This is a genomic window from Pseudomonas sp. SG20052 (assembly GCF_031766055.1).
Classification (GTDB): Bacteria; Pseudomonadota; Gammaproteobacteria; order Pseudomonadales; family Pseudomonadaceae; genus Aquipseudomonas; species Aquipseudomonas mandelii.
The window spans coordinates 5894382-5952052 of the sequence record NZ_CP134498.1; the positions used below are offsets into that span (position 1 = coordinate 5894382).

Genomic DNA, 57671 nt, shown 5'->3' on the forward strand with positions numbered 1-57671 from the left:
AATACGTCCTTGATCAGCCGAATTCGAACATCAACAAAATTGTCGCCAACGAACTAAAACTCTTGTCTGTACAGACAGTCAAGACAGAACAACTGGAAGATATGGAGTAACGGATGACCGAGCGCCCTCTTTTGTGGTTTCCTCAACCACTGCCTGCATCTCGATCCCCGCTGCAAGGTGCCGGCGGAAAACTTAACAAACCAAACCATCAGGTACAGGGTGAGCGCGTCGGCATTAAGCTAACGGAACTACAACGAGCATTTGAAGCCAGGCGAGTGGAGCTTCAGAACACAGCGGCGGGACTAGACCCAGAGCAAGTCCTAGTTATCGAGACAATCGGAACTGTCGAAGATTTTTACAAAGCAGCAAAGAAAATCGAAGGCCTTGAATGGATGGGGGAAATCGAAATCGACGAAATCCCCCCCGATGAAAATTTTTCGAATCCTGAAAAACCAGAAAAAAACCTTAAAGGCCGACTTTACCTAGTTCTTACGAACCAACAAGCATTGACGGAAATGCTTTCTCTTTGGAATCACTATAAAGATCAACCCGACCCAAAGTTGAAATTTGATATTGGCCTTACTAAGTTTCGCGACGTATTTTGTCACCTACGAGATATCAGGAGATGGGGGCCTCAGGATAGATTGCGCGAAACTGGCGTACTTGAAATATGGCAAGAAGAACTCAACGACCCCTACTTTCAGAATAGGGCCATCAGATTTGAGGCAGAGCTTTGGTACAGGGGGTCTCAGGAGAAACGTCGGGAAGGCGAAGCTACTGTTGCCGCCCTAGTCCAAGAACTTGGCGGGCAAATAATTAGCCAATGCTCACTTAGCGGAATAAATTATCATGCAATTCTAGCTGAGCTTCCAGCAAGTCGAATACAAGACATCATAGACACTCCCGAAACTGAGCTGGTGAAGTGTGACAACATCATGTTCTTTCGCCCGGCGGGCCAGATTTCCGCAGGGGATAGGCCTGTTGAAGATTTTGCTGAGCCGTCTAATTATCAGGTTGATTCAATCGCACAGGGTCATCCAGTACTGGCAATTTTTGATGGGCTACCACTCGCCAACCATGAACTCTTACAAAATCGACTTATTGTTGACGACCCTGATGGCTGGGCAGCTGATTACCCTGCAAGTGAGAGATTGCATGGCACCACTATGGCATCGCTCGCCATACATGGAGACTTGAATTCTCATCAAGCACCGCTAAATCGCCCGATTTATATTAGACCTATAATGAGGCCTGACACTAACGACTTCAGATCTCCTAGAAGGGAGAGCCTCCCTTCTGATCAGCTATCAGTAGATCTCTTACATAGAGCCGTTAGAAGATTATATGAAAATGACGGCGGTGAAGATCCTGCCGCCCCGACAGTTAAGATCATTAATCTTTCCATTGGCGACCCTAGCCGTCAGTTTTCCCAAGTCATGAGCCCCCTCGCCCGATTGCTAGATTGGTTGAGCGCGAAATATGGCGTACTGTTTATTATTAGCGCCGGCAACCAACTAAGCTCTGTTCCACTGGATTTAACGCTTAATCAGTTTGAAGCTCTGACACCAGAACAGGTCGAGGAAAAATCAATACACGCCCTGCTCTTAAATGCTCGTAACCGCTCACTACTTTCCCCGGCAGAGTGCATTAATGGAGTGAGCGTTGGGTCTGTACATTACGACTACACCGCCACTGAAAACTTGGCAAACCGATTTGATCCATTCACTAGCCTACTGCCAAGCCCGGTGTCTTCATTCGGCAGCGGTTACAGACGTTCTATAAAACCTGACCTCGTTTATTTTGGTGGCAAACAATGGTATGACAAACCATTTCTAGATCGAGATCCAGTATCGCTCTCCGTTTCCAACTCTTACAGGGCCCCAGGTAATAAGGTCGCAATACCCGGACAGCCAGGCAGTCTGGACTCCAGCGCGTATACTCGTGGCACTAGTAATGCCACAGCACTAGTTAGCCGCGCAGCAGTTCTTTGCCATGAAAGCTTAATGGAAATCGTCCAACAAAATTCCGGAAACGACTATAGCGACATTTATACAGCACCAATTATTAAAGCAATGCTGGCACATGGATGCTCCTGGAGCGAAATTGCCCCTAGAATTCTCACAGCTCTAGATGGTTTAGAGAATGTTGACCAGCCGGGAAGTTTGGCCAGTCGGTGGATAGGCTATGGGATTCCTGATATTGGAAAAGTTCTTGCGTGCACAGCTCAACGCGCGACGATAATCGGTTTCGGACAACTTGGTGATAGTCAAGCTCACGTATACAAAATGCCTTTACCTCCGTCTCTTGGATCACGCAGAGATTGGAGAAAGCTAACGGTTACTCTTGCATGGCTTTCTCCAACCCAGCCAAACACACAAAAATATAGAACTGCAAGTATGTGGTTTGAAGCAAATAATAGTTTAGCGAACGATCGACAGGAAGCAGCGGGCGGTCGCTCAGGTTGGCAAGCCGTGCGTAGAGGGACACTTCAGCATGAAGTATTCGAAGGGGAAAATGCGCACCCATTCATTGATGGAGATAATTTAATTATAAAAATTAACTGCCGCAAAGAAGCAGCAGAAATCGACACGATGATTCCATACGGAGTAATTGTCTCCTTAGAAGTTCGCGAGGGCGTCGAATTGCCAATTTATCAGGAGGTTCGAGACAGAGTGCGTATTCAACCTCCAATTCAGGTACCACAAAATATTGCTGGAAATTAAAACTTGAGACCATGGCAGCTAGCTGCCGCAGCCTATCAGGGTTGGTGCTCTTAACTTGAGCCGATCAAACAAGACACCGACCCGAGCTAGACTTCGCTTCATGCGAGCTGATCCGCAGGTCATAGCTCAATGCTTTTGTCGAATTTCTGCGAGAGGTGCACCGTCAGGTTAGCCGCTTACTCGGCATCGACCATTTTCCGGTGACCATTGCCCGGAGACTCTGCCGGGGCAGCATTTACCCTGATGAAAAATCAGAGCGAATACCAACCGACTGAGGTTGCAGAGCTGTCCTGCAACATAGAATCTCCCACTGGGGATTTGCAGTGCTTTCAGAACCCGCGATGGCGCTTGAGGTGTTCGTTGATCTTCGCCGCCGGCACTTTCTGCAAGCTGACCAGCAAATCATGGGACAACTCGCGCAACCCGTGCTTGTGCCGCAGCTCTTGCGCCAGGTGCGCCGTGAGGTTGGCTGCCATTTCGGCATCGGCCATGGCCCGGTGGGCCTTGCCGGTGTTGGGCAGGCTGGCGAAGGTGGTGAGGGTGCCGAGTTTGTGGTTCGGCGCGGCGGGCATCAGGCGGCGGGCCAGTAGCAGCGAGCAGGCGAAGTTCTGCAAGCGGGTGCGTTTGATGCGGCTGAGTTCGAAATCCCAGAACTTCTGGTCGAACGCGGCGTTGTGGGCCAGCAGCGGCGTGATCCCGACGAATTCGTTGACCTCGTTCATCACCTGCTCTGCCGAGGGCGCGGTGCGCAGCATGGCGTTGCTGATGCCGGTCAGTTGTTCGATGAAGGCCGGGACGCGCACGCCGGCGTTCATCAGGCTCTGGTAACGCTCGACGATGCGCCCCTGTTCAAGGATCACCACGGCAATTTCCGTGGCCCGGCAGCTGCTGCTCGGGGAGATCCCGGTGGTTTCAAAGTCGATGACTGCTATGCGTTCCAAACCTGTTTCAACTCCGTAAAAATCAATTCTTGAGCAGCAACGCGCCTTCGATCGGCACGTAGCGGCTGGCGGCGCGGATCAGCGAGTTGGCCGTCAGGCCCGGCACGCCGTAAGCCACGGCTTGCACCCCGTGCTTGGTGATGATGCGCTCCAGCAGCATGTCGAAATCACCGTCGCCGGAAGCCAGCACCACTTCGTCGACATGATCGGCGGCGTCCATGATGTCGAGGGTGATGCCCACGTCCCAGTCGCCTTTGGCCGAGCCGTCGCTGCGCTGGATGTAGGGCTTGAGCTTCACGATGAAGCCGAGGTTGCGCAGGATCTGCTGGAATTGCTGCTGCTTGCTGTCGCCGCGATCAATCGCGTAGGCGTAGGCCTCGACGATCTCGCCCTGTTTGCTGATATCAGCCCACAGCGCGGCGTAGTTGAAGTGGCAACCATAGGCCTGACGCACGGTGTAATAGAGGTTTTGAACGTCGGCGAACACTGCGATTTTTTTCACCGTGCATCCTCTTTGGCGCAGTCGCGCGCAGGCTGGGTCAGGCACCAGGCCCGAAAAGTGGCCCAGTATGCCAGCCTGAAGGATTGTTCCGCGAATAATCGGCCCGAAGCCTCTTGGAGCCTCGGACGAATGGCAACCTGTGGCGAGGGAGCTTGCTCCCGCTGGGTCGCGCAGCGGCCCCAAAGAAGGACTGCTGCGCAGCCCAGCGGGAGCAAGCTCCCTCACCACGGGTTCAGTGTTACACCTGTAACGTTGAATCAGACGAAGGAATCGTCGTCGCCGCCAAAGAACGAAGAGCTGTCATCGCTGTAGTCGGCGTCGGTGAAGCCTCCCTGATCGTTGGCGTTGTTGTCAGCCACGCGCTCGTCGTTGCCCCAGCCGTTGCCGCTGTCGCTCTGATCATTGACCTGAGCCGGTTCTTCCTTGATGACTTCGACGACTTCCTGCGGTTGCTGATTGCTGTGGAACAGGCTGCTGATGCCTTGCGCCAGCATCACGCCACCGGCCACACCGGCGGCGGTTTTCAGTGCGCCGCCAAGGAAACCACTGCCAATCCCGGGGGCTTGCTGCTGCGGCGCGTAATTCTGCTGTGGCGGTGCAGCACCGAAGTTCTGTTGCTGTGGCGGCTGCGAATTGAACGACGGCCGCCCCTGCTCACGCCATCCACCATTGGAGGACGGCGCGCTTTGCGTCGGTGCAGGCTGCGGATCACGGGAACCGCCACCGAAAATGCTCGACAGGAAACCACCGCTGGCAGGCGCCGACGGCTGAGCCTTGGCCGATTGCAGTTCGGCCTGCAATTGCTGAACTTGCTGAGCGAGTTGCTTGTTCTGCGCGTCGAGGCTTTTGATGGCCGCTTCCTGAACCAGAATCGCCTGGGTCATGAAATAACCTGCCGCCGGTTGGCGAGTCAGGTGCTCCTTGATCCGCGCTTCAGCCTGGGCGTCACGCGGGGCTGAGTCCGTTTCGGCTTGTTGCAACCGGGAAAACAGTCCATCGATCAGGGTTTGTTCTTCGCTGTTCATGGCGACCTCGTAGATTGCCGGAGAAATCGTTGACCTTTACCAAAGAGGATAAGGTGCTCGACCTTAATGGAGGCTGAAACAAGTTGTTTCAATGACCTTTACCGAACGTTTACGTTTGCGCCCCAAAGGGCTTCATCGGTTAAAGTGGGCCACTGCTTTCAACCTGCGATACCGACTGATGAATTCGTTCGATGTACTGCGTGACTCTCTGTATTTCTTCAAGCGCAATCTGGGCCAGATCGTGCGCCTGTGCCTGCCGCTGGTGATTTTCGAAGCGCTCCTGCAACAGGTGGTCGATCGCTCCACCGAGCCGGACAGTTTCCCCGGCATCAGCGTGATGGTCGGCTTGCTGGTCTATCCGCTGTACACCGCCGCACTGATCCTGTTTCTCGATGCCCGCAGCCGTGGCGAATCACCGAGCACCCGCGAGTTGCTGTCGAGGTCGGCCTATCTGTGGCCGCGCTTCGCCCTGCTCACCGCCCTCAACACCTTGCTGATCCTGATCGGCCTGTCGCTGTATTTCCTGCCGGGCATCTGGCTGATGGTGACCCTGGCGTTCGGCGAGTATCTGTTGGTGCTGCGCGGCCTGGCCCCGTTGGCGGCGATGAAGGAAAGCCTGCGTCTGACCCGCGGCCATTTCCTGCGCATCCTGGTGTGCATTCTGTGTGTGATGGGCCCGTTGTGGGTGCTCAAGGGCGCGACCCTTGCGATTTACCCGGATCCGCAGAACCCGGTGATTTCGCTGCTGATCGACAGCGCGCACAGCTTCCTGCAATTGTTCACCAGCGTGGTGCTGTTCCGCCTGTTCATGCTGATTGCCGATGCGCCCGAGAAAATTGACGGGCCGCTATGACCCATGGGCTTAAGCCCGACGCTCGGTTATGCTCGGGCTCATCTTTTGTAACGCTATAAGCCGAGCCATGACCCGTCTACTGCGCTACACCCTGCTGGGCCTGCTGATCGCGGCGGGCCTGATTGCCTTGCTGATTTACAACCTGACCTGGCGTCCCGGTGCCAAAGAAGCAGCACCGGTCGGCTGCAACGCTCAGGCGCCCACGCTGGTCCCCGGCCAGGCCCTGAAAGTCATGACCTGGAACGTCCAGTACCTGGCGGGCAAGCGCTACGTGTTCTGGAATGACCTGGCCAAAGGCGACGACGAGAGCCCCACCGCCGAAGACATGGCCTTCAGCCTCGATGAGGTGGCACGGGTCATTCGTGACGAGCAACCGGACATTGTGCTGTTACAGGAGCTGGATGACGGCGCCAAGGCCAGCGATTATCAGAACCAGTTCAAGTTGCTTCAGGAACGGGTCGCCGACCTTTATCCGTGCAGCGCTCATGCCTTCGACTGGAAAGCTGACTTTGTGCCGCTGCCGCACATCTTCGGCAGTGTCGGCCGACAACTGGCAACCCTCAGCCGATACCAGATCGAACACGCCGAACGCCTGCAATTGCCGGTCGCGTCGGCCAACTTCATCAGCCGTCAGTTCACACCGAAAAACGCCTTGCTGGCGACTTACCTGCCATTGGGCGGCGGTGGGCAGATCGCGGTACTCAATACCCATCTGGACCGCGTCATCCAACCTGATGAAACCCTGCTGGCCCAAGTGACCGCCGTGACCAAGGTACTCGACAAATATGAAAGCCATGGCACCCCGTGGTTGATCGGTGGCGACTTCAACCTGTTGCCGCTGGGCCAGTATCGACGCCTGCCCGACGAACAACGCACGCCCTACTCCGTCGACAGTGCCTTGCATGTGCTGTGGGACAAATACCCGATGATCCCGACCAACAACGAAGCCAGCGGGATCGACCGGGCGCGGTGGCTGACCCACTACCCGAACGATCCAGGCTTGAACGGCCCGGACCGGACGGTTGATTACCTGTTCTACAGCCCGCGGATCAAACGGGTCGAGGCGATGGTGAGGCAGGACGATACCTTGCGGATCTCCGATCATTTGCCGGTGATTGCGCGGTTCCTCCTGCCTGCGGCCCCATAGAGCCGGATCAACGCTCCCAGAGGGGATTTGGGCATGACGGTAAATCGGCTCAATGAACCTCTTCCAGATCGTCATGCAACAGCCCGAAGATCTTGCGTTTCATGTCGATGAACGAGCGCTCCATGACCATGTCCAGGTTACGCGGGCGTTCGATCGGCACGTCCAGGATCTGCTTGATCCGCCCTGGTCTGGCGCCCATCACGTAAACCCGATCCCCCAACAGAATCGCCTCGTCGATGTCGTGGGTCACGAACAGCACGGTCTTCTTGCTGTTGCCCCAGACCCGCAACAACAGCTGCTGCATTTGCAGGCGCGTCTGGCTGTCGAGCGCGCCGAAGGGTTCGTCCATCAAGAGGATTTGCGGGTCATTGGCCAAGGCCCGGGCAATCGCCACACGCTGCATCATGCCGCCGGACAACTGCTTGGCGTAGTTGTCGGCGAACCCGGTCAGCCCCACTTCATTGACGTAGTAATCGACGATCTCCTTGCGCTGAGCGGCCGCCATGCCGCGCCGCTTGAGGCCGAACTCGACGTTCTGCCGCACGGTCAGCCACGGGAACAGCGTGTAGCTCTGGAACACCATACCCCGATCCGCACCCGGCCCCTGCACTTGCTGGCCGCCGACATAAATCTCGCCTTCCGTGGGCTCGTTCAGGCCGGCCGTGAGGTACAGCAGACTCGACTTGCCGCAGCCCGACGGCCCGACCAGCACGGCGAATTGTTGATCCGGCACTTCGAACGACACCTGCTCCAGCGCGGTGAACATGCCGCCGCCAGGTTTCTGATAACGCAGGCTGACCTTGTCCACCTGCAGCCGTGCCGCGGCTTGCACCGGGGCGGCCGTGGGTGTGATGAAACGCGGGTTGACGGCGCTTACTGAGCCCATGCGGCAATCCTCAGACGGAGAAAACGGAACAGTTGATCGGTGACCAGGCCCAGCAGGCCGATGATTGCGATGGCGAGGAAAATCACGTCCACTTGAAAACCGCGCATGGCTTTCAGGCTCAAGTAACCCAGGCCACTGGACGCGGCGACCAGCTCGGCGACCACCAGATAGGTCCAGGCCCAGCCCATGGTCACGCGCAACGTGTCGAGCACACCCGGCAACGACGCCGGGGCAATCACATGCAGCACCGCATCGCGGCGGGTCGAACCCAAGGTGTACGACGCGTTGATCAGGTCCTTGGAGATGCCCTTGGACACGTCCGCGATCATCACCAGTTGCTGGAAAAACACGCCGAAGATGATCACCGACACCCGCTGTTCCAGACCGATGCCGATCCACAGAATGAACAGCGGCACGAACGAGGTCACCGGCAGGTAGCGGATGAAATTAACCATCGGTTCAAGGAACGCCTGGACGATGCGGAAGCTGCCCATCAGCAACCCCAACGGCACCGCCACCAGCGACGAGACAATGAAACCGACCATCACCACTTCGAGGCTGGCCCACACATGCAGGCCAAGGGTGCCGTCGCGGCTCAGGCGCACGGCGGCTTCGGCCACCGCCCCCGGTGTCGGCAGGAACATGCCTGGCACCACGCCGCCGTAGGACAACCCGGCCCACAGGCCGATCAACAACACCCAGGCCAGGCCGCTCGCGCTCCAGATCACCTGCACCGGCAGGCCGGTCTTGGGCGTGATGCAGCGGCTCAGCCATGAATTGCGCTTGAACATGCGGACCTCCTACAGCGGGCTGACGAAGCGGTTGTCGATCAGGTCGTCATTGCTGACGTTGTAGGGCTTGCCCTGCAATTCGCTGGCGGTTTCGTTGGCCAGTTTGATCAGTGGCTCGCTGTCGCCCGGCTTGCCCGGAGACCCCAAGAGTTTTTCGCTCATGGCCTGATCGTAGAAGCGCACGCCTTGCGCGGCGGCTTCCAGTTCCTTCGGATCGGCGAGGTAACCGCCGACGCCTTTGGCCATGATTTTGTAAGCTTCCTTCGGATGGTCCTTGGTGTACTGCACCGCTTTGTAGAGACCGGCGACCAAGGCCTTGACGTCTTCCGGTTGCTTCTCGATGACCGTGCAGTTGAGCGCGACCACGTCGACAATCACTCCCGGCGTGCTGCTGCTGTCGATCAGCACTTTGCCTTGTTGCTTGTTGCGGACCATCGACAGGTGCGGCTCCCAGGTCACGGCGGCCGGCACACGGCCGGCGATGAACGCGGTGGCAGCGTCATCGGCCGTCATGTTCTGCACGGTGATGTCGCTCATGCTCATGCCGTGTTTTTTCAGCAGGTACGACAGCCAGAACTGCGAGGTCGACCCTTCGTTCACGGCCACTGCCTTGCCTTTGAGCTCCTGCAAACTCTTGACGTCCTTGCCCACCAGAACACCGTCGCCACCATGGCTGTCATCGAGTGCGGCGACGGCCTTGAAGCAGAATTGCGGGCGGTACTTGAGCACTTCGTCGATGGTCGACGCCGAGCCCGACAACTCGCCCGAAGCCTGGGCGGCCATGTACATCGAAGCTTCTTCAACGACGGGCAATTCGACGGTCAAACCGCCTTCCTTGAAGTAGCCCAGATCCTGGGCCAGGTAGAGCGTGCCGTAGCCGACCCACGTGGTGTGGCCGATGGACAGGGTGCCGGCCTGGGCGCTGGTGGCGACCGTGGCGACCGTGGCGGCGATGGCGGTGATCGCCAGTGGATGAGCGACGCGGTTAAGCAAGGACTTGATCATGGAGCACTCCCAAAGCTGTTGATTTAGTTTTGTCATGGGCAGTACGGCCAGTGGCCTTGGATCAGTTGCCACCGGTGGTCTCTGATGGACCTTTCGATGGTCAGCATTCGGCTGACTGGCGAAGTCGATGTTGGACCAGGGGCGGGATAAGGAAAATCAGGAAATATGTCGTTGGGAGTGATGAAAAAACTGGGTAGCGCGCGCCGTAAAAGGGCGGGGTTGGCGGGGATGCACGGGGGAGGTGCAAAACATGAAATGAGTGTTGAATCGACCACAGCATTCGCGGGCAAGCCTCGCTCCTGCAGGGTTTATGTCGGCCGCGGAATTGGGCACGACACATAACCTGTAGGAGCGAGGCTTGCCCGCGAAGAGGATCACAAGAGCGCTACAAGATCAAAGCCGGCCGTATTCCTGAGCCGTCCGATCAATCGCTTTCAAGGTCTTGCCCACCAGCTCATCAATCTCCTCCCGGCTGGCAATCAAGGCCGGCGCCATGATCATCCGCCCCAGCGTCGAACGAATAATCACCCCTTCCTCAAAGCCAATCGTGCGGCAACGCCAGGCAATGTTGTTCTCATTGGCAAAACGCTTGCGACTGCTTTTGTCCTCGGCCAATTGCAACGCCGCGACCATGCCGACACCCTGAATATCGCCCACCAACGGGTGATTGCCGAACACCTCGCGCAGGCACTGTTGCAGGTACGGTCCGATGTCATCCTTGACCCGCGTCACCACGCCCTCATCGCGCAACGCCGTGAGATTGGCAATCGCCACCGCCGCCGCCACCGGGTGCCCGGAGTAAGTCAAACCGTGGGCAAATACCCCGCCCTGCTCCACCAACACCCGGGCCATTTTCTTCGACAGAATCAACCCGCCCATGGGGATGTAACCGGAGGTCAAACCCTTGGCGATCGACAGCGTGTCCGGCTCGAATCCGAAGTGCTCGTGAGCGAACCATTCGCCGGTACGACCGAAGCCGCCGATCACTTCGTCGGCGCACAACAGCACGTCATACTTGCGGCAGATCCGCTGAATTTCCGGCCAGTAACTCTCAGGCGGGAAGATCATTCCGCCGGCGCCCTGGAACGGTTCGGCGATAAACCCGGCGACCTTATCGGCGCCCAGTTCGAGAATCTTCGCTTCCAGTTGCTGCGCCGCCCGCACGCCGAATTCGGCCGGGGTCAGATTGCCCTCGTGGGCGAAAAAGTACGGCTCGTCGATGTGTTCGATATCGGGGATCATGCCGCCCATTTCATGCATGAACTTCATGCCGCCGAGCGCCGTCGCCGCCAGGGTCGAGCCGTGGTAACCGTTCCAGCGACCGATCATGATTTTCTTCTCGGGCTTGCCGAGGATCGTCCAGTAACGCCGCACAGTGCGGATCAGCACCTCGTTGGCTTCGGAACCGGAGTTGGTGTAGATCGCGTGGCTGTAGTGCCCCGGCAACAGGCTGAACAGCAGCTCCGAGAGCTCGATCACCTGCGGGTGAGTGGTGTGGAAAAACATGTTGTAGTACGGCAACTGCTCGAGCTGCCGGGTCGCCGCAGCCGCCAGATCCTTGCGGCCGTAACCGAGGTTGGTGCACCACAACCCGGACATGCCGTCGAGGTAACGCCGACCATCGTTGTCCCACAGGTGCAGGCGCTCGCCGCGGACCATCACCCGCGGCCCTTCGTCATTGAGCGCTTTTTGATCGACGAATGCGTGGATGTGGTGCGCAGCGTCGGCGGCCTGGTAGTCGCGGGTTTCACGTGGTGTGGTCATCGCCAGTTCTCCGTTTTGTTATGAGCGGCTGTTATGCGCGCAGCTGAAACCAGGTGGTCTTCAACTGGGTGTATTTATCGAATGAGTGCAGCGACAGGTCGCGACCGAATCCGGACTGTTTGCCGCCGCCAAAAGGCACGGTCACGTCCAGTGCATCGACGCTGTTGACCGACACCGTGCCCGCTCGCAATTGCCGCGCCACACGGTGGGCGCGGTTGAGGTCGTCGGTCCACAGCGAAGCCGCCAGGCCATAGACGCTGTCGTTGGCCAGTTGCAAGGCGTGAGCCTCGTCGTCGAACGCCGTGACCGCCAGCACCGGGCCGAACACTTCCTCACGAAACAGCGGCATGTCCGGGCTCACGCCGGTAAAAATCGTCGGCTGAATGAAGTTGTTGGAGCCGTTGAAGATCGACTGCCTGCCCCCGCACACTCTGGTCGCGCCCAGGCGTTCGGCCTGTTGGATGAACTTCATGATGCGCGCGGTCTGACGGCTGTCGACGATTGCCCCGGCGCTGCTCGACGGGTCCAGCGGATCCCCCGGCTGCCAACGCTCGGCCTGCACTTTCAGGCGCTCGACGAACTCATCATGAATCGAACGCTGCACCAGCAACCGTGAGTTGGCCGAGCAGACTTCACCCTGATTGAAGAAGATGCCGAACGCTGCTTTCTCGGCGGCCAGGTCCAGGTCCTGGCAATCGGCGAACACCAGATTGGCGCTCTTGCCGCCGCACTCCAGCCACACCTGTTTCAGGTTCGATTGCGCCGAATACTGCATGAAATACTTGCCGACTTCGGTGGAGCCGGTGAACACCAGGCAATCGACATCCGGGTGCAGACCGAGGGCTTTGCCGGTCTGCTCGCCGAGGCCCGGCAGCACGTTGAGCACGCCCGGTGGTAGACCGGCTTCCAATGCAAGCTCAGCCAGACGCAGGGCGGAGAACGGTGATTGCTCGGCGGGCTTGAGGATCACCGAATTGCCTGCGGCCAAGGCTGGCGCGAGTTTCCACGCGGCCATGTCCAGCGGGAAATTCCACGGCACCACCGCAGCGACCACACCCAGTGCTTCGCGGGTGATGGTCGCCAGCACGTTTTGCGTACTGGGGGCGATCTGGTCGTAGAGTTTGTCGAGGCTTTCGGCGTACCAGCGAAACACCCCGGCGGCGCCCGGCACGTCGATGTTGTAGGCGTCCATCACCGGTTTGCCCATGTTCAGCGAGTCGAGCAGCGCCAGCTCTTCGCGGTGGGTCATGATCAGCTCCGCCAGACGCAGCAACACGTGCTTGCGCTCGCTCGGCGAACGCGCCGACCAGGTGCCGGCCTCGAATACCCGCTGCGCATTGAGTACCGCCGCGTCCACCTCTTCATCACCGCAAGCGGTCACGTTCGCCAGACGCTGGCCAGTGGCGGGGTTGATTGCTGTGAAGGTCTGACCCGACTGCGCCGAACGGGGTTTGCCGTCGATCAGGGCCTGGTCGGGAAACCGCAGCGCGGCGGCTTTGTTTTGCCAATATGCAAGCTCGAACACGTTCAGATGCTCCATGGGCTTTTCTTGTGTCTGAATGGTGGCCCAGGCCCGAGTCCAGTAAAAATAGTAAAAATGTCTTCGCAGACCATGAAAAAACTGGGCAGCCAATCTCCCCGGTGGCGCGGTATGTGGTTATTGTTCAGGCACAACAACACCGTCGTCAGAACGGATGCAGTCGGCGCGAAAATTGCCTGGATGTCGAGTCCATCCACCCCGAGGTTTGCCGTGGCTGCCTACAACCTGCGTCAATTGAAATACTTCATCACCACCGTCGAATGCGGCAGCGTCGCCGAGGCCTCGCGCAAGCTGTACATCGCCCAACCGGCGATCTCCACGGCGATCAAAGGCCTGGAAGACAGCTTCGGCGTGCAACTGCTGATCCGCCATCACGCTCAGGGCGTGTCCCTGACACCAAGCGGCGCACGCTTCTATCGCAAAGCCCAGGAACTGCTGCGCATGGCCAAGGAGTTCGAACAGAACGCCCTCGCCGACAACGACGTGGTGGCCGGGCAAATCGATATCGGCTGCTTCGAAACGGTCGCACCGCTGTACCTGCCGCAACTGATTGCAGGGTTTTCGGCGCTGTATCCGGGGGTAAAAATCCGCATCCGCGACGGCGAGCAGCAAGAGCTGGTGCAAGGCCTGACGTCGGGCACCTTCGACCTGGCGATCCTGTATGAGCACGAGCTCGACGCCACCATTCAGACCGAACCGCTGATGCCGGCGCAACGGCCTTATGCGTTGCTGCCGGCGGACCATCGCTTCGCCCAGCTCAAACAAGTGTCGCTACGTGATCTGTGCCTGGAACCGATGATTCTGCTGGACGTGCAACCGAGCCGGACCTACTTCGTCAGCCTGTTCGAAGAACTGAACCTGTCACCGAACATCGCCTTCAGCTCACCGTCGATCGAGATGGTGCGGGGGATGGTCGGGCAAGGGTTCGGCTTCTCGATCCTGGTGACGCGGCCGCATTCGGAATGCACTTACGACGGGAAGAAAGTGGTGTGCGTGGATATCGTCGAAGAGGTCACTGGTTCGGGATTGGTGGCGGCATGGTTGAAGCGCGGGCAACTGACCAAACCGGCGCAGTTGTTTGCCGATTATTGCCGGGAGCAACTCACTGCCAAGGCCGGGGCAAGCACATGAGCCAAGTGAAATCCTGTGGCGAGGGAGCTTGCTCCCGTTCGACTGCGCAGCAGTCGCATCTCCATTGCATGCGGTGTATCTGACACATTCAGGCGGCCGATTATGGGGCCGCTTCGTGACCCAACGGGAGCAAGCTCCCTCGCCACAGTTTTTGTGTTCTACCCCAAGAGTTACTTGCGCGGTTTGATCCGAGCGGTGGCTTCGGCCACCAACGGATCATCCGGCCAATAATAGGAGGTATCACCTACCCACACAGACATTGACACCTTTCCCAGTCAGCAAATGATGGCGTCCTCAGCTAAATTGCCATGGGACATTGACAGTCAATCGGGGCCTCAAGGATTGACAGATGTGAGCCGAGTCGAGACTAACATTGACAGTCTCTGAGAGCGAAAAGGTTTGGAGTGCGATCATGACATTGACAGTTACAGCCAACCAGGCTGTATGGCAGTATGAGAATCCTGCTCAGGGAACGGCAGGAGTGATCGCATAAATATGAGGAACCGGAAAATGTACCGACATGCGAGACGCGCAAATCGAAACTGATAGGCCTTATCCCAACAGTAGAAAATCATCGATGAGTTTTGGATGGACGTGACAGGTACATGCCAAAATACCTTCTTACTCCTTGCACTTTTGGACGATTTTTGTTCACTTTCGCATGGTCTGTGTCGAAGCCTGACCCGCTGTGCATGGAGCATTTACGAAAACTTATTCATCTCGAACATCACAACAGGATACGCGCACTGAATTTTACTGTTGTACAAGCCTGAAGCGGTATTAACCTGGCTGGAACATGTTTCCTAACCGCAATACATGAGTCATGTAAAAGGAATTCAGATCGATGATCTCTTACCTAGAAAGCGACGGGACGATTCTAACCAGTCCTTTTGAAATAGTAAGCGGTGAACAAAGCTATAGGAACTGGATCACTGTATTTATTGCAGAAAATGGCGGAAAAAAGAGTCTCTTGCTTCGGTGCCTGACCGAAGCAGGGCTTGGAAATACGCGGGTTCCCGTGGGCAAGCGAAGTCTGCGCCTAGAGAAACTTCAGGTCCTTCCTAGCAGAGTGATTGCCATTTCGGGTACGCCTTTGGATAGATTTCCTCGTGCAGGCACTAGAGATTTGCGATCCCGAAAAAGATCTACAGCTTACAATAGCGAACGTTTTGTATACCTTGGACAAAGAGCCATGAATGGCATGTCCGGAGTATCACAATCCGAAAGAAGCCTAGTCGGCTCACTTTTTACGAGAAGAGCATTTCTTAAAAAGCGCGAATCGCTACTGAAAACTGTCTTTTCTGCTCTTGATCTCGAACCGATAGTCTACGTGTTTCTGCGGGCGGTCCCATCCAGCCCATCAAACAAACGAAATATCCGGGCAGTTTTCGAGAAGCTTCTATTAGATTCCACGGAAGAAGAAAGAGCAGCAGCCGGGCTCAAAGGCGTGGATCTAGATGACTGGTCTGATTATTTCGATGACCTAATGCTGCAAGCGGCTAGCCTATCGGCTAATTCTGCAGCTATCGTATTCAACACCAATCGGCTACGGTTCCGGCAAAAAGCTAACGTTTCGAATTTCGACCTGCTGATAAAAATAGGAGCAATCGAGATAATCAAGACCAAATTCAAAAAAACTACTGAATTTGGCTCTGCAATTATTTCAGGTGAGGAACTAAGCTCTGGCCAATGGAATTGGCTGAGCAGCTTTGGCGGACTATGTATGGAGCTTGACGACAACTCTTTGATACTGGTGGACGAGCCAGAAAACAGTCTGCATCCAAATTGGCAGCGCGCTTACGTTCCAGAACTTTACCGCTGCATCCAAGGATTCTCTAATTGCCAGGTGGTGGTAGCAACTCACTCCCCTCTTATCGCTTCTGCAGTATCACCGGAATGGGGCGAAATTCGCACTTTGAAACGTTCTGCTGGTGACTTTTCAACAAGCATGAGCGTGAGACTTCACACTGCTTATGGTTGGAGCGCAACGGATGTCTACGACGAATTGTTTGGTATGTCTTCTACGAGGGCGCCTGGATTTATCGCCACGGCAAATCTAGCGCTCGAGAAAATTGCTGCGCGGGATGTGAGGCCTGATGATGCAAAAAATTGGTCGGCTGAACTGGAAACTGCGATCCCTACGCTTCCAGAACTAGATCCCCTGCGACAAATATTCGCGGACATCATAGCAAGCTTAATTAAATTTAGTGGGCCGCGCCGTCGTAAGGCGGCAATATGAGCTTCTTTGAAAAACTTGAATGGTCAAATGCAGACAAACGGGGTTTGTTTGCAGAGGTCCTGAAGTGCACCGGCGATTGGAGCACTGAAAAACCGGCCATAAAAAAGCTGCGCGCGCGCCTTTTAATCCTCCAGAAGTACAGGTGCGCCTACTGCCAGTACCCGATACCTTCTGATATGGTCGGATATCGTGAGCTTGAACACATCCTTCCAAAGGAGGGAAACTCTAATCAACCAGCAGCAAAGAAAAAAAGCGAGCTGGAGGACGACAGATATGCAACGGATGGCTATCCCCAGTTTAAATTCCAACCTAAAAATCTCGTAATAATATGTAAACCTTGCAATAGCTCCAAAGGAACATACGATACCCTTACCAAAAGAGGACGCGGGAGGTCACTGGTACGCTATCCGCCAGCCAACCGCTTTATTTGCTTCCATCCGCATTATCACAACTACGCAGCGCACATCCAGATAGACGAAAACTTCCTATATTCACACTCAACAGATGAAGGACGAGTTCTTCTAAAGATCTGCGGCCTAATGAAAGTCGAAAACTTAGAAAAAAAATTTGCCCCCGCCGCTCTCAAAATTACACTTCCCGGAAGAGATCTTTTATCGGTAATAAAAAGCTTAACCATGCAACTTCAAGAACGAAACATCGGATTAAGTCATGCTGTTAACGCCCTAATTATAAACCGCAAGCTTACTTCACCTGAAGCACACGAGTTGATAACTCAAAGTCTAAACTGTGATAGTGAACGGGATACATTGTTACTGAAACAGGCATGCCAGAGACTGGAAGCGCGAATGAAGGCCCCACGACAAACGCGTGCAAAAAAAGTCATCGCAAAAGCCCTAAAGTAACTTTAACAGCAGCATTAGAGCCCGACGAAGTAACCTGTCCCCACCTGAGTGACAGATTGCAGGTGGGTACACGGTCGCCAGATGTGGAAAGCAAAGAGGTATCTATGAAACCCGGGGCGACTCAGAGGGCGTCAAGAAGGTTATTGCCAAAACGGTTACAAGTCCTCCCATCGAACCTATATGAAATCTCTATAGCTCTTTTCTCCCTATCAACTCCTCAATAGCGAGGATCCGACCAGCAAGATTAGCGTCCTCTTCGCTTTTCATAATCCAATAGACACGCTTGAGATAGTTTCTCCCACGGTTACTCTGCGCTGTTACACCGATTAGTGCATAAAATAGAACATCACTTTGCGTAAGCCGAACAAAGCACTGAGGTGATAGATCGCGGTCTACAAACTTATCTATAACACCAGCGCGTAGCCTCTGACAGCGATCCCAAGTGAGCCAAAATATCGACCAAGGTAACCGTGACTCAAACGTGCGCCAGTAATCCTCTGGTAGGCTGTTACGAGCGAGTGCGTTATGTATTGGCTCGAAGCTCAGTTGTAGAAGCTCAGCCTGAGATTTAGATCTCCATCCCAGAGCTCGATTTAGGAAGTAGACTAGTAGGTATGTGACTTGGGAGTCATCTATGGAGTCCATAGAGTTTCGCCAAGCTACTAACCATGGATCCTCTCCGTAGTCATTCGGCACTAAATCTGGCGGCAGTATTTTTGCTAGTGTATATATGATTTTTCGAGGGATGTTAATGCGACTTCCGAGAAATCCAGCGACAGACTGAATGTCAACTGAAGCTGCTTTAACCCAAAGGCTTAGGTCCTCATCCTTCATGCTTTTTGCTTTGCTTAATCCTTCGAGAACAATTATCGGACCGAAAGTTCTAACCGTTATAGGTGCCAGGTCGTTTCTTCCCGCCGCAAGCATAGCTGCAATAGCATCGAGTTGCTGGTCTTTGTTCTCTACCACGCCGAAAGACTCATCTGCTGTCTTAATAGCTAACCAAAAATTCGGTTCTTTAATAAGTTCTGGGCGATGGGCTAAGGCGAGAGAGAATAGCTCGGGTGTAATCTTGATGCCTTCAATTAGTTCGGAAATTTCCAGCTCGGAAATCACTCGATGAAGAACAATTTTTTCGGCGCTTTCGCTATTAAGGAGTTGAACTAATTTTCGCGGATCACGATGCCAAGTTGTTCGCCCTAGGCGAGTAGCTAGAGCTTTTAGAACATCAGGCTCTACAAGGTTAAGGTTGGCCCAAAGGAAGTCGAATGACATCTCGTCTAGCGTATCGACCGTCTCAAGTGCCGACTTGGCAACAACAGCCCGCGCCGATCTCGCCTGTTTCGTTCCTAGCTCACCTTGTAGAAGGCTAATAGCTTCATGAACTGCTACTGGATTTTGTGGGGATATCTCAACCGCTCGGTGTAGTCGGCAAAGCGGTCGAAAAACCTCACGACCGCCGGCGACGTCGGATCCTAATCGGCGGAAAAAAGAGCGAAGGCCGCTTTGATCGGGGTGCGCTAAATCTAGTAGCGCGTCTTCCACCCAAGGAGATACGTTCAGCTTTACGTTGCCCGCGTCCACGATTTCTGAAAATCGACTTCGCACGCTTCGATCGGAGCTAGGCAAAATTTGGAGATCAAAACTCGCCCCTTCCACTGACCTGTCGCTAGCGGCGAAAGTACAGAATCTGAAACTTCTCCGAAGTCGTGGCCACTGCTGTGACCATATCGCTAGCACCGCCGTATCAACCTCAGGCCCCGACCGAGTGGCCACGATTTTATTCTTTGGTTTTCCATACAGCGCTGCCAATACAGGTTTCGCCCATGCTTCGGCGAAACTCGATAACGTTGGAAAGGACGCAGTGTTTATTCGAGTAGGTTTTGCATATTCCTGAAAGCTGCTAAAGCCGGTTGGGCGCTTGAAAACCTTCAATAAGCTCGTAAGACTCTCAACGCCGGCTAGGTCGTTGAAGTCAATGAGTAATGTGTGAGTCCAGACACATCCAGGTCGTGGCATCTCTGGTGCCGGCCAAGTACGACCTATCGCAAAAAAGCCCGAATCATGCAAAGGGTATCCTGTCAGATACCCATCCTCGTCCAACCTAGCACCTGGACCGGAAATGTCGCTTAAAGCGAGAAGTGTCTTCTGATCTCGTGGCTTCAATGTCACCGAAATTGCGAGCTGTTGGTGCCCGTCGGCATAACCATGGAGAGCTTGATGGACTATTGGCTTAGACGATTCCTTCACTCCATCAGCCATCTAAGTGGTTCCGTAAGATCGTGTGTTTCTGGAATTGGGCCAACTAACTGAATTCGCATTGAAGCACTATCGAGTGCTCGCAATTCTTCAGCTTGTGCTGCTGGCCTTGCGCTCACTTCGACAGGGTCGTAATCACCGCCCTGCGCGCTTAATCCGTAAGTCTGAAAAATCCAGCCATCGGCTCCCCGTTCTAAATACTGGGAGAGCATTGGGAGTTTGCTCTTTAAATACATTTCTGGCGTTAAACCTTCGCCACGAGCCTTATCCCAAGCCGATAATAGGATCGCCAATCGGCGGGGACCGGTGTCCAAGGGGGGCATCCGCAGCATTTGAAGCAAATCAATCAACTGAACCTGAGTTGGTGCAAGTCTCGGATGCCAAGGCGCATTATCATTATCAGGAACGTCTAGACCGAGCTCTTTGGAGAGTTCGACCTCGTCAACAACCCACTTCGGTGCACGAATTGTATCCGAATGGATAAACAACAAGACGCCCCCAGCCTGTAAGATCTCAGCGATCTCTGGGTCACAATCCCGGTCTTCCCACATACGCCTGTAAGCTTCGCCTGGTACATCTGGAAATGTTGCGCGCACGACGTTATCGGTTTGATCTAGGAGGTTTATGCTTACGAGCCGATTGCCCGCAACCGCCGTGCGGTCCTGGACTTTGGCGTCCCGCCAGCGTCGTGCTATAGCGTTTAAGTGCGAAGCTTCACCAGCACCCAGACCGCCGAAACGCAACGCTGTTGGTATGTCACGTGCGGTCACAAGATGCCAAAGCGCGGCTAAGAACGTAGTTTTTCCAGACGATGGAAGTCCAATTATAACAACCGACTGATCAGCCATTTGGCTCCTCCACCGGCTCATCGAGCGGCATCAATCTTGCGAAGGCACGTCCAAATTCAGGGCGGGCGGAAGTCAATGCTCGTGGCGAAGCAACTGGCCTAAGCCAGAATGACAATAACTCGGACACACCCGTTCCCCGCGAAACGGCGTTTGATTTTGGTGATGCGGCTAGTTGAAAAGATTCGACTTCAGCTAACGTGTTACCGAAAAAAAGCTTGATATCGCCGAGTAACAAGTTGAAGTCGTTGAATGCTCGTTCCGCGTGGTCTGAGGCGATGACTGCATCATACTTCGTTAAAATAAGGGCCAGACGCGAGTGAGGCCGTAATGCACCACCTTCGTGAAGCCCCTGAAGCATCATGATGATGTCGCTTTTAAGATTATGTCGTCCGCCATCAAGTAAGCGCTCTCCGTCGACGAGAACGGTAAGGATATCGGCACGAGAGATCTCCATAAAGCCTGCTACGACGCTAACATCGTCTGCAGCTGCTCGATACTCTTCTCCTGCCCTATCGCCGAGAAGGAGAACTAGATTTTTACGATCCGCCACTCCTGCAATCTCAAGGTGATAGAAATTTACCTCACCAATAGGCGTGCGGTTCATATGCGGAACACTTCGCCGAGAAGCCGCACGAGCGTCGTGACAGGCATGCTCGAACGCATGCAGACTCAGCGATCTTGCAAACTCGACTCCAGCAACAGGCCCTTCTTGAAAAAGATCGTAAAGGCTAGCAATGAGGCTGGTTTTACCTGAGTCGCTGGGCCCTAAAACTGCAATTACACGGCTCTCACCCCGACGGAGGATTTCTGATGCATCCTCGGGTGACAGGGTTTCTGCCGAAGGAAGTGTGATGCTCTGATCAACATCTTCCTCCTCTAACTCTTCACCTTCTGCCTCGTCATAGTCTGGCTCCTCCCCGTAGTGAGGGCAGGCATCCAATTCAAGGCCTTCTACACAGCGCCCCGTCTCCGCGACTCGACATTCAGGGTTCGCGCAAACGATGGTTTCGATGTCCTCATCCTCAGCCGCCATGATTCACCCGAACAATATGAGCAAGCGCTCACGATAAAAAAGTTCACCTAGCGTCAGCCGTGAAAGTGCATGTTCCGCATTAATTCCTGTGGCTGAAGCCCAAGCCGCAACCCAAGCATCACCTGCACCAATCTCTATCTGTCGTTTAATTGCATAGTGGATTGGAGTCGAGACTGGCGATGGATCAATTTCTTCAACCATCCCTTGCAGCCACTCAGGGGCTGGAGCATTGACTGCCGCCGCGAGCGCGATCTTCTTTCGTTCCTTTAGTCCTGCTCGTGACAGAATGGCGTTCACTGAAGGCGGGCCAGGAAGGAGTTCTGTCGCATTGGCCAATTCGCTCGCGAACACGAATGGCTGCGCATCAACCGGTAAAGTATCGAAAGCACAGTCATAGTCTTTGCTGCGCTGACCTGTAAGCCACCACAGCATTTGCAATTCTTCGTCTTGAACCCGAATAAAGTGTGCTGTAGCGCTGATTGCTTGCGCTTGCTGTTTAGCCAGGCTGCTGAACGCTGTTCGCGTAGTTTCAGCTGCCAATTCGAAAGCTTGTGCTACACCGGCCCAGTCTGGTTGGTCATTTACCTTCGCAACTGACTTCGCAAAATCAAACGTGGGGAGTTCCTTGGATGTAGCCAATGAAGGACGTTTGCGGTTCGCCTCGCTAAGCAGGTCAATTGCCTGTTCTCCTAGAGATGCAAGATCCATTGGTAGATTGGTCGTTCGCCCCTTGCCGAGCGCCGCAGTAGTAACAGCAAGTGCGGCGCGCTCGGCTTGATCTGAGCTTGTGTCTTCCATCAAGACGGCTAGACAAGCACCAGCAAGTACCTGAAGTTCCCGGTTATTACCATCCATTTCGAACGTTTCATCAGCAGTCTTAAAATGCTGACGGATTGTTTGGATGGATGATTGCAGTGGTGGCTGGCGAGTTCCGTAGGCCAGCCGAAGCAATGCTTCTACTATCTCGTTGTCTACGTTGGCAACGACGTTCAATAGGCCTTCCCAACGGCCGTGGCGACGAGCGGTGTTATCACCCATGCTGACAGAGTCATACCAGTGAGCGAAATTTTGATGCATTGGTTCCACCGAAGTAGCCATTATTGCGTCTCCCTTTGCATGACCGCGCGGGCCAGTTCTTCCAACTTGCCACGTTCGCTGGCGCGAATAAGCGCGCGTCCATAGCGTTCAGGTTCAGGAAGCTGAAGCTCAGCCTCCACGATCAGCCCGAGTTGCAATGTGATCTCACGACGGTCGCTAGCGGTCAGATTCCAGAAGCGGAATACTAAGTTGCGTGTGCTGGCGTCCCCCATGGCGGCTTCTCCGTTGGTTTCGTGCTCACGATCCAGAGCGTTTTTTTCCTCTGGAACCTGCTCTGCTGTGGGGGAGACGGCATTGAGGACTGGTGTCTCCGAAGCAACGGTAGGTAAGACCCTACGTTCCTCTCCAGGAAACCTAATAGTATGGCAAAAGACGGACTCATCTTCAGGTGTGAGTACCGCCCGGAACTTGTCTGGATTGGTCTGCCATTGGCGTAGGTGTGCTTCCACCGTCAGCTTACGGTCTCGGCCCGAACCAGTTATATGCACTTCAACCAAGTTGTAACCTGGCTGCCATCCGAGCTCTTGTCTATCTGGATTAACCGCCCCCGCGCTGAAACGAGCGTATTGGCGATCAAGCTGAAGTCGTTGTCGGTGTTTGTGCCCAAACATGTGGATTGTTGCTCGACCGCAAAATGCATCGCTGGCATCGTCTTGGTCCATGAACCAATCCGGTGGATGGTGGCACAACACAAGGTTCACCACATCGTCCACCGGGTCGAGCACGGTCTGAAGCGGGCTGAGATATAGGCTGTCACGTGTATCATCTCGGCCCTCAGCACCTGAGAGAATTACGGATGTCAGGCCATGAACGCGTAGCACAACGCTATTCTCAAGCTCCAGGTCCTGCTTCCAATAGAGTCGTTCTGGTAAATAAACCTGGCAGTTTAAGCGCTTTGCGAAGTCGTTATAGGCTGCAAGGGGGGCAAGCAAGGCCCGACTAGTGTCACCATCACTGATCTGATTCCGCAACTCGCGCTCTCGACGGTCATCCGGTGCACGCTTGATTGCAGCCTGAGCATTTCGAGTGGAAAGTGTTCTAAGAATTAGGCCACGATCCACATCATGGTTTCCCGGAACCACAAAAACACGCTCCAACGGGCAGCCGGCAACGGCTGCTAGCTCCGTAATCCAAGCCATTGCGACTTGATATTCCTCAGGAGCTCCCTTAAACGCGATATCTCCACCTATGAGAATCGCGCCTACTGGTCCGAGTTCAGAAACACGGGATCTGACATCTTGTATAAGCCGAGTTCGGTATGGGCGGTCTGGGTCTAGGTCGGGATTGAGGCAATCCGGTGATCTAAAATGGATATCGGCGATATGGAGCAACAGCACGGGTCCTTCCTCACTCTTGTTCTTCGATAGGGCAATATACCTCGAATAGAGCGCAGCCAGCATTGAAAAGCACGCAGGTGCCGGCAGATCTTCATTATTTGGGTTTATGTGTAATCGGCAGATGCCAACTGGCGATGAAGCACACCAGGAGAAACCCCCACTCGTGAGTCTCGCATCACATTTGCCTTGCAAATTTGCGGTTGAGCCATGGGATCAAGCTATTGCGGAGCAGCGCAGTCGCTGTGCCTATTGGTGGGCGCCTACAAGCGGTTTCTGTGGGAATACGATGCCCCCTCACGCTACCATCGTTCACAAACGGACAAGGCTGTTCATGGGCGTTGGCGCTCCTGGAGAATTATGCACATTTCCAAAATGACTTTGGTGAACTACCGAAACTTCAGCAACACAACGCTGAAATTTCAGCGGGGCGTCAACACCATCATCGGCGAGAATGGCTCAGGTAAGTCCAATATCCTACGCGCAATCCGTCTACTACTGGATGACACCATGGTGCGTGCCGCCTATCGACTGGAGGAATCGGACTTCTGCCGATCGCTCGGCGAATGGCGAGGCCACTGGATCATCATCAGTGTTGAGTTCGAAGAGATCAGCGCTGACGAAGCCGTGCAGGCGCTATTCCTTCATGGCACGGCTGCGCTCGAAGGCGGACCGCTGGCGAAGGCCACCTATAACCTCATCTTCCGTCCGAAAAAGGAGATCCGGCTCAAGCTGGCTGCTCTCGATGTTTTTGATGATGAAGAGCTTACGAAAATACGCAATGCCATCACGATTGACGACTACGAAACTGTGTTCACAGGAAGAAGCGGCGCCGATTTCAGCGACCCTTCCGTCTACCAATCGATCGTGGGCGATTTCGATACGTGTATTTTCAGTGCCGAGACTGAATTTCCTGAGATCGGGGCTAAAGTCCCCGGATTTCTCTCGGTTACGAAAGAAGTGTCACTGACCTTCATCCAGGCCCTTCGGGATGTCGTGGCCGAGTTTCACAACAACCGAACGAACCCGTTGTTTACGCTTCTCAAGAGCAAGAGTGGCGAGATCGATCCAGTGTCGATGCTTCCGATAACCGAGATGGTCAGGAACCTGAATGCCTCTATCGAAGGCCTCGAAGACGTGCAATCGGTTCGTAACCACATTCGGGAAACCATCAAGGATGCAGCCGGAGAAACCTACTCGCCTGCTTCGCTTTCAATTAAATCTGACCTACCAGACGAAGCAGAAAAATTATTTCAGTCGCTGCGCCTCTTCGTCGGCGAGGTCGATGACGGGTATGAGGGTGGTATCCATGAACTGAGCTTGGGCGGAGCAAACCTCATCTACCTGACGCTGAAGCTTCTTGAGTTCAAGTATCAGCGAGAGAAGCTTGCCATTGCCAATTTTCTGCTGATAGAGGAGCCCGAAGCGCACATCCATACCCACATCCAGAAAACTCTGTTCGACCGTATTTCCTACAGCGATGCCCAGATCATCTACACGACGCATTCGACCCACATCTCCGAAGTGAGCAATGTGAGTAACGTCAACATTCTGGGACGGCAAGGCTCATATTGCGAGGCTTATCAACCCGCTACGGGGCTCGAGCCATCAGAGGTGAGAAGCATCCAGAGATATCTGGATGCCGTTCGTAGCAATTTGCTCTTCGCTAAAAGCGTGCTGCTCGTTGAAGGCGATGCGGAGGAGATACTGATCCCGATCTTGGTGAAGAAGGTGCTTGGGCTGAGCGTTGATGAGTTGGGTATTAGCGTCATCAACATACGCAGCACGGGGTTCAAAAACGTCGCTGTCCTTTTTCACGACCTCCGAATCCGCAAGCGCTGTGCGATAGTCACTGACCTTGATACCAACTTCTTTGATGTGACGCCGCAGCCCACTGATCATGAGTTTCTGGCAAGCAAAAAGCGCAAGGCGATAGGTTCCCAAAAAGCTGGCGCCGAGCGCAAGGTTGGTCTCGATGCCTTTGTCGCTGGAAACCCTTGGGTCTCGGCCTTCTATGCACCACACACCTTTGAAGTTGACCTAGTATCAGCGGGCAACGAGGAGGCGTTTGTTCGAGCAGCGAGCAAGGTCTATAAAGCGCCGCACACTATCAATGAAGCGGTGGAAGCCCTTCGATCAGGTCAACCTCACCTAGTAGGTTTTCGTGCGCTGTTGATGGCTGAGTATGAAGGGAAAGGCTGGTTTGCAATCATGCTCGCCGAAGAACTGGACCATCAGGTAGCGATCCCTCCCTACATCTTGCAGGCCCTTCACTTCGCGCATGGGCAAATATCCCCTCTGCTGCTCGCCAGAATCCTACAGTATCGAGTTGCCCGCCAAATCTATGCCGATCCTTCAGCACAGCCACGACTAGCAATCCTTAGGGGTGAGGTTGAGCGTTTCCAACGCGGCGAAATCGATCTGGTTTTCCTAAAAGCTGCTGTCGCCCTTGCGCTACCAGGCGATGCCATTAGTTCGTTCATGGCAGGCATTGCCTGATGTTCGCCTGGGATCCCCGTGAATTGAACGCCGAGCAGTCTGCCGCAGTCGAGGAACCTTCGAGCGTATTCCTCATCGCATGCCCTGGTAGCGGAAAAACGCGAACTTTGACCTATAAGATCGCTTATGAGCTGTCGCGGGCCACGGACAAGCGGATTGTCGTGGCGATTACTTATACGCACCGCGCAGCAGATGAAATTCAGGAGCGCATTGAAGATCTCGGCGTTGACACGTCAAAGCTGTGGATCGGGACCATTCACTCATTTTGCATCGAGTGGATCATTAAGCCATATGGCATCTACCTTCCAGAGCTTTCCCGCGGCTATCGAGTCCTAGACAAGCACGACCGCGAACTCATGCTCGATAGGCTATGCGCGCCCTACGCAAAGATCACGCACTGGGATTGCGATTACTACTTCAGCAAAACGGGCTATCACCTAGGCTGCAAAGATGCTTGGAAGCATGAGACGCTTCATAAAATTCTTGGTGAGTATTTTCGCGAGCTCGCCGACGCGCGTCAGATCGATTTCGAGCTGATCCTTTGGTATGCGCAGGTTCTGATGCGTGATCAAAAGCATATTGCATCACTTCTCGCTTCGGTCTTCTCGTATGTCCTGGTAGACGAGTATCAGGACACGAAGCAAATTCAGTATGGCCTTCTTACCGCTATTTTGCGTGCCGGAGCGGGGCGAACGAAAACCTTCATCGTCGGCGATCCAAACCAAGCTATCTACGGCTCCCTCGGTGGCTACGCAGTTCCGGTGGCTGATTTTCGTGCCGAGGCTGGAATCCCGATAAGAGAAATGGCGCTTACCCGGAATTACCGTTCGAGCAAGAGGATCATTTCCCACTTCTCGAATTTCAACGTTTATCCGACATCAATTGAGAGCGCGGGATCGAATGCGTCGTTTCCAAGCAAGGTTTCGTACAACCAGCACGTAACACTCCCCAATTTGCATGACGAGCTAGTACGACTGATCCAAGCAAGCCTTGCTGCCGGGCATCCTCCTGAGGAGATCTGCGTGCTCGCCCCATGGTGGATTTTATTGGCATCGACGACGCGCCAATTAGTGAGGATGCTTCCGGATCAGCAATTTGACGGCCCTGGCCTAGTCCCCTTTAGCAACGATATAGACAATTTCTGGTTCAAGGTTTCGAAAATCATCCTGACTGAGTCATCGCCGAAGATGCTTGTTCGTCGCATGCGATGGGCCAGGGATGTGATCAGCGACCTGGGTGATTTGGGCGTTGATACATCACGTCTGACACAGCGGCTCCTATTGAGGGAATGCAACTCAATTTCAATTTCCGAGACGGATGGGATCGCCTACCTTGACCAAGCCTTCACCGCGCTGCTTGAACGACTCGGCGTAGCCCTTAATAGCTTCCCCGCATTAGTGGAGCACCGCGATGCATTCTTTCGCAGCTCACAATCTCGGATCGACAGGCTCCAAAAGGACGGAGCCCCGTACATCAACGATATCTCTTTCTTCAGGAAGGTATTTCGCGAGCGGACTGGTATCACCGTTTCGACGATCCACGGGGTAAAAGGTGCCGAGTACGATGTGGTCATCGCGTTCGGCCTTCTTCAGGGGATGGTGCCTCATTTCACTGAGGCCGCAAGCTTGGATGCTGCGAACAAGCTGCTCTACGTCGTAGGTTCCCGTGCCCGCAAGCATCTACATCTGATTTCTGAGAGCGGGCGTTCACAAGGCCGCTATGGGAACTATGTGGCTACAGAGGCACTGCTGGTATGTGTCTTTGACTACGACGCAGCCGAGTAGCATCCCGCTTGGGGGTTCGCCATCGGAAGTACGCCTCGTCCCGGCACTTTGCTGGCCAAGAAGCTAGTTTGGTAAGGCATGGTGGCTCCTTGCGTTAGCAAACCCGAAGCAATTGTGTCTTGGCGAGTCTGTAAGCAAGCTAGCGATGTTGGGGAAAACAGTAACCCTATTCTCACTCTCAGTGGCCTCTGTGAGTCTGACCATTGTATTGTCCAAAATAACAATCCGCGGCTGCTGCGCATGGCCAAGGAGTTCGAACAGAACGCCCTGGCCGATAACGACGTGGTGGCCGGGCAAATCGATATCGGCTGCTTCGAAACGGTCGCACCGCTGTACCTGCCGCAACTGATTGCCGGGTTTTCGGCGCTGTATCCGGGGGTGAAAATCCGCATCCGCGACGGCGAGCAGCAAGAGCTGGTGCAAGGCCTGACGTCGGGCACCTTCGACCTGGCGATTCTGTATGAGCACGAGCTCGACGCCACCATTCAGACCGAATCGCTGATGCCGGCGCAACGGCCTTATGCGTTGCTGCCGGCGGACCATCGCTTCGCCCAGCTCAAACAAGTGTCGCTACGTGATCTGTGCCTGGAACCGATGATTCTGCTGGACGTGCAACCGAGCCGGACCTACTTCGTCAGCCTGTTCGAAGAACTGAACCTGTCACCGAACATCGCCTTCAGCTCACCGTCGATCGAGATGGTGCGGGGGATGGTCGGGCAAGGGTTCGGCTTCTCGATCCTGGTGACGCGGCCGCATTCGGAATGCACTTACGACGGGAAGAAAGTGGTGTGCGTGGATATCGTCGAAGAGGTCACTGGTTCGGGATTGGTGGCGGCATGGTTGAAGCGCGGGCAACTGACCAAACCGGCGCAGTTGTTTGCCGATTATTGCCGGGAGCAACTCACTGCCAAGGCCGGGGCAAGCACATGAGCCAAGTGAAATCCTGTGGTGAGGGAGCTTGCTCCCGTTCGACTGCGCAGCAGTCGCATCTCCATTGCATGCGGTGTATCTGACACATTCAGGCGGCCTGATTATGGGGCCGCTTCGTGGCCCAACGGGAGCAAGCTCCCTCGCCACAGTTTTTGTGTTCTACCCCAAGAGTTACTTGCGCGGTTTGATCCGAGCGGTGGCTTCGGCCACCAACGGATCATCCGGCCAATAATGCTTCGGATACCGCCCCTTCAAATCCTTCTTCACCTCGGCGTAGGTACTGCGCCAGAAGTTCGCCAAGTCCTGAGTCACCTGCACCGGCCGCCGCGCCGGGGACAGTAGATGCAGCTTCACCACTTGCCGCCCCCCGGCAATGCGCGGGGTATCGGACAGGCCGAACAGTTCCTGTAAACGCACCGCCAGAATCGGCGGCTGTTCGCTGTAGTCCAGACGAATCGAAGAACCCGACGGCACACTCAGGTGATGCGGCGCCTGTTCATCCAGCCGTTGCGGCAGCGGCCAGGGCAGCAAGTTATGGACGATGCTCGACAGGTCCAGATTGGCGAAATGACTGAGGCGCGAGACTTTGCCCAGGTACGGCATCAGCCAGTGCTCAAGGTTTTTGAGCAGTGCGGTATCGCTGACATCCGGCCATTCACTTTCACCCTTACTGCCGAGGTCCAGCTGTCGCAGCAATGCCACGCGCGCCTGCCACTGACGCAGCTCCGGGGTCCACGGCAACAACTCCAGCCCCTTGCGGCGTACCAGATTGACCAGCGCCTGGCTGCGCGCTGTTTCGTCGAGGCCGGTCAGCGGTTCGCGGCTGAGGATCAACTCACCAACCTTGCGCTGACGCTCGGCGCGCAACACACCTTCGCGCTCATCCCAATCCAGTTGATCGACCACGCGCACTTGCTCGGCCAGTACGGAATCGAACAGCGCCGGATCAAAATCCGCCGCCAGATAAATCCGTTCCTCGCGCTGCCCCTGACGACTGCCCAGATCCGCAATCACCAACCACGCTTGCTTCATCAGACTGTCTGCTTCAGCGAACAACGCCGCACGGCCGTTGGCCAGGCGATATTCAGCGCCACCGGCGCGGCGTTGCTGGGCGACACGGTCTGGATAGGCCAACGCCAACAGGGCGCCGAGCCAGCGTGGATGATCCGGATCGCTGACCGGCTCCGTCGCTTTGCCACGCAGGTAACCGCGATACTGCCGCGCCAGTTGCCGGGCACGTTGCACGCCACCCTGAGCACCGCGAGCCGCACGCTCTTCGCCGGACAACAGCACCAATCGGCTGTGCAGATCCGCTCCGGCGCCACGCAAGATGTCCCGCTCACCGAGCAATGCCGCAACATCGCAGGCCATGTCGGCCAAACCGAGCGCCTGACCGCGCAACAACAAATGGGCGATGCGCGGATGCGCCGGCAATTCGGCCATGGCCTGACCGTGACGGGTCAGCGCGTCGCCGTCCAATGCGCCCAGACGATCAAGCAGATCCTGAGCCTGTGCATAAGCGGCGGCGGGCGGCACGTCGAGCCACACCAATTGCGTCGGTGTCACGCCCCAGCGCCCGAGCTGCAAGGCCAGACCGGCAAGGTCGGCCGAGAGAATCTCCGCGCTGGCATAGGCTGCCAATTGCTCGTGCTGATCCTGCGACCACAACCGATAACACACGCCCGGCTCCAGGCGCCCTGCCCGGCCGGCACGTTGAGTGGCACTGGCTTTTGAAATTCGTTGGGTATCGAGCCTGGTCATACCGCTACCGGGATCGAAACGCGGCACCCGCGCCAGCCCGGCATCAATCACCACACGCACGCCGTCGATCGTCAGGCTGGTCTCGGCGATGTTGGTCGCCAGCACCACTTTGCGCTTGCCCGCCGGTGCCGGATCGATTGCCGCGCGTTGGGCGGCGAGGTCCAGCTCACCGTGCAACGGGCAGAGCAACACCTGTGTGCTCTCGCCCAGCGCATCCGCCAATTGTTGATGCACGCGACGGATTTCCGCCTGCCCCGGCAGGAACACCAGCACGCTGCCGGTCTCATCATTCAAGGCTTCGAGAATCGTCTGCACCAGGCGCGGCTCAATAAATTCGCCGGGCTGGAACGGCCGACCCCAGCGCATCGCCACCGGGTACATACGGCCTTCACTGCGCAGGATCGGCGCGTCATCGAGCAACCCGGCCAGGCGTTCGCCTTCAAGCGTTGCAGACATCAAAAGGATTTTCAGCGGCTGGTCGTCGCGAAACAGCTCCCGGCCATTCAGGCTCAGGGCCAATGCCAGGTCCGCGTCGAGGCTGCGCTCGTGGAATTCGTCGAAGATCAGCAGGCCAACGCCGTCGAGTGCCGGGTCATCCTGCAAACGTCGGGTGAGAATGCCTTCAGTGACCACTTCAATACGGGTCTTGGGGCCGACTTTGCTGTCCAGCCGGATCCGGTAGCCAACGGTTTCACCGACCTTCTCGCCCAGCTCACTGGCCAAGCGCTCCGCCGCCGCCCGCGCTGCCAAACGGCGCGGCTCAAGCATCAGAATGGTCTGCCCGGCCAGCCACGGCTCGTTGAGCAAGGCCAGCGGAACACGGGTAGTTTTACCGGCGCCGGGCGGTGCTTCGAGCACGGCTTCGTGACGTGTAGCCAAGGCTTCACGCAGGGCGGGTAAAACTTCATCAATCGGCAAAGAAATCATGCTGGCTCCAAAACAGAGCGGCGAGTATAACGGCGAACTGCTCGGCGTTAATGACGGTCCTAATTCATACAGGCGTCCTTTCGTTTTGAAATTACCCAGGAGATTTCATATGCGTGTTCCCTTTCGCTTGATTGGCGGTGTATTGGTCGCGACGTTGCTGACCCAGGTGACCGCTTGCGGATCGATTTTCTATCCTGACCGTCGTGGTCAGATTGACGGCAAGATCGACCCGGCCATCGCCGCGCTCGATGCCGTGGGCCTGCTTTTCTACATCATCCCCGGCCTGATCGCGTTCGCCGTGGACTTCGCCACTGGCGCGATTTACTACGCGCCCGGTGAGACCGCACAGGTGGCCCCGGAAAAACTCAAGGAAGCGATCGGCGCCGACGGCAAAGTTGATAACCATAAGTTGCAGACTATTCTCGAAACCGAGTTGGGCCGCAGCTTCCCGCTGGATGACCCACGCCTGATTCAACACAAAGGCAGCACCCAGCAACTGGCCCTGTTAGGCCTGCAACCCGCCGCGTAATCCGTGCACGTAAAGGAATAGCCGCCCCTATGATTTCCAGCTCCGAACACGCCCGCCTGCTGCGGCTGGCGACTCGTGCCTCGGTGGCGGTGGCGTGTACGCTGATCGTCGCCAAAGCCATCGCCTGGTGGTTGAGCGGTTCGGTGAGCATGCTCGCCGGGTTGACCGACTCAGCGCTCGACGGCGTCACCTCCTTGCTCAATCTGCTGGCGGTGCATTACGCGTTGCGCCCGGCCGATGACGATCACCGTTACGGGCACGGCAAGGCCGAGTCGCTGGCGGGCATGGCTCAAGCGTTGTTCATTGGCGGCAGTGCGGTGCTGATTTCTTTGCAGGCGATCGAGCGGCTGAAACATCCGGAACCGGTGGGCGCGCCATGGATCAGCATCGGCGTGATTGTGTTCTCCCTGGCGCTGACCGTGGCGTTGCTGATGTTGCAACATCGGGTGGTCAAGGCCACCGGCTCCAACGCGGTGCGCGCCGACTCCCTGCACTACCGCTCGGACTTGCTGCTCAATGGCAGCATTCTGCTGGCATTGGTGTTGGCCGGGTTTGGCTGGCATCAGGTCGACCCCTGGTTCGGCCTGGCAATCGCTGCGTACATCTTCTGGAGCGCGATTCAGATCGCCAAGGAAAGTTTTACGGTGCTGATGGATGAGGAACTGCCGCCGGAGGTGAGCCAGCATATGCTTGAGCTGGCCTGCGGCGTTCCGGGGGTGCTGGGCGCGCATGACCTGCGCACGCGGATTTCCGGCAACCAGTGGTTCGTGCAGTTGCACCTGGAATTGCCGGGGGACCTGACCCTGTCAGTCGCCCACGGCATCAGCGATCAGGCCGCCGATGCGATTCACGCCGCTTACCCGCGAGCCGAAGTGCTGGTGCACGCCGACCCTCAGGAAGTGGTACTGGCGGCAAAGACTCAGAAAGAAACCTGATAGCCGCGACTGCTCAGGCAGTTACCTTGAGCCTGGCGGTAGGCTTGCACCACCGACGGGTCTGGCTGGTAGGTGGCCGTCCGCGGATTGAAGCCACTTTGCTGCACCGCGTATTGATAACACTCGTAACCGTCCTGGTTGACCTGCTCCGGCGACTGGCCGTTGGCCGGATAGGCCTCCACGTCGTAGCTGTTGCTGACCGGCTGCGGCTGCATTTGCACCGGCGGCTCGACCACCACGTAGTCCTGACTGTTTTCCTGATAGGCGTAATACGAACCAGCCGCCAGGAACAGCAGCGCCCCGCCGATCCACACCTCACGCGCGTAATCGGGCAAGTAACTGACTCGAATCCCGCGAGGCGGTTGAACCACCACATAACGCGGGCCTTGTGGGCGATACCAGTAGCCGCCGGAATAGAAATAATCCCGACCACCGTAAGGCACGCGGTAGTCACGGTCCGGGAAGCGGTCGATCACATGACCCGGGCGATATTGCGGGCCGGGGCCCCAGCCATTACCGTGCCCATCCGGACGACCCGCCCACCGACGATCATCGGGACGCGGACCGTTGTTCTGCCATTGCTGGTTGTAATTGTTGCGCTGTGGATTGTCCTGATAGTAACCACGCTGTGGCTGCTGGGTCTGGCGCACCGCGTCGGGGCGACCCTGGATCGGCAGGTCATTGGCCGGGAGCTGCGGGGGTGGCGGCGGTGAGCGAACAGGATTGTTGTAGTCGGGCTGCGGACGGTTCTGCCATTGGCCATTGTTCTGAGTCTGGCCGTTGTGCTCGAACTGGCGGCTGTTGTCGCCACGAATGATGTCGTTGTCCTGCGGGCGCGGCTGATTATTGCCGCCATGCCCCTGATTGTTGCCCTGATGGCCGTCCGATCCACGTTGCCCGCCATCGGGGCCACGGTTTTGCTGATCATCGGCCAGCGATTGCGCAGTGACACTCACACACAGCAAACCAACACCGGCCAAACGCCAGATGCGCGACTTCATGCTTTTCCTCACTGCGGGTTAGGGCCTGTACGTAAGACTTGGAAAGTACAGGGCGGTTCTGCAACAGGTTATCAGTCGCGCAACTTATTTATTGAGGGCCGCTCTCAAATTCCAGGCAAAAGAAAAGGGAGACCCGTCGGCCTCCCTTAGAGAACTTCGTCCGTGCTCGACGCTTATGACGTCGGCTCACCTCACGCCGTCTTCTGGACAGTGTGTAGCTCGGAGGCCGGCACATCCCCTGTGGGGGTGGCGGCCGCCGCCGGCCTGATTCGGCGAGCGGCTGTGGACTGTTTGTCCGAGCAGTGATTCTGGTGATAAGAATAGGCCGCGAGTGCCGGCAGAGGATTGCGAAGATTGCTCAATTAAACATCACTTGCGCAATTTTTAACCCTGGATAGATAATCTGCCGCAATAGTTATGACAAAGGCCTGATTGATGAGCAAACTCGACCGATACGACTTGAGCATTTTGGCGGAATTGCAGCGTGACGCGCGCATCTCCAACCAGGAGCTGGCCGAACGCATCGGCCTGTCGCCTTCGCCTTGCTCGCGCCGGGTCAAGCAACTGGAAGACGACGGCTACATCACCCGCCAGGTGGCGCTGCTGGACCGCAAGATGCTCGGTTTGAGCCTCACGGCTTACGTGCTGATCGGCATGGACCGCCATACGCCGGAGCGTTTCGAGAACTTTGAAGCCGCGATTCGAACGTTGCCCCAGGTGCTGGAATGCAGCTTGGTGACGGGGATGGATGCAGATTATCAACTCAAGGTTGTGGTGCCGGACATGGATCACTACCAGAAACTGCTGCTGGGGCATTTGACCCGGATTGAAGGGGTGACCAGCGTTCGTTCGAGTTTTGTGTTGAATCAGGTGCTCAATAGTACCGAGCTGCCGTTAACTCATCTGCGCAGCTGATGTCCCCATCGCGAGCAGGCTCACTCCTACAGTGGATCTCCTGAACACCGAAGATCCCTTGTAGGAGCCTGCTCGCGATAAGGCCGGCACAGGCGACGAATGACTGCGACACACTGCCGCAGGTCAATCCTCCAGCCCGTCCCCATGCCGTATACTCCAGCGCCTTTTAGCCCCGCCCGCGCTGGAGATATTCAATGGATCCTGCCGTACTCGAAGAGTGGATGATGACCGGACTGGTCAGCGTCCTGATCATTTTCATGGGTTTCATCGTCTGGGATCTGGCGAAAAAATCCAAGGCCGGACGTTTTGGCTCGTTCATTCTGTTCTTCGTACTGGGTCTGGGCGTGGCTGCGTTCGTGATCAAAAGCGTGGTCATCGGCCTGATCGAAACCGGCACGCTATAAGCGCGCCGGCACTTCCTTCCACTGGCCCTGATCGAGTCCTTCGATTGTCCAGTCGCCGATTCTGACCCGTACCAGGCGCAACGTCGGCAAGCCGACGGCCGCTGTCATGCGCCGCACCTGACGGTTGCGCCCCTCGCGAATCACCAACTCCAGCCAACTGGTCGGCACGCTTTTGCGAAAGCGCACCGGCGGGTTGCGTGGCCACAGCTCGGGCTCCTCCAATTGCCGCGCCTCGGCCGGCAAGGTCATGCCGTCATTCAGTTCGACGCCGTCACGCAAACGCTGCAACTGCTCAGCGCTCGGCTCACCCTCCACCTGCACCCAATAGGTCTTGGCCAATTTGTGTTTCGGGTCAGCGATTCGCGCTTGCAGCTGGCCATCGTTGGTCAGCAGCAGTAATCCTTCGCTGTCGCGGTCCAGCCGTCCTGCCGGATAGATCCCCGGAATCTCGATGTAATCCTTGAGCGTCGCCCGCCCTCCTTCGTCACTGAACTGGGTCAGCACATCGAAGGGTTTGTTGAACAGGATCAGCTTCGGCTCGGCCGGCGGCGCTTTGGCGACACGGCGCGGGGCTGGGGAGGATGGCGCAGGCTTCGCGCCAGGGCGGCGAGAAACGGGACGTTGTGGACGGGACATGGGAAAGAGGAGCATCTAACGGTCAGGGCTGCCAATGCTAGTGCCCTGACCGTCAAATGACCATCACGAATCAGCGGAACGGCGGCTCGTCGAAGCTGCGCAGTTTGCGCGAATGCAACGAGTTGAGTTCGGTGCGCAACAGATCCACCGCCTCGATGCCGATCTTCAAGTGCTGGCTGACCGCGCGCTCATAGAAGGCGTTGGCCGAACCCGGCAGCTTGATTTCGCTGTGCAGCGGTTTGTCCGACACACAGAGCAACGTGCCATAGGGCACCCGCAGGCGATAGCCTTGGGCGGCGATGGTGCCGCTTTCCATGTCCACCGCCACGGCGCGGGACAAGTTGATCAGCGGACGTTCCTGCGCCCAGCGCAATTCCCAGTTACGGTCGTCGTAGGTCAACACGGTGCCGGTGCGCAGGCGTTTTTTCAGCTCGTCGCCCTTTTCGCCGGTAATGTTCGCGGCCGCTTGCTGCAAGGCCATCTGCACTTCGGCCAGGGCCGGGATCGGAATGTTCGGCGGCACCACCCGGTCGAGAATCCCGTCGCGACGCATATAAGCGTGCGCCAGCACGTAGTCGCCAATGGTCTGCGACTGACGCAAGCCGCCGCAGTGACCGATCATCAACCAGCAATGTGGACGCAACACCGCCAAATGGTCGGTGATGTTCTTGGCGTTGGACGGGCCGACGCCGATGTTCACCAGGGTCACGCCATGGCCATCGCTGGCAATCAGGTGATAGGCCGGCATCTGATAGCGGTGCCACACCACGCCCGCAGCAATCGCCGAGGCTTCGCCGTGGTCCATGCTCTTTTCGATGATCACGTTGCCGGGCAATACCATGCGCACGAAACGCGGGTCACTGCGCAACTGCTCCAAACCATGGACGATGAATTGGTCAACGTACCGGTGGTAGTTGGTCAGCAGAATCCACGGCTGCACATGACGCCAGTCGCTGCCGGTGTAATGCACCAGTCGACGCAGGGAAAAATCCACCCGCGCGGCATCGAACAGGGCCAGTGGCAGCGGATCGGTGTTCTCCCAGTCGTACAAGCCATCGGCAATGCCGTCGGTCGCGGCGGACAAGTCGGTGCTCGGGAACACCCGCGCCAGCACGGCGGCGGTGACGCCGGAGCCGGCTAGTTCATCGCCCTGCTCGACCACGTAAGGATAAGGAATATTTTGCTGGCTGATGCCGACTTCGACGGTCACGGTGAAGTCGTGCATCAACGGCACGAGTTGTTCCAGCAGGTATTTACGGAACGCCGCCGGATGGGTGACGGTGACACTGTAGGTCCCAGGCAGCTGAACCTTGGCGTAAGCGCGGGTGGTCTGTGGGACTTCGCCCTGGCAGTGGTAGGTCAGACGCAGTTCGGGATAACGAAACATCGCACGCTGCTCAGCGTCCGGTTCGACTCGGTCCTTGAGATAACGCTTGAGCGCCTGGTTCAGCGCGGTGGTTGCACGATTGTGCAAGAGCGCAAGCCGGTCCACGGCTTGCTCGGCGGTTTGAACGACAATAAAAGCTTCGGTCACGATCAGCATCCTGTGTTCTGACTTGCAGAGCTTCATCTTGCCTGCATCGTCGCTTCACGGGAACAGTGGCGTGTTGGCTATATGTCACTGATAGCCCCTGTAGGAGTGAGCCTGCTCGCGATAACGGCTTGTCAGTCACATAGATGTTGGATGTGCCAACGCTATCGCGAGCAGGCTCACTCCTACAGGGGTTCTGTGTGGTTCATGCCATCGTGGTCAAAAACCCTGCGGAGTCGAGCGGGCGACGATCGCTTCCACTTCCAGCCCACGCGGCAACGCGCCATACACCCGACCGGCCGAGCCGAGGCGACTGGCGATGAACGCATCGCTGACTGCCGAGTTGCCGGCTTCCAGCAACAGTTTGGCCTGAAGCCCCAGCGCAATGTCTTCAGTGAGCTGCCGAGCACGGTATTGAATATCGCTGGTGTCCTTGAACGCCGTCTGCAACTGGCTGATGTGCGCAGCCAGGCGCTTATCGCCCTGACCATCACCCAACTCACTGAACAACACATCAAGCACACCTGGCTCCTTCGATAGCGCCCGCAGCACGTCCAGGCACTGCACGTTACCGGAACCTTCCCACGTCGAATTGACCGGCGCCTCACGGTAGAGGCGCGGGAGGATGCTTTCCTCGACATAGCCCGCACCGCCCATGCATTCGGCGGCTTCGTTGATCATTGCCGGGGCGCGCTTGCAGATCCAGTACTTGCCCACCGCCGTCACCAACCGGGCGAATTTGGCTTCGTGGCTGTCATCCAGATGATCCAGCGCCTTGCCCATGCGCAGGCTCAAGGCCAGGGCCGCTTCGCTTTCCAGCGCCAGATCAGCGAGTACGTTTTGCATCAACGGCTGTTCGCTGAGCAACTTGCCGCCGACCATGCGATGTGCGCAGTGATGGCTGGCCTGGGTCAGCGCCTGACGCATCAGCGAGCTGGAACCGACCATGCAATCGAAGCGAGTCATCGCGACCATCTCAATGATGGTCGGAACCCCGCGCCCTTCTTCACCGACCATCCACGCCAGCGCGCCACGGAACTCGACCTCGCTGGAAGCATTGGAGCAATTGCCGAGTTTGTTCTTCAGGCGCTGGATGTAGAACTGATTGCGCGTGTCGTCCGGGCGATGGCGTGGCAGCAGGAAACAGGTCAAGCCCTTGTCGGTCTGCGCCAACGTCAGGAAGGCATCGCACATCGGCGCGGAACAGAACCACTTGTGCCCGACCAATTCATAAGCCTGGCCCGGGCCACTGGCGCCGACCGGGTACGCCTTGGTGGTGTTGGCCCGCACGTCGGTGCCGCCCTGTTTCTCGGTCATCGCCATGCCGATGGTGACACCGGCCTTGTGGGCCATGCCGACATTGCGCGGGTCGTATTCGGTCGAGAGGATTTTCGGCAGCCACTGCTCGGCCAGGTCCGGTTGCAGGCGCATCGCCGGGACGCTGGCGAAGGTCATGGTCAACGGGCAACCGCTGCCGGCTTCGGCCTGGCTGTGCAGGTACGTCATCGACGCGCGAGCCACATGGGCGCCAGGTTGCGGATGTGCCCAGGGTGATGAGGTCAAGCCGTGCTCGACCGCCGTGCGCATCAACTGGTGATACGCCGGGTGAAATTCCACCAGGTCGATGCGATGCCCGTATCGGTCATGGCTGACGAACACCGGTTTGTTCTGATTGGCCAGGAACCCTGCTTCCATCAGCGGCCCGCCGGCCAATGCACCATAAGCGTCGATCCGCGACTCGGCCCAACCCGCCCCGAAACGCCGAGACCATTCTTGCAAAGGCAGGTCGATGCGATAGAGGTTGGCGCCGTCCAGCGACGGGGGCTGATTGGTGACTTCGTGGGTTTCGGCGAACTGATGCAGGTTCATGACGGGGCTCCTTTGGTCAGCCAAGGGATTCAGTTAAGCACCGCCTCTTGGCCGAACAAAGTGTCATACCCGCCTAAATGTCGGCGCTTTCGCCTTGCCCCGAACAGAGTACCCGGCGATAGAGCGCCGCTTGCAGATCCTCGAATTTCACCGGTTTGCTCAGGTGATCGATCAAGGCTCCCGTCGGGCATCGCTCCCGCTCGGCGCTCACGGCAATCACGAACACCGGCAAGTCGGCACAGCCCGGCAAGCCGCGGATCTGGCAGCAAAAGGCGGTGCCATCCAGCGTCGGCAACTGACCATCGAGCAGGACAGCATCGAAGCTTTCACGCTGCAAGAGGTCGAGCGCGGCAGCGCCGCTGTCGGTGGCGCGCACCCGGAACCCGAGCTTGAGCAACATGCCACGCATCACCAATTGATTGATGCTGTTGTCATCCACCAGCAGCACCGTGCAGTCCTGTGGCAATCGAAGACGCGGAAACTCGCGGGTCATCAAGGGCACTGCCGGCCGCTCGACCACAGGCAGTTCGAACTCGACGTCCAACTGGAAACGGCTGCCGCTGCCGGGCTCGGATCGATGGGTCAGGCGCCCGCCGAGCAATTCGACCAGTTGCCGACAGATCGCCAGGCCTACGCCCAGGCCGCCGTATTCACGGGTCATCGAGCCGTCGAGCTGGAAGAAGCGCTGATACAGCGTCGCCTCTCCCAGATCGGTAAAACCGATACCGGTGTCGATCACCGCAAACGACAGCGACACCCGGCCGTTTTCCACCGGTTTGCCCGTCACGCGCAGGGCCAGCCCGCCGACCCGGGTGAACTTGATGGCGTTATCCAGCAGGCATTCCAGGCATTGCGCCAACTTGGTGCTGTCACCGTTCAAGCGATCCGGCAGGCCCGGCATCACTTCGACTTTGAAGTCCAGGGACTTGCCTGAAGCATTGCCCTCGAATTGGGTGCGCAAGGTGTCGACCACGCCACGCAGACTGAACGTTGCCGGGATGACTTTAAGCTTGCCGGCCTGCAACTCGGTGAGGGTCAGGATGCCGTTGACCATGCGCATCATGTCCCGTGCGGAGCCGGCGGCGGTTTGCTGGTATTGCTCCAGTTCCGGGTCCATCTCGACGGTTTGCATCAACTCCAGCGAACCGATCACACCGTTCATGGGCGTGCGCAATTCGTGGGTCAGGGTGGCGAGGAATTCATCCTTGAGCTTGTTACTGTGGGCCAGTTGCTGGTTCAGCACCTCGAGTTTCTGACCGGCATCGAACAGCGTCTGCGCTTGCTGCTCGCGCATGGCGTTGATGCGGTCGGCCAAGGCGAGGGACAGCAGCGCCACTTCGATGGCCGAACCGATCTGGCTGGAATACATGGTCAGGAACACGTTCGGCAGGTATCCCAACACCATGAGGGTGTTGACGATGCCGCCGAGCAGGAAGGCCGACCAGGCAATGATGAAATATCGGGCCACCCGCAAGCCACCCAGCCAGGCGCATAGCCCGGCGATGAAAATCGCCACGGTGAAAACCAACGCCAAGGCTGTTGCCAGGCGCAAGGCCAGGGCGTAGCTGGTCATCAACGACAACCCGACCACGAGCGCACTGAACGCCACCAGCGCCAACAGTAAACGGTCGAGCCAGCGACTGTGGTTGGCCGTCTGCAAGAAGCTGCGGGCGAACTGGCTGCCGAACAGTCCAGCACAACCGATGAAGAATGGCGTCGCGGCGTTGGCCCACCACGGATTGTCCGGCCAGAAATACTCCACGGCTGCGCCGTTCACTGACAGTTGATACAGGCCGAAGGAAGCGATGTAGAAGATGTAATAGAGATAGCTGGTGTCGCGCACGCTGAGGTAGATGAACAGGTTGTAGACCAGCATCCCCAACAACACACCATAAATCAGCCCCAGCACATAAAGGCGGACCGGCTGTTCTTCGAGGTAAGCGGTGCTCGACCACAAGGTGACGGGCGCCTGGATCGACCCTTCGCTTTGCAGGCGCAAGTACACGGTTTGCGCCTGGTCAGGCAGGAAATTGAGATCGAACAGGTAGTTGTTCTGGCGGAACTCGCGACTGGCAAACGGCAACGCATCGCCTGTTTGCCGGGCCAATCGAAAGTCACCGCCAGCATCGGGCAAGTAGAGATCGAGGTGATCGAGGGGCGGATAGGCCAGTTCCAGCAGCCAGGTCCGTTGCGCCGCCGGGTTCGACGGACGGTAATGCAGATCGATTCTCAGCCAGAACACCGAGCGCGAGTAACCGGCGTTGAGGGTGGCTTTATCGTGGGGCTTGAAGTTACCGGCCGCGGCTTGCGCACGGACATCGGCGATGGTCGCCTGACCGCCCGCGTCTTCGTAGACCTGCAGGGTTCGGCCCAGGGGAAGGCTCTGGGTGAATTCATCGAATTCGACGGCGCTCGCCATGAGGGGCAAGCACAACAGCAACATCAGCAAATAGCGCATTTAAGCCCCAGCGTGGCCTGTCCGGTTATCTCAGGAAGCCCCTCATTCCCTTTGAGTAGACGTAAAACCGGTATTACCTGTTATTGGTTTGGATCCACTCTAGCATAGCCGCTGATGGCCATTGAGCACCATTGAAATTTTTCCTGCAAGGGCTCTAGTACGGGCGTTCCAGCGACGAACTTCAGGAAAATCTGGTTACACGGTCAGCTTATGGCTATATGCAACACCTGAGGCGAGGGAGCTTGCTCACATGGAGGTGCGCAGCGCCCCACCCTTTGCATTCGGTCGGTAACATTGCGTCGCCAGATTCACCACGGCTTCGCAGCGGAACGGGGCCAGCCCCCTCACCACAATGTATCGGCAGACCTGGCGACCACTGCACCCGAAAATCGATGTTTGGTGGTAAGCTCGCGCACCATGAATATCTACAGCTCTCGCCCCGTTGTCCTCTGTCTCTCCGGCCACGACCCCAGTGGTGGCGCCGGCTTGCAGGCAGATATCGAAGCCCTGCTCGCCCAGGGTTGTCATGCGGCCCCGGCCGTCACCGCCCTGACCGTGCAAGACACGGTCAACGTCACTGACTTTCGCGTGCTCGACCGCGAGTGGGTGCTGGCCCAGGCCAACGCCGTGCTCAACGACTCCGAAGTCGCTGCCGTGAAACTGGGCATGCTCGGTTCCCTGGAGATGGTCGACACTGTCGTCGAACTGCTCTCGGCACACCCGCACTTGCCGGTGGTCTGCGACCCGGTGCTGCGCGCCGGTGGCGGCGGACGCCTGGGCAAGGATGAAGTCGGCTACGCCATGCGCGAACGCCTGCTGCCCCTGTCCATCATCGCCACCCCTAACCTGCCCGAAGCCCGCATCCTCGCCGAACTGCCCGAAGGCACCGCGGACGAGTGCGCTGAAAAACTCCTGCCGTTCGTCAAGCACCTGCTGATCACGGGCGGCCATGGCGACGAACACGAAATCCACAATCGCCTGTACAGCCGCGATGGTCACCGCGAAACCTTTACTTGCCAGCGCTTGCCCGGCAGTTATCACGGCTCCGGTTGCACCTTGGCCAGCGCCCTGGCCGGTCGTCTGGCCCAGGGTGAAAATCTCGTCAGTGCCGTGCAGACCGCGCTTAACTACACGTGGCGTACCCTGCGGGATGCCGAGCAGTTGGGCAAAGGCCAGTTCGTGCCGCGTCGCCTGCCGCTGGATTTCTGTTCGTAACTTTCTATTCGCACTGCGGTGAGGCTTGTCCGATGAAACTACGTGGCCTGTACGCCATTACCGACAGCCAGTTGCTGGCCGGTAAATTTCTTTCGTACGTGGAGGCGGCGCTGGAGGGCGGCGTCACCCTGCTGCAATACCGCGACAAAAGCAGCGACGAGGCCCGACGTTTGCGTGAGGCCGAAGCCCTGCGCAATCTGTGCGACCGCTACAAGACTCAGCTGATTATCAATGACGACGCCGAACTGGCCGCTCGCCTGAATGTCGGCGTACACCTGGGCCAGACTGACGGCCCCTTGTCGCCGACCCGCGCCTTGCTCGGTCGCCAGGCAATCATCGGTTCGACCTGTCACGCGCAACTCGAACTCGCCGAGCAAGCAGCCAAGGAAGGCGCCAGTTACGTCGCCTTCGGCCGCTTCTTCAATTCCAATACCAAACCCGGCGCACCGACCTGCAGCCTCGAACTGCTGGACCAGGCCCGCAGCAAACTGCACCTGCCGATCTGCGCGATCGGCGGCATCACCCTCGACAACGCCGCCCCGCTGGTGGCCCACGGGGTCGACTTGCTGGCGGTGGTGCATGGCCTGTTTGGCGCCGAGAGCACGGCTGAAGTGACACGCCGTGCCCGCGCCTTTAACGAATTACTGAAAATCTGATTTGAGAGCCCGATCATGTCTCGTTCCGAAACCCTGTTTGCCAACGCCCAGAAACACATCCCCGGTGGCGTGAACTCGCCTGTTCGCGCGTTCAAAAGTGTGGGCGGCACGCCGCTGTTCTTCAAACACGCCGAAGGCGCCTACGTCACCGACGAAGACGACAAGCGTTACGTTGACTACGTCGGTTCCTGGGGCCCGATGATTCTCGGTCACAGCCACCCGGACGTGCTGGACGCTGTGCGTAAACAACTGGAGCACGGCTTGTCCTACGGCGCCCCGACCGCGATGGAAACCGAGATGGCCGACCTGGTCTGCTCGATCGTGCCGTCGATGGAAATGGTGCGCATGGTCAGCTCCGGCACCGAAGCGACCATGAGTGCCATCCGTCTGGCCCGTGGTTTCACCGGTCGCGACAACATCATCAAGTTCGAAGGCTGCTATCACGGTCACTCCGACAGCCTGCTGGTCAAGGCCGGCTCCGGCGCGCTGACCCAAGGCGTGCCGAGCTCGGCCGGTGTGCCGGCGGATTTCGCCAAGCACACCCTGACTCTGCCGTTCAATGACATCGACGCGGTCGAAGCCATGCTCGCTGACGTCGGCCAGGACGTGGCCTGCATCATCGTCGAGCCGGTGGCCGGCAACATGAACTGCGTTCCGCCGGCGCCAGGTTTCCTCGAAGGCCTGCGGACCCTGTGCGACAAACACGGCGTAGTGCTGATTTTCGACGAAGTGATGACCGGTTTCCGAGTTGCCCTCGGCGGTGCACAAGCGCACTTCGGCGTGACGCCGGACCTGAGCACCTTTGGCAAGATCATCGGTGGCGGCATGCCGGTCGGCTGCTTCGGCGGCAAGCGCGAAATCATGTCGCACATCGCGCCACTGGGTCCGGTCTATCAGGCAGGCACCTTGTCGGGTAACCCATTGGCAATGGCGGCGGGCCTGACGACGTTGCGCCTGATCAGCCGTCCCGGTTTCCACGACGAGCTGACCGACTACACCAGCCGCTTGCTCGATGGCCTGCAACAGCGCGCCGATGCTGCTGGCATTCCGTTCGTGACCACGCAGGCTGGCGGAATGTTTGGCCTGTACTTCAGCGGTGCCGACGACATCGTGACTTTCGATGACGTGATGGCCAGCGACGCCAAGCTGTTCGGTCGTTTCTTCCACTTGATGCTCGAGGGCGGCGTGTACCTGGCGCCGAGCGCTTTCGAAGCCGGCTTCACCTCGATCGCTCATGGCGAAGCCGAGTTGAAACTGACGCTGGATGCCGCCGAGCGTGCCTTCGCCGCATTGAAATAACGCTGTGCCCGCTGACGTTGGCGATTGCCAGCGTCAGCTTTCACCTGGATTTACACCTTTATTCCTACGCTTCTGCTAATAATCCCCCGTCAATCGGGCGATATATTCCCCGTGCAGCAGAAAAACGAGTAAAGACTTTGTAAGGTTGGCCCTGCTTATTTCATAATGCGCGCTTATTGGATCCCCTCGATGGGTCCGCGCGCCCTTCAGAGGTAAGTCGATTCCCATGAACCGCACCGGCCGCGCCCTTGCACTGGGCTGCCTGTTGCTCCTTCAGCCCCTGCTCGCGCTCGCACAAGCAGGCGGCAACTCGTTGTTAATCCCAGCGATGGGTCGCTGCACCCTCAATACTCAGCCGCAAGACCTGACGCAAGCGCTCGCTGCCTGCCAGAAAGCGTCGGATGAAGGGGATGCACAAGCGCAATACGAGTTAGGTGAGTTCTACTACGACGGCAAAAACACCCCGCGCGACCTCAATAAGGCCCTGGGCTATTTTGAAAAAGCTTCGTTGCAAGGCCACGCCCAGGCGCAATTCAAACTCGGCACCATGTTCTTTCACGGCGAAGGCGTACCGGCCAATAACGTTCAGGCGTATATCGTGCTGAAAATGGCCGCGGTCAACGGTGCTGAAGAGGCACTGGATACGGCCGACGAAGTGGCCGAGAAGATGCCCCGCGAAGACCTTGAGATGGCGACTCAGGTGCTTGGGCAAATCTTCCGTAAATACCTGATGGAATTGCAGAGCGCCGATGGGCGTACGCCGTTTTCGCCGCTGCCCTGATGGACGCAGGCCCCTGTGGCGAGGGAGCTTGCTCCCGCTCGGCTGCGCAGCAGTCGTAACGTCAAACAATGCGGTGAATCAGAAAAACGGTGTTTGCAGAGTTTAGGGCCGCTTCGCGCCCCAGCGGGAGCAAGCTCCCTCGCCACAAACAACCCAGTTCATTTCAAAAGCTTTCCTGCTTACTTCTCAGGCATCGGCATCGGAAACGGCATGACATTGCCGACCGCGCCGCGGGCTTCGCTGATTTTCGGTGTGCCGAGGCGTTCCACTTCGTCGATGCGCACAATCGAATGCATCGGAACAAAACTGCGCACCACGCCTTCGAACTGAGCTTTCAACTTCTCTTCGCTCGGGTCGACGACCACTTGCGTGCGCTCGCCAAAGACGAACTCTTCCACTTCCAGGAAGCCCCACAGATCACTTTGATAGATCTGCTTGGCATACATTTCGTACACCTGGCCCTGGTTGAGGAAAATCACCTTGTAGATTGGGGCTTCACGTTTGGTCATGGTGGGCGGGCAACACATAGGGGATAAAAATGAGGGCGCGAACTATAGCATAGCCGCCGGACGCACAGCTGTAGGAACCTTGGGACATGTTCCCTATAATGCGCGGTTCTTTGAATCACGTGATGACACTGTCCATGGCCAAGAAGCTTTACATCGAAACCCACGGTTGCCAGATGAACGAGTACGACAGCTCGCGCATGGTCGATCTGCTGGGTGAACATCAGGCCCTGGAAGTGACCGCTCGCGCTGAAGACGCCGACGTGATCCTGCTCAACACCTGCTCCATTCGTGAACGCGCCCAGGACCGGGTGTACTCCCAGCTCGGCCGCTGGCGCGAACTGAAACTGGCCAACCCGGACATGGTGATCGCCGTCGGCGGCTGCGTGGCCAGCCAGGAAGGCGCGGCCATTCGCGATCGCGCGCCGTATGTGGACGTGGTGTTCGGCCCGCAAACCCTGCACCGCCTGCCGGAAATGATCGACGCCGCGCGCGCCACCAAGCTGCCGCAAGTCGACGTCTCGTTCCCGGAAATTGAAAAATTCGACCATCTGCCCGAGCCGCGTATCGATGGCCCGAGCGCTTATGTGTCGGTCATGGAAGGCTGCAGCAAATACTGCACCTTCTGCGTGGTGCCTTATACCCGCGGTGAAGAAGTCAGTCGGCCGTTTGATGACGTCATTGCCGAGATCATGCACCTGGCCGAAAACGGCGTGCGCGAAGTGACGCTGCTGGGCCAGAACGTCAACGGCTATCGCGGGACCACGCACGACGGACGTTTTGCCGATCTGGCCGAGCTGATTCGTGTGGTGGCCGCCGTCGATGGCATCGACCGGATTCGCTACACCACCTCGCACCCGCTGGAGTTCTCCGACAGCCTGATCCAGGCCCACGCCGACGTGCCGGAACTGGTAAAACACCTGCACTTGCCGGTGCAATCGGGCTCGGACCGCATTCTCTCGGCGATGAAACGCAACCACACCGCGCTGGAATACAAATCCAAACTGCGCAAGCTGCGGGCAGCTGTCCCAGGGATCTGCATCAGTTCGGACTTCATCGTCGGCTTCCCGGGCGAGACCGAGAAAGACTTCGAACAGACCATGAAGCTGATCGAAGACGTCGGTTTCGACTTCTCCTACTCGTTCGTCTACAGCCAGCGCCCTGGCACCCCGGCTGCGGATCTGGCCGACGAGACGCCGGAAGAACTGAAGAAAGAACGGTTGAACGCGCTGCAACATCGCTTGAACCAGCAAGGTTTCGAGATCAGCCGACAAATGGTCGGCTCGATCCAGCGGATTCTGGTCACGGATTATTCGAAAAAAGACCCCGGCGAACTGCAAGGCCGGACCGAGAATAACCGGATCGTCAACTTCCGCTGCGACAATCCGACCTTGATCGGCCAGTTCGCCGACGTGCACATCGACGCCGCACAGCCGCACTCGCTGCGGGGCTCGCTGATTTCGTAACACCGTAAAACCTGTAGGAACGAGGCTTGCCCGCGAAGGCGGACTGACACTCACCACATGAGTCGTCTGAAATACCGCCTTCGCGGGCAAGTTTCGCTCCTACAGGGCCGGTGTTTGGCGCTGGATTATTTAAGAGCTTTCGCACCCAGCCCACTGGCGTTATCCTTGATTTCATCTTAATTGCCCCAGGGCGGCTAAATACGACCTTGAACGCACCCATAGAACCACATCGTTTTATCCTCGAGCCCTTTGAGGCCCGTCGCTTCGCCAATCTGTGCGGGCAATTCGACGAGCATCTGCGCTTGATCGAACAGCGCCTGACCATCGAGATCCGCAACCGCGGAAACCAGTTCGAGCTGATCGGCGAGCCCAAACACACCACCTCCGCGGAAAATCTGATTCGTCGTCTGTATCGGGAAACCAAAGGTACAGAGCTGTCGCCGGACACGGTTCACCTGTTCCTGCAGGAATCGGCCGTCGAAGAGCTGGACAACGTCTCCCCGTCCGAACCCTCCGTCGCCCTGCGCACCAAAAAAGGCATGATTCGCCCTCGCGGCTTGAATCAGCTGCGCTACGTGAAGGAAATCCTCGGTAACGACATCAATTTCGGCATCGGCCCGGCCGGTACCGGCAAGACCTATCTGGCCGTTGCCTGCGCGGTAGACGCGCTGGAACGCGAGCAGATTCGCCGCATCCTGCTGGTGCGTCCGGCGGTTGAAGCGGGCGAGAAGCTTGGCTTCCTGCCCGGCGACCTGTCGCAAAAGATCGACCCATACCTGCGCCCGCTCTACGACGCACTCTACGAGATGCTCGGCTTCGAACACGTCGCCAAGCTCATCGAACGCCAGGTGATCGAAGTTGCGCCACTGGCCTACATGCGCGGTCGCACGCTGAACAACAGTTTCATCATCCTCGACGAAAGCCAGAACACCACCGTCGAGCAGATGAAGATGTTCCTGACCCGGATCGGCTTCGGCTCCACGGCCGTCATCACCGGTGACATCACCCAGGTCGACCTGCCGAAAGGCACCAAGTCCGGGCTGCACCATGTGATTGAAGTACTCAAAGACGTGCCGGGTATCAGCTTCACCCATTTCATGCCCAAGGACGTTGTGCGCCATCCATTGGTGCAACGCATCGTCGAAGCCTACGAGCGCTTCGAGAATCGCGCGGCAGACGAAACACCAAAGGACAGTCGCCGCGATGCTTGAGCTTGATCTGCAACTGGCTACCCAGGCGCCGGCACCCAGCGAAGCCGAGTTCCGCCAATGGTGCGAACTGGCTCTGCGCCAGCGCACTGCCGACTCTGAAATGACCATTCGCCTGGTCGATGACGAAGAGGCCCGCGAGCTGAACCACACCTGGCGGCAAAAGAATTACGCCACCAACGTCCTGTCGTTTCCGGCCGATGTGCCTGACGAGTTTCTCGACATCCCGCTGCTGGGCGATCTGGTGATCTGCGTGGCCGTGGTCGAGCGCGAAGCCGCCGAACAGGGCAAGGAACTAAAGGCCCATTGGGCGCATCTGGTGATTCATGGCTGCTTGCATCTGCTGGGTTACGACCATATAGATGATGACGAAGCCGAAGAAATGGAAGCACTGGAACGAACGTTGCTTGCCGAGTTGGGCTTTCCCGACCCTTATGCGGACGACGAAACAGACACAACCCCTATCGTTACAACAAAGGATTCAGAGTAATCGCTATGAGCGAAGATCGATCGAGCAACGGGCAAAAGTCTTGGCTGGGTAAGCTCACCCAGGCTTTTGCCCACGAGCCGAAGAACCGCCAGGAGCTGCTGGAGCTGCTGCGCGACGCACACCAGAACAAACTGTTGGACAGCGAAGCGCTGGCCATCGTCGAAGGCGCCATCCAGGTCGCTGACCTGCAAGTACGGGACATCATGGTCCCGCGCTCGCAGATGATCAGCATCAAGGCGACCCAGACACCTCGCGAGTTCCTGCCTGCCGTGGTCGACTCGGCCCACTCCCGCTACCCGGTCATCGGCGAAAGCCACGATGATGTGATGGGCGTGTTGCTGGCCAAGGACTTGCTGCCGCTGATCCTCAAGGAGAACGGTGACAGCTTCAACATCAGGGACCTGCTGCGTCCGGCGACCTTCGTGCCCGAGTCCAAGCGCCTGAATGTGCTGCTGCGCGAGTTCCGCGCCAACCACAATCACATGGCCATCGTCATTGACGAATACGGCGGTGTCGCAGGCCTGGTGACCATTGAGGATGTGCTGGAACAGATCGTCGGCGACATCGAAGACGAGCACGACGTCGAAGAAGACAGCTACATCAAGCCGCTGCCCAGCGGTGACTTCCTGATCAAGGCCCTGACGCCGATCGAGAACTTCAACGAGTTCTTCGACAGCGAATTCTCCGACGACGAGTTCGACACCGTTGGCGGCCTGGTGATGAGCGCGTTCGGACACTTGCCAAAACGCAACGAAATCACTGAAATCGGCCCTTATCGCTTCCGCATCCTGAACGCCGACAGCCGTCGGATTCACTTGCTGCGCCTGACCCCTATCGCCCGATAAATCCAAGGATTGAAATGCATCGTATGACCCGCCCCGGCTGGCCCGGTAACCTGCTGGCCGTGGCGGCCGGTGCACTCACCACCCTGGCCCTGGCGCCGTTCGATATCTGGCCGTTGGCATTGCTGGCGGTCGGGTTCTTCTATGCCGGCTTGCGCGAACTGAGTCCCCGCCAGGCCCTGGGCCGTGGCTGGTGTTTCGGTTTTGGCTTGTTTGGCGCGGGTACCAGCTGGATCTATTACAGCATTCACCACTTCGGCGGCGCGTCAGTGCTGCTGGCCGGTTTCCTGATGCTGATCTTCACGGCCGCGATTGCCTGGTTCTTCGCCCTGCCCGCCTGGATCTGGGCGCGCTGGCTGCGTCGCAACGAAGCGCCGCTGGCCGATGCCTTGGCGTTTGCCGCGCTGTGGGTTGGCCAGGAAGCTTTTCGTGGCTGGTTTCTCACCGGTTTCCCATGGCTCTATTCCGGTTACAGCCAGCTCGACGGCCCATTGGCGGGGCTCGCACCCGTCGGCGGAATGTGGCTGATTTCCTTCACCCTGGCCCTGACGGCGGCGCTGATCTATAACGCCATGCGCCTGGTGCGCACGGGCCGTAAAGGTTTCATCGCCGCTGGCGTATTGCTGCTGGTCGGCCCCTGGGTGGCCGGCATGGCGCTGAAGGAACACGCCTGGACCAGCCCGGCGGGCCCGGCGCTGAGCGTTGCCGCCCTTCAGGGCAATATCGAACAAAGCATGAAGTGGGACCCGGCGCAGCTCAACGCGCAGCTGGCGCTGTACCGCGACATGAGTTTCAGCTCCAAACGGGTCGACCTGCTGATCTGGCCGGAAACAGCCGTCCCGGTGCTCAAGGAGTCCGCCGAGGGCTACCTGAACATGATGGGGAATTTCGCCGCCGAGCGTAAATCTGCGCTGATTACCGGCGTACCGATCCGTCAGGAAGTCCGACACGAGAAGCGCTTCTTCAACGGCATCACCGTCCTCGGTGAAGGCGACGGCACTTATCTCAAGCAGAAGCTGGTGCCGTTTGGCGAATATGTTCCGTTGCAGGAAGTACTGCGTGGGCTGATCGCGTTCTTCGACCTGCCGATGTCCGACTTTGCCCGTGGCCCGGCTGACCAGCCGATGCTGCAAGCCAAGGGTTATCAGATCGCGCCGTTCATCTGCTACGAAGTGGTCTACCCGGAATTCGCCGCCAGCCTGGCGGCCCGCAGTGAATTGCTGCTGACCATCAGCAACGACACCTGGTTCGGCACCTCCATCGGCCCGCTGCAACATTTGCAGATGGCGCAGATGCGCGCACTGGAGGCGGGCCGCTGGATGATCCGCGCCACCAACAACGGCGTCACCGGCCTGATCAACCCGTTCGGGCAGATCACGGTGCAGATCCCGCAGTTCGAACGCGGCATCCTGTACGGCGAAGTCGTGCCGATGCACAACCTGACGCCTTACCTGCAATGGCGCTCGTGGCCGCTGATCATCGTTTGTGTGTTGTTGTTTGGCTGGGCACTGGTGGCGAACCGGATGGCCAAGACCGTCTGACTCTGGCGAGGGAGCTTGCTCCCGCTCGGCTGCGCAGCAGCCGCAATACCGGCTAATGCGCTTTGTCAGCCAGAAATGGATTAGCCGGACTCAGGGCTGCTTCGCAGCCCGGCGGGAGCAAGCTCCCTCGCCACAGGTCATCAGTAAAACATTGAATACCCGATCTGCCCCACCGCCTCATTCAGCAACTGCCCGCTCTGCCAGATCGACTTGAATTCCGGCATCCAGCCGCCCAGTGGCCGGGCGTTGTCCACGCCTAAAAAGCCCACCGGTGCCGGCACCACTTCAAATCCCGCCTGCTGAAAGCTCCAGACTGATCGCGGCATGTGCCAGGCCTGCGTCACCACCACCACCCGTTTGATTCCCTGCGGCAGCAACACCTCGGCGCTGAACTGCGCGTTCTCCCACGTCGTGCGGCTGCGCCCTTCCTGCCAGCGCACGGTGACGCCAAAATCATCAAGCAATGAATCCGCCATCAACTTCGCTTCGGTCGGCGGCGTACCGTAATGCAGGCCGCCGCTGGTAAGAATGGGCAACCCGGAGGCCTTGGCCAGGCGTGCCGCATACCGTTCGCGCTCAAGACCTACGCCCGTCGGCTGATCAGCCCCCCAGGCAATATCGCCCCGCTCACGCCCCGAACCCAACACCACAATCGCATCCGCACGCTGACTCAGGGTGGCCCATTCCTCGCGCGCCAGTGGCGGCTCACTTTCCAGGGCCTTGGCGCCCCACTGCACCACCACCGGCAAACTCATTAACAGGAAGCCGCCGAACCCCAAGGCAAAGCACACACCCGCAAGCCGCGGCCTTGAGCGGCGCAACCACCACGCGAGCATCAACAGCAGCAAAAGAATGCCGGGAGGCAACAGAAGTTGTTTCACGAAATAACGAAAAGGCATCGAGCATCTCCATAAGATGCCCGAAGCCTAAGTGGGTTGACGCAATGCGACAACAAATGCGGAAGGACTATGCTTTAAAAAACATGGGTAATGGCTTGCAGCCGTTATTTGAATTGCAGAGACCGGACCTTTTCCGCGTCCCTGCCAGGTGCCTTGTCCTTGAGCCAGATGATCTTGGCCGAACGTGGTGCGTCGAGTTGCTTCACTGCTGCAGACAAGCATCCGTGCGTCTCACGTTCACTGCGATCCAGATAGGCTTTGACCAGTGCAAACTCTGCGGGGCTCAAACCACGCAGTTCCAGCTCCAGGGGACGCTCATCGCGTAGCCGGTCAGCGGTTTTTGCAGCGTCCAGGGCCATCCCCAGACGATCGATCAGTCTTTCGTACAGCTGCGGTTTCGTGACTTTTTGCTGTGACTCAACCATCCCTCACCTCATTGAAGATAAGACTCGCTCCCCATTTAGAGCTTAGCTTCCATGAACAAACCGGCTGGATGCCGCGACCAACGGCCCTCGCGGCAGTTTTCGCAAGACGCGCGGCAGTAATCAGGGTTTCCCTCGGTAGAGTGCGGTCATGTATGCTACGGCGCTTCCTGTAACTCCACTTCCAGCTCGTTCGGGCACTGAAACGTCGATTTGGCGTCGTCACCGTCCAGCGTTGCATTGAAGAGGATTAGGCCACCCCTATTCAGTTCAAAAGTAGCCATGCACGAACAATATCAGCCCCGTGAAATCGAAGCCGCCGCCCAATCGTTCTGGGACGAGCAAAAGTCCTTTGAAGTCAGTGAACAGCCAGGCAAGGAGACGTTCTACTGCCTGTCGATGTTCCCTTACCCCAGCGGCAAGCTACACATGGGGCACGTGCGCAACTACACCATCGGCGACGTGATCTCCCGCTACCAGCGCATGCAAGGCAAGAACGTCCTGCAACCCATGGGTTGGGACGCCTTCGGCATGCCGGCGGAAAACGCCGCGATGAAGAACAACGTAGCGCCCGCCAAGTGGACCTACGAAAACATCGCCTACATGAAAACCCAGCTGCGCAGCCTGGGCCTCGCGGTGGACTGGTCTCGCGAAGTCACCACCTGCAAGCCTGATTACTACCGCTGGGAACAATGGCTGTTCACTCGCCTGTTCGAAAAAGGCGTGATCTACAAGAAAAGCGGCACCGTGAACTGGGACCCGGTCGACCAGACCGTCCTGGCCAACGAACAGGTGATCGACGGTCGCGGCTGGCGTTCCGGCGCGCTGATCGAGAAGCGCGAAATCCCGATGTACTACTTCAAGATCACCGCCTACGCGGATGAGCTGCTGGAGAGCCTCGACGAACTGACGGGCTGGCCTGAACAGGTCAAGACCATGCAGCGCAACTGGATCGGCAAATCCCGCGGCATGGAAGTGCAGTTCCCGTACCACGTCGATTCCATCGGCGAAACCGGCGCGCTTAAAGTCTTCACCACCCGTCCAGACACCCTGATGGGCGCGACTTACGTCGCCGTGGCCGCCGAACACCCGCTGGCCACCCTGGCCGCGCAGAACAACCCTGAGCTGCAAGCGTTCATCGCTGAATGCAAAGGCGGCAGTGTTGCCGAAGCCGACGTCGCCACCCAAGAGAAAAAAGGCCTGCCGACCTCGCTGTTCGTCGAGCACCCGCTGACCGGTGAGAAGCTCCCGGTGTGGGTCGCCAACTATGTGCTGATGCACTACGGCGATGGCGCGGTGATGGCGGTTCCGGCTCACGACGAACGTGATTTCGAGTTCGCCACCAAGTACAACCTGCCGATCAAGTCCGTGGTGCGCACCAGTGTAGGTGATACCAACCCGGCTCCATGGCAGGACGCCTACGGCGAGCACGGCACGCTGATCAACTCCGGCGAGTTCGACGGCCTCGACTTCGCTGGCGCGTTCGACGCCATTGAAGTGGCGCTGATCAAGAAAAACCTCGGTGCCTCGCGCACCCAGTTCCGCCTGCGCGACTGGGGCATCAGCCGTCAGCGCTACTGGGGCTGCCCGATCCCGATCATCCACTGCACCACCTGCGGTGATGTGCCGGTCCCGGAAGATCAATTGCCTGTGGTACTGCCGGAAGACGTGGTGCCGGACGGCGCGGGCTCGCCATTGGCGCGCATGCCTGAGTTCTACGAGTGCGCTTGCCCGAAATGTGGCGCACCGGCCAAGCGTGAAACCGACACCATGGACACCTTCGTCGAGTCCTCGTGGTACTACGCCCGTTACGCCTCGCCACACTATGAAGGCGGTCTGGTTGAAAAATCGGCGGCCGACCACTGGTTACCGGTGGATCAGTACATCGGCGGTATCGAACATGCCATTCTTCACCTGCTGTACGCGCGTTTCTTCCACAAGTTGATGCGCGACGAAGGCCTGGTGAGCTCCAACGAGCCGTTCAAGAACCTGCTGACCCAGGGCATGGTGATCGCCGAGACTTACTACCGTCGTGAAGCCAACGGTGCTTACACCTGGTTCAACCCGGCGGACGTCGAACTCGAACGCGACAGCAAGGCCAAGGTCATCAGCGCCAAGCTGATTGCAGACGGTCTGCCGGTGGAAATCGGCGGCACCGAGAAGATGGCCAAGTCGAAGAACAACGGCGTCGACCCACAGTCGATGATCGACCAGTTCGGCGCCGACACCTGCCGTCTGTTCATGATGTTCGCCTCGCCACCTGACATGAGCGCGGAATGGTCCGACTCTGGCGTCGAGGGTTCGCACCGTTTCCTCAAGCGCGTCTGGCGCCTGGCTCAAGCCCATGTCACTCAGGGTTTGCCGGGCAAACTGGACGTCGCCAGCCTGAACGACGAGCAGAAAGCCATTCGTCGTTCGATCCACCTGGCCATCAAGCAGGCCAGCCACGATGTCGGCCAGAACCACAAATTCAACACCGCCATCGCCCAGGTGATGACGCTGATGAACGTGCTGGAGAAAGCCGCGCAAGGCACCGAACAGGATCGCGCACTGGTTCACGAAGGTCTGGAAGCCGTGACGTTGCTGCTGGCTCCGATCACCCCGCACATCAGCCACGAGCTCTGGCATCAACTGGGTCACGCTGGCCCGGTGATCGACGCCGGTTGGCCGGTGGTGGACGAAACCGCGCTGGTGCAGGACAGCCTGACGCTGGTCATCCAGGTCAACGGCAAGCTGCGCGGCCAGATCGAAATGCCGGCGACCGCGACTCGCGAAGAAGTCGAAGCCGCTGCCCGGGTCAACGAGAACGTGCTGCGCTTCGTCGACGGCCTGACTATTCGTAAAGTGATTGTAGTGCCCGGGAAACTGGTCAATATCGTCGCCAGCTAAAATTGGATCAGGCGCCAGGTGAGCCTGGCGCCGAGTAAAACCTTTCGGGCCGCACGATCGGCCCACATGGTTTCAAGGGGAGCAACAAGATGATCAAACGCAATTTGCTGGTGATGGGCCTCGCGGTCCTGTTGAGCGCCTGCGGGTTCCAGCTGCGCGGCACCGGCACCAATGAAATGGCGATCAGGGAGCTCGATCTGAGCGCCCGCAACGCCTACGGCGAAACCGTGACGCAATTGCGTCAGGTATTGCAAAGCAGCGGCGTCAAGGTTTACGCCGGAGCGCCGTACAAGCTTGTGTTGACGGATGAGCAGGAAAGCCAGCGCATTCTCAGCTACGCCGGTGCCGGCCGTACTGGCGAGTATCAGGTGAGCACCGTGCTGAACTACGACATCCGGGGTGCGCAAGGCCTGCCGCTGCTGAGCGACAAGCTCGAAGTGCAGAAGATCTTCATCCACGACGGCAACAACCTGGTGGGTTCCGACCAGGAAGCCAATACGGCTCGCACAGAAACCCGTCGCGAGTTGGTTCAACGCATGATGCTGCGCCTGTCACAACTCACGCCGACTCAGTTGGATCAGTTGCAACAGACCGCCGACGCCAAGGCAAAAGCCGAAGCCCAGGCACTGGAAGCGGCGCAGAAAGCTGAAGCGGAAACCCCGCGTCAGTCGCCTATCGAAATCCCGCAGCAATAAGACTTACGGGGCGCCCAGGCGCCCCGTTCGCCCTTTCTTATGAAACTCGCCCCCGCCCAACTCGCCAAACACCTGCAAGGTGCCCTCGCGCCGGTCTACGTCATCAGCGGCGATGACCCGCTGCTGTGCCAGGAAGCCGCCGACGCCATTCGTGCCGCCGCTCGCCAACAGGGTTTCGACGAACGCCAGGTCTTCGCCGCCGACGCCAGTTTCGACTGGGGGACGTTGCTGCAAGCCGGTGCAAGCATGTCGCTGTTCGCTGAAAAGCGCCTGCTGGAGCTGCGCTTGCCATCCGGCAAACCCGGTGACAAAGGCGCCGCTGCCTTCATCGAGTACTGCTCGCGCCCGGCCGAAGACACGGTGCTGCTGATCAGCCTGCCCAAGCTGGATGGCAGTGCACAGAAGACCAAGTGGGGCAAGGCGCTGGTCGAAGGGCAGCAGACGCAGTTCGTGCAGATCTGGCCGGTGGATGCCAACCAGTTGCCGAGCTGGATTCGTCAACGGTTGTCCCAGGCCGGGCTTTCCGCCAGCCAGGACGCCGTGGAACTGATTGCCGCGCGGGTCGAGGGCAACCTGCTGGCCGCCGCCCAGGAAATCGAAA

47 protein-coding genes and 2 pseudogenes (2 of these 49 cut by a window edge) are annotated in these 57671 nt (G+C 57.7%); 26 read left to right on the forward strand and 23 right to left on the reverse strand.

Going from position 1 to position 57671, the window contains the following annotated elements:
- Window positions 1-110 carry the 3' portion of an AAA family ATPase gene (locus RHP74_RS27120; RefSeq protein WP_154501821.1) on the forward strand. The gene continues 886 nt to the left of window position 1, outside the view, so only the last 110 of its 996 coding nucleotides appear in the window; its start codon lies off the left edge, out of view; the stop codon is at window positions 108-110.
- A 3-nt stretch (window positions 111-113) separates the two neighbouring features.
- Complete coding sequence (locus tag RHP74_RS27125; protein ID WP_154501823.1) at window positions 114-2723, forward strand: S8 family peptidase; 2610 nt, start codon at window positions 114-116, stop codon at window positions 2721-2723.
- A 329-nt stretch (window positions 2724-3052) separates the two neighbouring features.
- Here RHP74_RS27125 and RHP74_RS27130 read toward each other — a convergent pair whose 3' ends face one another.
- From RHP74_RS27130 to RHP74_RS27140, 3 genes are all read right to left on the reverse strand, one after another.
- A complete protein-coding gene (locus RHP74_RS27130; RefSeq protein WP_077749914.1) occupies window positions 3053-3664 on the reverse strand; it encodes a PolC-type DNA polymerase III in 612 nt (203 codons plus the stop codon).
- Between the two features lie 22 nt (window positions 3665-3686).
- Window positions 3687-4166, reverse strand: coding sequence for an NYN domain-containing protein (locus tag RHP74_RS27135; protein WP_010467410.1), 480 nt, complete (start codon window positions 4164-4166; stop codon window positions 3687-3689).
- A gap of 257 nt (window positions 4167-4423) precedes the next feature.
- On the reverse strand, window positions 4424-5191 hold the full coding sequence (locus tag RHP74_RS27140) for a DUF2076 domain-containing protein (protein WP_083375696.1): 768 nt from the start codon (window positions 5189-5191) through the stop codon (window positions 4424-4426).
- A 178-nt stretch (window positions 5192-5369) separates the two neighbouring features.
- Here RHP74_RS27140 and RHP74_RS27145 point away from each other — a divergent pair, with 178 nt between their 5' ends.
- Together RHP74_RS27145 and RHP74_RS27150 are read left to right on the forward strand one after the other, a co-directional pair.
- The gene (locus RHP74_RS27145) at window positions 5370-6044 is read left to right on the forward strand and encodes a YciC family protein (RefSeq protein ID WP_077749934.1); all 675 of its coding nucleotides are present in this window, start codon (window positions 5370-5372) and stop codon (window positions 6042-6044) included.
- Window positions 6045-6111: 67 nt separating this feature from the next.
- Window positions 6112-7191, forward strand: a complete 1080-nt coding sequence (locus RHP74_RS27150) for an endonuclease/exonuclease/phosphatase family protein (RefSeq protein ID WP_311096714.1) — start codon at window positions 6112-6114, stop codon at window positions 7189-7191.
- A gap of 49 nt (window positions 7192-7240) precedes the next feature.
- Here RHP74_RS27150 and RHP74_RS27155 read toward each other — a convergent pair whose 3' ends face one another.
- From RHP74_RS27155 to RHP74_RS27175, 5 genes are all read right to left on the reverse strand, one after another.
- Complete coding sequence (locus tag RHP74_RS27155) at window positions 7241-8077, reverse strand: ABC transporter ATP-binding protein (protein WP_311096715.1); 837 nt, start codon at window positions 8075-8077, stop codon at window positions 7241-7243.
- On the reverse strand, window positions 8065-8868 hold the full coding sequence (locus RHP74_RS27160; protein ID WP_010467403.1) for an ABC transporter permease: 804 nt from the start codon (window positions 8866-8868) through the stop codon (window positions 8065-8067). Before RHP74_RS27160 ends, RHP74_RS27155 begins: the two co-directional genes overlap by 13 nt.
- A 9-nt stretch (window positions 8869-8877) precedes the next feature.
- Window positions 8878-9873 carry an ABC transporter substrate-binding protein gene (locus tag RHP74_RS27165; RefSeq protein ID WP_311096716.1) on the reverse strand — a complete coding sequence of 332 codons (996 nt, stop codon included), beginning with the start codon at window positions 9871-9873 and terminating at the stop codon, window positions 8878-8880.
- A 393-nt stretch (window positions 9874-10266) separates the two neighbouring features.
- Complete coding sequence (locus RHP74_RS27170) at window positions 10267-11637, reverse strand: aspartate aminotransferase family protein (RefSeq protein ID WP_311096717.1); 1371 nt, start codon at window positions 11635-11637, stop codon at window positions 10267-10269.
- 31 nt (window positions 11638-11668) lie between these two features.
- On the reverse strand, window positions 11669-13162 hold the full coding sequence (locus RHP74_RS27175) for an aldehyde dehydrogenase (protein ID WP_311100566.1): 1494 nt from the start codon (window positions 13160-13162) through the stop codon (window positions 11669-11671).
- A 225-nt stretch (window positions 13163-13387) separates the two neighbouring features.
- On the opposite strand from RHP74_RS27175, the gene RHP74_RS27180 reads away from it, so the two are divergent.
- The 3 genes from RHP74_RS27180 (at window position 13388) to RHP74_RS27190 (ending at window position 17410) form a co-directional block, all read left to right on the forward strand.
- A complete protein-coding gene (locus RHP74_RS27180) occupies window positions 13388-14308 on the forward strand; it encodes a LysR substrate-binding domain-containing protein (protein ID WP_083377264.1) in 921 nt (306 codons plus the stop codon).
- 844 nt (window positions 14309-15152) lie between these two features.
- The gene (locus RHP74_RS27185) at window positions 15153-16547 is read left to right on the forward strand and encodes an AAA family ATPase (RefSeq protein ID WP_311096718.1); all 1395 of its coding nucleotides are present in this window, start codon (window positions 15153-15155) and stop codon (window positions 16545-16547) included.
- On the forward strand, window positions 16544-17410 hold the full coding sequence (locus RHP74_RS27190; protein WP_311096719.1) for a hypothetical protein: 867 nt from the start codon (window positions 16544-16546) through the stop codon (window positions 17408-17410). The genes RHP74_RS27185 and RHP74_RS27190 overlap by 4 nt, the downstream gene beginning before the upstream one ends.
- Before the next feature lie 189 nt (window positions 17411-17599).
- Here RHP74_RS27190 and RHP74_RS27195 read toward each other — a convergent pair whose 3' ends face one another.
- From RHP74_RS27195 to RHP74_RS27215, 6 genes and pseudogenes are all read right to left on the reverse strand, one after another.
- Complete coding sequence (locus RHP74_RS27195; protein ID WP_311096720.1) at window positions 17600-18955, reverse strand: hypothetical protein; 1356 nt, start codon at window positions 18953-18955, stop codon at window positions 17600-17602.
- A gap of 438 nt (window positions 18956-19393) precedes the next feature.
- Window positions 19394-19672, reverse strand: a pseudogene (locus RHP74_RS31510) (hypothetical protein); the annotation flags it as partial.
- Window positions 19657-20517 carry a TRAFAC clade GTPase domain-containing protein gene (locus RHP74_RS27200; protein ID WP_311096721.1) on the reverse strand — a complete coding sequence of 287 codons (861 nt, stop codon included), beginning with the start codon at window positions 20515-20517 and terminating at the stop codon, window positions 19657-19659. The pseudogene RHP74_RS31510 and the gene RHP74_RS27200, both read right to left, overlap by 16 nt.
- Window positions 20510-21550 (reverse strand): TRAFAC clade GTPase domain-containing protein, encoded by a 1041-nt coding sequence (locus tag RHP74_RS27205; protein ID WP_311096722.1) that lies wholly within the window; start codon window positions 21548-21550, stop codon window positions 20510-20512. The genes RHP74_RS27200 and RHP74_RS27205 overlap by 8 nt, the downstream gene beginning before the upstream one ends.
- 3 nt (window positions 21551-21553) lie before the next feature.
- Complete coding sequence (locus tag RHP74_RS27210; protein ID WP_311096723.1) at window positions 21554-22648, reverse strand: GTPase-associated system all-helical protein GASH; 1095 nt, start codon at window positions 22646-22648, stop codon at window positions 21554-21556.
- A complete protein-coding gene (locus tag RHP74_RS27215; RefSeq protein ID WP_311096724.1) occupies window positions 22648-24048 on the reverse strand; it encodes a metallophosphoesterase in 1401 nt (466 codons plus the stop codon). Before RHP74_RS27215 ends, RHP74_RS27210 begins: the two co-directional genes overlap by 1 nt.
- Window positions 24049-24342: 294 nt before the next feature.
- On the opposite strand from RHP74_RS27215, the gene RHP74_RS27220 reads away from it, so the two are divergent.
- The 3 genes and pseudogenes from RHP74_RS27220 to RHP74_RS27230 all read left to right on the forward strand — a co-directional run.
- On the forward strand, window positions 24343-26481 hold the full coding sequence (locus RHP74_RS27220; RefSeq protein ID WP_311096725.1) for an AAA family ATPase: 2139 nt from the start codon (window positions 24343-24345) through the stop codon (window positions 26479-26481).
- Window positions 26481-28265, forward strand: a complete 1785-nt coding sequence (locus RHP74_RS27225; protein WP_311096726.1) for an ATP-dependent helicase — start codon at window positions 26481-26483, stop codon at window positions 28263-28265. Before RHP74_RS27220 ends, RHP74_RS27225 begins: the two co-directional genes overlap by 1 nt.
- 231 nt (window positions 28266-28496) lie before the next feature.
- A pseudogene (locus tag RHP74_RS27230) lies at window positions 28497-29195 on the forward strand (LysR substrate-binding domain-containing protein); the annotation flags it as partial.
- Window positions 29196-29366: 171 nt separating this feature from the next.
- Here the strand turns inward: RHP74_RS27230 and hrpB are convergent.
- Window positions 29367-31883: an ATP-dependent helicase HrpB gene (gene hrpB, locus RHP74_RS27235; protein WP_221107455.1), complete on the reverse strand. Its 2517-nt coding sequence runs from the start codon at window positions 31881-31883 to the stop codon at window positions 29367-29369.
- Window positions 31884-31992: 109 nt separating this feature from the next.
- On the opposite strand from hrpB, the gene RHP74_RS27240 reads away from it, so the two are divergent.
- On the forward strand, window positions 31993-32412 hold the full coding sequence (locus RHP74_RS27240) for a hypothetical protein (protein WP_010467395.1): 420 nt from the start codon (window positions 31993-31995) through the stop codon (window positions 32410-32412).
- Between the two features lie 29 nt (window positions 32413-32441).
- Window positions 32442-33347, forward strand: a complete 906-nt coding sequence (locus tag RHP74_RS27245) for a cation diffusion facilitator family transporter (protein WP_010467394.1) — start codon at window positions 32442-32444, stop codon at window positions 33345-33347.
- On the opposite strand, the gene RHP74_RS27250 is transcribed toward RHP74_RS27245, so the two are convergent.
- A complete protein-coding gene (locus RHP74_RS27250) occupies window positions 33332-34348 on the reverse strand; it encodes a DUF6515 family protein (RefSeq protein WP_311096727.1) in 1017 nt (338 codons plus the stop codon). The genes RHP74_RS27245 and RHP74_RS27250 overlap by 16 nt on opposite strands.
- A 435-nt stretch (window positions 34349-34783) precedes the next feature.
- On the opposite strand from RHP74_RS27250, the gene RHP74_RS27255 reads away from it, so the two are divergent.
- A complete protein-coding gene (locus tag RHP74_RS27255) occupies window positions 34784-35263 on the forward strand; it encodes an Lrp/AsnC family transcriptional regulator (RefSeq protein WP_007894448.1) in 480 nt (159 codons plus the stop codon).
- 194 nt (window positions 35264-35457) lie between these two features.
- Window positions 35458-35667: a DUF2788 domain-containing protein gene (locus RHP74_RS27260; protein ID WP_010467392.1), complete on the forward strand. Its 210-nt coding sequence runs from the start codon at window positions 35458-35460 to the stop codon at window positions 35665-35667.
- Here the strand turns inward: RHP74_RS27260 and RHP74_RS27265 are convergent.
- The 4 genes from RHP74_RS27265 to RHP74_RS27280 all read right to left on the reverse strand — a co-directional run bounded on the left by RHP74_RS27265 (window position 35662) and on the right by RHP74_RS27280 (window position 42161).
- The gene (locus RHP74_RS27265; RefSeq protein WP_010467391.1) at window positions 35662-36303 is read right to left on the reverse strand and encodes a pseudouridine synthase; all 642 of its coding nucleotides are present in this window, start codon (window positions 36301-36303) and stop codon (window positions 35662-35664) included. The genes RHP74_RS27260 and RHP74_RS27265 overlap by 6 nt on opposite strands.
- Before the next feature lie 70 nt (window positions 36304-36373).
- Window positions 36374-37873 (reverse strand): AMP nucleosidase, encoded by a 1500-nt coding sequence (gene amn, locus RHP74_RS27270; RefSeq protein WP_169858286.1) that lies wholly within the window; start codon window positions 37871-37873, stop codon window positions 36374-36376.
- Between the two features lie 180 nt (window positions 37874-38053).
- The gene (locus RHP74_RS27275) at window positions 38054-39703 is read right to left on the reverse strand and encodes an acyl-CoA dehydrogenase family protein (protein WP_083375692.1); all 1650 of its coding nucleotides are present in this window, start codon (window positions 39701-39703) and stop codon (window positions 38054-38056) included.
- Between the two features lie 73 nt (window positions 39704-39776).
- Window positions 39777-42161 carry a 7TM diverse intracellular signaling domain-containing protein gene (locus tag RHP74_RS27280; RefSeq protein WP_311096728.1) on the reverse strand — a complete coding sequence of 795 codons (2385 nt, stop codon included), beginning with the start codon at window positions 42159-42161 and terminating at the stop codon, window positions 39777-39779.
- A 417-nt stretch (window positions 42162-42578) separates the two neighbouring features.
- Here RHP74_RS27280 and RHP74_RS27285 point away from each other — a divergent pair, with 417 nt between their 5' ends.
- The 4 genes from RHP74_RS27285 (at window position 42579) to RHP74_RS27300 (ending at window position 46112) form a co-directional block, all read left to right on the forward strand.
- Window positions 42579-43376 carry a hydroxymethylpyrimidine/phosphomethylpyrimidine kinase gene (locus tag RHP74_RS27285; protein ID WP_010467387.1) on the forward strand — a complete coding sequence of 266 codons (798 nt, stop codon included), beginning with the start codon at window positions 42579-42581 and terminating at the stop codon, window positions 43374-43376.
- 32 nt (window positions 43377-43408) lie between these two features.
- Window positions 43409-44032 carry a thiamine phosphate synthase gene (thiE, locus tag RHP74_RS27290; RefSeq protein WP_010467386.1) on the forward strand — a complete coding sequence of 208 codons (624 nt, stop codon included), beginning with the start codon at window positions 43409-43411 and terminating at the stop codon, window positions 44030-44032.
- A 15-nt stretch (window positions 44033-44047) separates the two neighbouring features.
- Entirely contained in the window at window positions 44048-45331 is a 1284-nt protein-coding gene (hemL, locus tag RHP74_RS27295) for a glutamate-1-semialdehyde 2,1-aminomutase (protein WP_010467385.1), read from the forward strand.
- 226 nt (window positions 45332-45557) lie between these two features.
- Complete coding sequence (locus RHP74_RS27300) at window positions 45558-46112, forward strand: tetratricopeptide repeat protein (protein WP_010467384.1); 555 nt, start codon at window positions 45558-45560, stop codon at window positions 46110-46112.
- A gap of 179 nt (window positions 46113-46291) precedes the next feature.
- On the opposite strand, the gene RHP74_RS27305 is transcribed toward RHP74_RS27300, so the two are convergent.
- Window positions 46292-46621, reverse strand: coding sequence for a DUF1820 family protein (locus RHP74_RS27305; RefSeq protein ID WP_007894425.1), 330 nt, complete (start codon window positions 46619-46621; stop codon window positions 46292-46294).
- A 134-nt stretch (window positions 46622-46755) separates the two neighbouring features.
- Between RHP74_RS27305 and miaB the strand changes: the two genes are divergently transcribed.
- From miaB to lnt, 5 genes are all read left to right on the forward strand, one after another.
- On the forward strand, window positions 46756-48084 hold the full coding sequence (miaB, locus tag RHP74_RS27310) for a tRNA (N6-isopentenyl adenosine(37)-C2)-methylthiotransferase MiaB (RefSeq protein ID WP_311096729.1): 1329 nt from the start codon (window positions 46756-46758) through the stop codon (window positions 48082-48084).
- A gap of 206 nt (window positions 48085-48290) precedes the next feature.
- Complete coding sequence (locus RHP74_RS27315) at window positions 48291-49295, forward strand: PhoH family protein (protein WP_010467382.1); 1005 nt, start codon at window positions 48291-48293, stop codon at window positions 49293-49295.
- Window positions 49288-49782, forward strand: coding sequence for an rRNA maturation RNase YbeY (gene ybeY, locus RHP74_RS27320; protein WP_102594332.1), 495 nt, complete (start codon window positions 49288-49290; stop codon window positions 49780-49782). The genes RHP74_RS27315 and ybeY overlap by 8 nt, the downstream gene beginning before the upstream one ends.
- 5 nt (window positions 49783-49787) lie before the next feature.
- Complete coding sequence (locus tag RHP74_RS27325; RefSeq protein ID WP_010467380.1) at window positions 49788-50627, forward strand: HlyC/CorC family transporter; 840 nt, start codon at window positions 49788-49790, stop codon at window positions 50625-50627.
- A 14-nt stretch (window positions 50628-50641) separates the two neighbouring features.
- Complete coding sequence (lnt, locus tag RHP74_RS27330) at window positions 50642-52165, forward strand: apolipoprotein N-acyltransferase (protein ID WP_077749950.1); 1524 nt, start codon at window positions 50642-50644, stop codon at window positions 52163-52165.
- 140 nt (window positions 52166-52305) lie between these two features.
- Here the strand turns inward: lnt and RHP74_RS27335 are convergent, their stop codons facing one another.
- Window positions 52306-53064 (reverse strand): YdcF family protein, encoded by a 759-nt coding sequence (locus RHP74_RS27335; protein WP_010467378.1) that lies wholly within the window; start codon window positions 53062-53064, stop codon window positions 52306-52308.
- 104 nt (window positions 53065-53168) lie between these two features.
- Window positions 53169-53489: a hypothetical protein gene (locus RHP74_RS27340; protein ID WP_010467377.1), complete on the reverse strand. Its 321-nt coding sequence runs from the start codon at window positions 53487-53489 to the stop codon at window positions 53169-53171.
- A gap of 279 nt (window positions 53490-53768) precedes the next feature.
- On the opposite strand from RHP74_RS27340, the gene leuS reads away from it, so the two are divergent.
- The 3 genes from leuS to holA form a co-directional block, all read left to right on the forward strand.
- Window positions 53769-56375 (forward strand): leucine--tRNA ligase, encoded by a 2607-nt coding sequence (leuS, locus tag RHP74_RS27345; protein ID WP_010467376.1) that lies wholly within the window; start codon window positions 53769-53771, stop codon window positions 56373-56375.
- Between the two features lie 89 nt (window positions 56376-56464).
- Window positions 56465-57070, forward strand: coding sequence for an LPS assembly lipoprotein LptE (gene lptE / locus RHP74_RS27350; RefSeq protein ID WP_311096730.1), 606 nt, complete (start codon window positions 56465-56467; stop codon window positions 57068-57070).
- A gap of 39 nt (window positions 57071-57109) precedes the next feature.
- On the forward strand, window positions 57110-57671 hold the 5' portion of the coding sequence (gene holA, locus RHP74_RS27355) for a DNA polymerase III subunit delta (protein WP_077749946.1). Its footprint extends 476 nt past the window's final position; only the first 562 of its 1038 coding nucleotides appear in the window; the start codon lies at window positions 57110-57112; the stop codon falls past the right edge of the window.

Bases quoted from the DNA above. Each gene is read 5' to 3' on its own strand.
- RHP74_RS27125 (WP_154501823.1), top strand. From the start codon at position 114: ATGACCGAGCGCCCTCTTTTGTGGTTTCCTCAACCACTGCCTGCATCT.
- RHP74_RS27140 (WP_083375696.1), bottom strand. From the start codon at position 5,191: ATGAACAGCGAAGAACAAACCCTGATCGATGGACTGTTTTCCCGGTTG.
- RHP74_RS27145 (WP_077749934.1), top strand. From the start codon at position 5,370: ATGAATTCGTTCGATGTACTGCGTGACTCTCTGTATTTCTTCAAGCGC.
- RHP74_RS27150 (WP_311096714.1), top strand. From the start codon at position 6,112: ATGACCCGTCTACTGCGCTACACCCTGCTGGGCCTGCTGATCGCGGCG.
- RHP74_RS27155 (WP_311096715.1), bottom strand. From the start codon at position 8,077: ATGGGCTCAGTAAGCGCCGTCAACCCGCGTTTCATCACACCCACGGCC.
- RHP74_RS27160 (WP_010467403.1), bottom strand. From the start codon at position 8,868: ATGTTCAAGCGCAATTCATGGCTGAGCCGCTGCATCACGCCCAAGACC.
- RHP74_RS27165 (WP_311096716.1), bottom strand. From the start codon at position 9,873: ATGATCAAGTCCTTGCTTAACCGCGTCGCTCATCCACTGGCGATCACC.
- RHP74_RS27170 (WP_311096717.1), bottom strand. From the start codon at position 11,637: ATGACCACACCACGTGAAACCCGCGACTACCAGGCCGCCGACGCTGCG.
- RHP74_RS27185 (WP_311096718.1), top strand. From the start codon at position 15,153: ATGATCTCTTACCTAGAAAGCGACGGGACGATTCTAACCAGTCCTTTT.
- RHP74_RS27190 (WP_311096719.1), top strand. From the start codon at position 16,544: ATGAGCTTCTTTGAAAAACTTGAATGGTCAAATGCAGACAAACGGGGT.
- RHP74_RS27200 (WP_311096721.1), bottom strand. From the start codon at position 20,517: ATGGCTGATCAGTCGGTTGTTATAATTGGACTTCCATCGTCTGGAAAA.
- RHP74_RS27205 (WP_311096722.1), bottom strand. From the start codon at position 21,550: ATGGCGGCTGAGGATGAGGACATCGAAACCATCGTTTGCGCGAACCCT.
- RHP74_RS27210 (WP_311096723.1), bottom strand. From the start codon at position 22,648: ATGGCTACTTCGGTGGAACCAATGCATCAAAATTTCGCTCACTGGTAT.
- RHP74_RS27215 (WP_311096724.1), bottom strand. From the start codon at position 24,048: ATGCTGGCTGCGCTCTATTCGAGGTATATTGCCCTATCGAAGAACAAG.
- RHP74_RS27220 (WP_311096725.1), top strand. From the start codon at position 24,343: ATGCACATTTCCAAAATGACTTTGGTGAACTACCGAAACTTCAGCAAC.
- RHP74_RS27225 (WP_311096726.1), top strand. From the start codon at position 26,481: ATGTTCGCCTGGGATCCCCGTGAATTGAACGCCGAGCAGTCTGCCGCA.
- hrpB (WP_221107455.1), bottom strand. From the start codon at position 31,883: ATGATTTCTTTGCCGATTGATGAAGTTTTACCCGCCCTGCGTGAAGCC.
- RHP74_RS27240 (WP_010467395.1), top strand. From the start codon at position 31,993: ATGCGTGTTCCCTTTCGCTTGATTGGCGGTGTATTGGTCGCGACGTTG.
- RHP74_RS27245 (WP_010467394.1), top strand. From the start codon at position 32,442: ATGATTTCCAGCTCCGAACACGCCCGCCTGCTGCGGCTGGCGACTCGT.
- RHP74_RS27250 (WP_311096727.1), bottom strand. From the start codon at position 34,348: ATGAAGTCGCGCATCTGGCGTTTGGCCGGTGTTGGTTTGCTGTGTGTG.
- RHP74_RS27255 (WP_007894448.1), top strand. From the start codon at position 34,784: ATGAGCAAACTCGACCGATACGACTTGAGCATTTTGGCGGAATTGCAG.
- RHP74_RS27260 (WP_010467392.1), top strand. From the start codon at position 35,458: ATGGATCCTGCCGTACTCGAAGAGTGGATGATGACCGGACTGGTCAGC.
- RHP74_RS27265 (WP_010467391.1), bottom strand. From the start codon at position 36,303: ATGTCCCGTCCACAACGTCCCGTTTCTCGCCGCCCTGGCGCGAAGCCT.
- amn (WP_169858286.1), bottom strand. From the start codon at position 37,873: ATGAAGCTCTGCAAGTCAGAACACAGGATGCTGATCGTGACCGAAGCT.
- RHP74_RS27275 (WP_083375692.1), bottom strand. From the start codon at position 39,703: ATGAACCTGCATCAGTTCGCCGAAACCCACGAAGTCACCAATCAGCCC.
- RHP74_RS27280 (WP_311096728.1), bottom strand. From the start codon at position 42,161: ATGCGCTATTTGCTGATGTTGCTGTTGTGCTTGCCCCTCATGGCGAGC.
- RHP74_RS27285 (WP_010467387.1), top strand. From the start codon at position 42,579: ATGAATATCTACAGCTCTCGCCCCGTTGTCCTCTGTCTCTCCGGCCAC.
- thiE (WP_010467386.1), top strand. From the start codon at position 43,409: ATGAAACTACGTGGCCTGTACGCCATTACCGACAGCCAGTTGCTGGCC.
- hemL (WP_010467385.1), top strand. From the start codon at position 44,048: ATGTCTCGTTCCGAAACCCTGTTTGCCAACGCCCAGAAACACATCCCC.
- RHP74_RS27300 (WP_010467384.1), top strand. From the start codon at position 45,558: ATGAACCGCACCGGCCGCGCCCTTGCACTGGGCTGCCTGTTGCTCCTT.
- RHP74_RS27305 (WP_007894425.1), bottom strand. From the start codon at position 46,621: ATGACCAAACGTGAAGCCCCAATCTACAAGGTGATTTTCCTCAACCAG.
- miaB (WP_311096729.1), top strand. From the start codon at position 46,756: ATGGCCAAGAAGCTTTACATCGAAACCCACGGTTGCCAGATGAACGAG.
- ybeY (WP_102594332.1), top strand. From the start codon at position 49,288: ATGCTTGAGCTTGATCTGCAACTGGCTACCCAGGCGCCGGCACCCAGC.
- RHP74_RS27325 (WP_010467380.1), top strand. From the start codon at position 49,788: ATGAGCGAAGATCGATCGAGCAACGGGCAAAAGTCTTGGCTGGGTAAG.
- lnt (WP_077749950.1), top strand. From the start codon at position 50,642: ATGCATCGTATGACCCGCCCCGGCTGGCCCGGTAACCTGCTGGCCGTG.
- RHP74_RS27335 (WP_010467378.1), bottom strand. From the start codon at position 53,064: ATGCCTTTTCGTTATTTCGTGAAACAACTTCTGTTGCCTCCCGGCATT.
- RHP74_RS27340 (WP_010467377.1), bottom strand. From the start codon at position 53,489: ATGGTTGAGTCACAGCAAAAAGTCACGAAACCGCAGCTGTACGAAAGA.
- leuS (WP_010467376.1), top strand. From the start codon at position 53,769: ATGCACGAACAATATCAGCCCCGTGAAATCGAAGCCGCCGCCCAATCG.
- lptE (WP_311096730.1), top strand. From the start codon at position 56,465: ATGATCAAACGCAATTTGCTGGTGATGGGCCTCGCGGTCCTGTTGAGC.